This is a genomic window from Vibrio sp. J383, assembly GCF_023503985.1.
GTDB lineage: Bacteria > Pseudomonadota > Gammaproteobacteria > Enterobacterales > Vibrionaceae > Vibrio > Vibrio splendidus.
The window spans coordinates 1,038,084-1,095,754 of the sequence record NZ_CP097293.1; the positions used below are offsets into that span (position 1 = coordinate 1,038,084).

At 43.9% G+C, this 57,671-nt stretch carries 51 protein-coding genes and 19 tRNA genes (2 of these 70 cut by a window edge); 20 read left to right on the plus strand and 50 right to left on the minus strand.

Features of this window, described 5'->3' with window-relative positions; translation table 11 throughout:
* The 4 genes from M4S28_RS04620 to csdE form a co-directional block, all read left to right on the plus strand.
* On the plus strand, positions 1–385 hold the 3' portion of the coding sequence (locus M4S28_RS04620; protein ID WP_249632704.1) for a DUF2850 domain-containing protein. Its footprint begins 89 nt before the window's first position; 385 of the gene's 474 nt are visible here — the last part of the coding sequence; the start codon falls outside the window, past its left edge; it ends in the stop codon at positions 383–385.
* 81 nt (positions 386–466) lie between these two features.
* Positions 467–1,579 (plus strand): murein transglycosylase A, encoded by a 1,113-nt coding sequence (gene mltA / locus M4S28_RS04625; protein WP_017079920.1) that lies wholly within the window; start codon positions 467–469, stop codon positions 1,577–1,579.
* A gap of 113 nt (positions 1,580–1,692) precedes the next feature.
* On the plus strand, positions 1,693–2,502 hold the full coding sequence (gene tcdA / locus M4S28_RS04630) for a tRNA cyclic N6-threonylcarbamoyladenosine(37) synthase TcdA (protein WP_249632389.1): 810 nt from the start codon (positions 1,693–1,695) through the stop codon (positions 2,500–2,502).
* Between the two features lie 73 nt (positions 2,503–2,575).
* Positions 2,576–3,004 (plus strand): cysteine desulfurase sulfur acceptor subunit CsdE, encoded by a 429-nt coding sequence (gene csdE, locus M4S28_RS04635; RefSeq protein WP_249632390.1) that lies wholly within the window; start codon positions 2,576–2,578, stop codon positions 3,002–3,004.
* A 75-nt stretch (positions 3,005–3,079) separates the two neighbouring features.
* On the opposite strand, the gene csdA is transcribed toward csdE, so the two are convergent.
* The 3 genes from csdA to M4S28_RS04650 all read right to left on the minus strand — a co-directional run bounded on the left by csdA (position 3,080) and on the right by M4S28_RS04650 (position 6,174).
* Positions 3,080–4,291, minus strand: coding sequence for a cysteine desulfurase CsdA (gene csdA, locus M4S28_RS04640; RefSeq protein ID WP_249632391.1), 1,212 nt, complete (start codon positions 4,289–4,291; stop codon positions 3,080–3,082).
* 87 nt (positions 4,292–4,378) lie between these two features.
* On the minus strand, positions 4,379–5,272 hold the full coding sequence (gene panE, locus M4S28_RS04645) for a 2-dehydropantoate 2-reductase (protein WP_249632392.1): 894 nt from the start codon (positions 5,270–5,272) through the stop codon (positions 4,379–4,381).
* A 110-nt stretch (positions 5,273–5,382) separates the two neighbouring features.
* Positions 5,383–6,174: a nucleoside-specific channel-forming Tsx family protein gene (locus M4S28_RS04650; protein WP_029222329.1), complete on the minus strand. Its 792-nt coding sequence runs from the start codon at positions 6,172–6,174 to the stop codon at positions 5,383–5,385.
* Positions 6,175–6,759: 585 nt separating this feature from the next.
* On the opposite strand from M4S28_RS04650, the gene M4S28_RS04655 reads away from it, so the two are divergent.
* Positions 6,760–8,106 (plus strand): DUF4397 domain-containing protein, encoded by a 1,347-nt coding sequence (locus M4S28_RS04655; protein WP_249632393.1) that lies wholly within the window; start codon positions 6,760–6,762, stop codon positions 8,104–8,106.
* Between the two features lie 76 nt (positions 8,107–8,182).
* On the opposite strand, the gene M4S28_RS04660 is transcribed toward M4S28_RS04655, so the two are convergent.
* The 4 genes from M4S28_RS04660 to M4S28_RS04675 form a co-directional block, all read right to left on the minus strand.
* Positions 8,183–9,541 carry an AmpG family muropeptide MFS transporter gene (locus tag M4S28_RS04660; protein ID WP_004735202.1) on the minus strand — a complete coding sequence of 453 codons (1,359 nt, stop codon included), beginning with the start codon at positions 9,539–9,541 and terminating at the stop codon, positions 8,183–8,185.
* Between the two features lie 54 nt (positions 9,542–9,595).
* Entirely contained in the window at positions 9,596–10,150 is a 555-nt protein-coding gene (locus M4S28_RS04665; RefSeq protein ID WP_249632394.1) for a peptidylprolyl isomerase, read from the minus strand.
* Positions 10,150–10,719, minus strand: coding sequence for a YajG family lipoprotein (locus M4S28_RS04670; protein WP_004735204.1), 570 nt, complete (start codon positions 10,717–10,719; stop codon positions 10,150–10,152). Before M4S28_RS04670 ends, M4S28_RS04665 begins: the two co-directional genes overlap by 1 nt.
* 66 nt (positions 10,720–10,785) lie before the next feature.
* Positions 10,786–11,937, minus strand: a complete 1,152-nt coding sequence (locus M4S28_RS04675; RefSeq protein WP_249632395.1) for a methyltransferase — start codon at positions 11,935–11,937, stop codon at positions 10,786–10,788.
* 175 nt (positions 11,938–12,112) lie between these two features.
* On the opposite strand from M4S28_RS04675, the gene bolA reads away from it, so the two are divergent.
* The 9 genes from bolA (at position 12,113) to nqrM (ending at position 20,232) form a co-directional block, all read left to right on the plus strand.
* A complete protein-coding gene (gene bolA, locus M4S28_RS04680; RefSeq protein WP_146457513.1) occupies positions 12,113–12,421 on the plus strand; it encodes a transcriptional regulator BolA in 309 nt (102 codons plus the stop codon).
* A 521-nt stretch (positions 12,422–12,942) separates the two neighbouring features.
* Positions 12,943–14,283, plus strand: a complete 1,341-nt coding sequence (locus tag M4S28_RS04685; RefSeq protein ID WP_017080319.1) for a Na(+)-translocating NADH-quinone reductase subunit A — start codon at positions 12,943–12,945, stop codon at positions 14,281–14,283.
* A gap of 5 nt (positions 14,284–14,288) precedes the next feature.
* Complete coding sequence (locus tag M4S28_RS04690) at positions 14,289–15,533, plus strand: NADH:ubiquinone reductase (Na(+)-transporting) subunit B (RefSeq protein ID WP_004735208.1); 1,245 nt, start codon at positions 14,289–14,291, stop codon at positions 15,531–15,533.
* On the plus strand, positions 15,523–16,290 hold the full coding sequence (locus M4S28_RS04695; RefSeq protein ID WP_004735209.1) for a Na(+)-translocating NADH-quinone reductase subunit C: 768 nt from the start codon (positions 15,523–15,525) through the stop codon (positions 16,288–16,290). The genes M4S28_RS04690 and M4S28_RS04695 overlap by 11 nt, the downstream gene beginning before the upstream one ends.
* Entirely contained in the window at positions 16,290–16,922 is a 633-nt protein-coding gene (locus tag M4S28_RS04700; RefSeq protein ID WP_004735210.1) for an NADH:ubiquinone reductase (Na(+)-transporting) subunit D, read from the plus strand. Before M4S28_RS04695 ends, M4S28_RS04700 begins: the two co-directional genes overlap by 1 nt.
* Positions 16,923–16,929: 7 nt before the next feature.
* Positions 16,930–17,526: an NADH:ubiquinone reductase (Na(+)-transporting) subunit E gene (gene nqrE, locus M4S28_RS04705; protein WP_004735211.1), complete on the plus strand. Its 597-nt coding sequence runs from the start codon at positions 16,930–16,932 to the stop codon at positions 17,524–17,526.
* A gap of 29 nt (positions 17,527–17,555) precedes the next feature.
* The gene (gene nqrF / locus M4S28_RS04710; RefSeq protein WP_004735212.1) at positions 17,556–18,782 is read left to right on the plus strand and encodes an NADH:ubiquinone reductase (Na(+)-transporting) subunit F; all 1,227 of its coding nucleotides are present in this window, start codon (positions 17,556–17,558) and stop codon (positions 18,780–18,782) included.
* Positions 18,783–18,956: 174 nt separating this feature from the next.
* The gene (locus M4S28_RS04715; protein WP_004735213.1) at positions 18,957–19,961 is read left to right on the plus strand and encodes an FAD:protein FMN transferase; all 1,005 of its coding nucleotides are present in this window, start codon (positions 18,957–18,959) and stop codon (positions 19,959–19,961) included.
* 16 nt (positions 19,962–19,977) lie between these two features.
* Entirely contained in the window at positions 19,978–20,232 is a 255-nt protein-coding gene (nqrM, locus tag M4S28_RS04720) for a (Na+)-NQR maturation NqrM (RefSeq protein WP_004735214.1), read from the plus strand.
* A gap of 127 nt (positions 20,233–20,359) precedes the next feature.
* Here nqrM and M4S28_RS04725 read toward each other — a convergent pair whose 3' ends face one another.
* Positions 20,360–21,601 (minus strand): diguanylate cyclase, encoded by a 1,242-nt coding sequence (locus tag M4S28_RS04725; RefSeq protein ID WP_004735215.1) that lies wholly within the window; start codon positions 21,599–21,601, stop codon positions 20,360–20,362.
* A 163-nt stretch (positions 21,602–21,764) separates the two neighbouring features.
* Between M4S28_RS04725 and dinB the strand changes: the two genes are divergently transcribed.
* The gene (gene dinB, locus M4S28_RS04730) at positions 21,765–22,841 is read left to right on the plus strand and encodes a DNA polymerase IV (protein WP_249632396.1); all 1,077 of its coding nucleotides are present in this window, start codon (positions 21,765–21,767) and stop codon (positions 22,839–22,841) included.
* A 126-nt stretch (positions 22,842–22,967) separates the two neighbouring features.
* Here dinB and M4S28_RS04735 read toward each other — a convergent pair whose 3' ends face one another.
* Both M4S28_RS04735 and M4S28_RS04740 read right to left on the minus strand, forming a co-directional pair.
* Positions 22,968–24,866, minus strand: coding sequence for a methyl-accepting chemotaxis protein (locus tag M4S28_RS04735; protein ID WP_249632397.1), 1,899 nt, complete (start codon positions 24,864–24,866; stop codon positions 22,968–22,970).
* 257 nt (positions 24,867–25,123) lie between these two features.
* The gene (locus tag M4S28_RS04740; RefSeq protein WP_249632398.1) at positions 25,124–27,058 is read right to left on the minus strand and encodes a RecQ family ATP-dependent DNA helicase; all 1,935 of its coding nucleotides are present in this window, start codon (positions 27,056–27,058) and stop codon (positions 25,124–25,126) included.
* 145 nt (positions 27,059–27,203) lie between these two features.
* Between M4S28_RS04740 and M4S28_RS04745 the strand changes: the two genes are divergently transcribed.
* From M4S28_RS04745 to M4S28_RS04755, 3 genes are all read left to right on the plus strand, one after another.
* Positions 27,204–27,677, plus strand: a complete 474-nt coding sequence (locus tag M4S28_RS04745; RefSeq protein WP_017080322.1) for a GreA/GreB family elongation factor — start codon at positions 27,204–27,206, stop codon at positions 27,675–27,677.
* Positions 27,678–27,763: 86 nt separating this feature from the next.
* Positions 27,764–28,558, plus strand: coding sequence for a YggN family protein (locus M4S28_RS04750; RefSeq protein WP_004735238.1), 795 nt, complete (start codon positions 27,764–27,766; stop codon positions 28,556–28,558).
* A gap of 274 nt (positions 28,559–28,832) precedes the next feature.
* Positions 28,833–30,194, plus strand: a complete 1,362-nt coding sequence (locus M4S28_RS04755) for a sodium-dependent transporter (protein WP_249632399.1) — start codon at positions 28,833–28,835, stop codon at positions 30,192–30,194.
* 208 nt (positions 30,195–30,402) lie between these two features.
* Here M4S28_RS04755 and lipA read toward each other — a convergent pair whose 3' ends face one another.
* From lipA to leuS, 12 genes are all read right to left on the minus strand, one after another.
* Positions 30,403–31,368, minus strand: coding sequence for a lipoyl synthase (lipA, locus tag M4S28_RS04760; RefSeq protein WP_004735240.1), 966 nt, complete (start codon positions 31,366–31,368; stop codon positions 30,403–30,405).
* Positions 31,369–31,372: 4 nt separating this feature from the next.
* Positions 31,373–32,032, minus strand: coding sequence for a lipoyl(octanoyl) transferase LipB (gene lipB / locus M4S28_RS04765; RefSeq protein WP_017079937.1), 660 nt, complete (start codon positions 32,030–32,032; stop codon positions 31,373–31,375).
* A gap of 195 nt (positions 32,033–32,227) precedes the next feature.
* Positions 32,228–32,503 carry a DUF493 family protein YbeD gene (gene ybeD / locus M4S28_RS04770; RefSeq protein WP_017079938.1) on the minus strand — a complete coding sequence of 92 codons (276 nt, stop codon included), beginning with the start codon at positions 32,501–32,503 and terminating at the stop codon, positions 32,228–32,230.
* Between the two features lie 235 nt (positions 32,504–32,738).
* Entirely contained in the window at positions 32,739–33,920 is a 1,182-nt protein-coding gene (locus tag M4S28_RS04775; protein WP_017079939.1) for a serine hydrolase, read from the minus strand.
* A 93-nt stretch (positions 33,921–34,013) separates the two neighbouring features.
* Positions 34,014–34,853 carry a septal ring lytic transglycosylase RlpA family protein gene (locus M4S28_RS04780; protein WP_249632400.1) on the minus strand — a complete coding sequence of 280 codons (840 nt, stop codon included), beginning with the start codon at positions 34,851–34,853 and terminating at the stop codon, positions 34,014–34,016.
* A gap of 3 nt (positions 34,854–34,856) precedes the next feature.
* Positions 34,857–35,978, minus strand: coding sequence for a rod shape-determining protein RodA (gene rodA, locus M4S28_RS04785; protein WP_004735244.1), 1,122 nt, complete (start codon positions 35,976–35,978; stop codon positions 34,857–34,859).
* The gene (mrdA, locus tag M4S28_RS04790) at positions 35,978–37,870 is read right to left on the minus strand and encodes a penicillin-binding protein 2 (protein ID WP_249632401.1); all 1,893 of its coding nucleotides are present in this window, start codon (positions 37,868–37,870) and stop codon (positions 35,978–35,980) included. Before mrdA ends, rodA begins: the two co-directional genes overlap by 1 nt.
* Before the next feature lie 6 nt (positions 37,871–37,876).
* The gene (gene rlmH, locus M4S28_RS04795) at positions 37,877–38,347 is read right to left on the minus strand and encodes a 23S rRNA (pseudouridine(1915)-N(3))-methyltransferase RlmH (protein WP_004735246.1); all 471 of its coding nucleotides are present in this window, start codon (positions 38,345–38,347) and stop codon (positions 37,877–37,879) included.
* A gap of 3 nt (positions 38,348–38,350) precedes the next feature.
* A complete protein-coding gene (rsfS, locus tag M4S28_RS04800) occupies positions 38,351–38,668 on the minus strand; it encodes a ribosome silencing factor (RefSeq protein WP_249632402.1) in 318 nt (105 codons plus the stop codon).
* Positions 38,669–38,732: 64 nt separating this feature from the next.
* Positions 38,733–39,758: a DNA polymerase III subunit delta gene (gene holA / locus M4S28_RS04805; RefSeq protein WP_249632403.1), complete on the minus strand. Its 1,026-nt coding sequence runs from the start codon at positions 39,756–39,758 to the stop codon at positions 38,733–38,735.
* Between the two features lie 9 nt (positions 39,759–39,767).
* On the minus strand, positions 39,768–40,409 hold the full coding sequence (locus M4S28_RS04810; RefSeq protein WP_249632404.1) for an LPS-assembly lipoprotein LptE: 642 nt from the start codon (positions 40,407–40,409) through the stop codon (positions 39,768–39,770).
* Positions 40,410–40,589: 180 nt separating this feature from the next.
* Positions 40,590–43,166: a leucine--tRNA ligase gene (gene leuS, locus M4S28_RS04815; RefSeq protein ID WP_249632405.1), complete on the minus strand. Its 2,577-nt coding sequence runs from the start codon at positions 43,164–43,166 to the stop codon at positions 40,590–40,592.
* Between the two features lie 265 nt (positions 43,167–43,431).
* On the opposite strand from leuS, the gene M4S28_RS04820 reads away from it, so the two are divergent.
* Complete coding sequence (locus M4S28_RS04820) at positions 43,432–43,902, plus strand: zinc ribbon-containing protein (protein WP_004735251.1); 471 nt, start codon at positions 43,432–43,434, stop codon at positions 43,900–43,902.
* 97 nt (positions 43,903–43,999) lie between these two features.
* Here the strand turns inward: M4S28_RS04820 and lnt are convergent, their stop codons facing one another.
* The 5 genes from lnt to miaB form a co-directional block, all read right to left on the minus strand.
* Complete coding sequence (gene lnt / locus M4S28_RS04825; RefSeq protein WP_249632406.1) at positions 44,000–45,517, minus strand: apolipoprotein N-acyltransferase; 1,518 nt, start codon at positions 45,515–45,517, stop codon at positions 44,000–44,002.
* A gap of 32 nt (positions 45,518–45,549) precedes the next feature.
* Positions 45,550–46,440: a CNNM family magnesium/cobalt transport protein CorC gene (gene corC / locus M4S28_RS04830; RefSeq protein WP_004735253.1), complete on the minus strand. Its 891-nt coding sequence runs from the start codon at positions 46,438–46,440 to the stop codon at positions 45,550–45,552.
* Positions 46,441–46,560: 120 nt separating this feature from the next.
* The gene (ybeY, locus tag M4S28_RS04835; protein ID WP_004735254.1) at positions 46,561–47,022 is read right to left on the minus strand and encodes an rRNA maturation RNase YbeY; all 462 of its coding nucleotides are present in this window, start codon (positions 47,020–47,022) and stop codon (positions 46,561–46,563) included.
* Entirely contained in the window at positions 47,023–48,144 is a 1,122-nt protein-coding gene (locus tag M4S28_RS04840; protein ID WP_004735255.1) for a PhoH family protein, read from the minus strand. It lies immediately after the preceding gene.
* A 164-nt stretch (positions 48,145–48,308) separates the two neighbouring features.
* Positions 48,309–49,733: a tRNA (N6-isopentenyl adenosine(37)-C2)-methylthiotransferase MiaB gene (miaB, locus tag M4S28_RS04845; protein WP_004735256.1), complete on the minus strand. Its 1,425-nt coding sequence runs from the start codon at positions 49,731–49,733 to the stop codon at positions 48,309–48,311.
* A gap of 308 nt (positions 49,734–50,041) precedes the next feature.
* Here miaB and M4S28_RS04850 point away from each other — a divergent pair, with 308 nt between their 5' ends.
* On the plus strand, positions 50,042–51,217 hold the full coding sequence (locus M4S28_RS04850) for a 2-octaprenyl-3-methyl-6-methoxy-1,4-benzoquinol hydroxylase (RefSeq protein WP_065606620.1): 1,176 nt from the start codon (positions 50,042–50,044) through the stop codon (positions 51,215–51,217).
* A gap of 71 nt (positions 51,218–51,288) precedes the next feature.
* Here M4S28_RS04850 and M4S28_RS04855 read toward each other — a convergent pair whose 3' ends face one another.
* The 23 genes from M4S28_RS04855 to M4S28_RS04965 all read right to left on the minus strand — a co-directional run.
* Positions 51,289–52,335 (minus strand): lactonase family protein, encoded by a 1,047-nt coding sequence (locus M4S28_RS04855; RefSeq protein WP_249632407.1) that lies wholly within the window; start codon positions 52,333–52,335, stop codon positions 51,289–51,291.
* A 157-nt stretch (positions 52,336–52,492) separates the two neighbouring features.
* A tRNA-Leu gene (locus tag M4S28_RS04860) sits at positions 52,493–52,577 on the minus strand.
* 108 nt (positions 52,578–52,685) lie between these two features.
* Positions 52,686–52,760, minus strand: a tRNA-Gln gene (locus tag M4S28_RS04865).
* A gap of 30 nt (positions 52,761–52,790) precedes the next feature.
* Positions 52,791–52,875 (minus strand) — tRNA-Leu (locus M4S28_RS04870).
* Between the two features lie 68 nt (positions 52,876–52,943).
* Positions 52,944–53,018: transfer RNA gene (locus M4S28_RS04875), tRNA-Gln, on the minus strand.
* 30 nt (positions 53,019–53,048) lie between these two features.
* Positions 53,049–53,133 (minus strand) — tRNA-Leu (locus M4S28_RS04880).
* Positions 53,134–53,210: 77 nt separating this feature from the next.
* Positions 53,211–53,287, minus strand: a tRNA-Met gene (locus tag M4S28_RS04885).
* A gap of 51 nt (positions 53,288–53,338) precedes the next feature.
* A tRNA-Leu gene (locus M4S28_RS04890) sits at positions 53,339–53,423 on the minus strand.
* An 87-nt stretch (positions 53,424–53,510) separates the two neighbouring features.
* A tRNA-Gln gene (locus M4S28_RS04895) sits at positions 53,511–53,585 on the minus strand.
* Positions 53,586–53,614: 29 nt separating this feature from the next.
* Positions 53,615–53,699: transfer RNA gene (locus tag M4S28_RS04900), tRNA-Leu, on the minus strand.
* A 108-nt stretch (positions 53,700–53,807) separates the two neighbouring features.
* Positions 53,808–53,882: transfer RNA gene (locus tag M4S28_RS04905), tRNA-Gln, on the minus strand.
* 29 nt (positions 53,883–53,911) lie between these two features.
* Positions 53,912–53,996: transfer RNA gene (locus M4S28_RS04910), tRNA-Leu, on the minus strand.
* Positions 53,997–54,073: 77 nt separating this feature from the next.
* Positions 54,074–54,150 (minus strand) — tRNA-Met (locus M4S28_RS04915).
* A 51-nt stretch (positions 54,151–54,201) separates the two neighbouring features.
* Positions 54,202–54,286: transfer RNA gene (locus M4S28_RS04920), tRNA-Leu, on the minus strand.
* An 87-nt stretch (positions 54,287–54,373) separates the two neighbouring features.
* A tRNA-Gln gene (locus M4S28_RS04925) sits at positions 54,374–54,448 on the minus strand.
* 29 nt (positions 54,449–54,477) lie between these two features.
* Positions 54,478–54,562: transfer RNA gene (locus M4S28_RS04930), tRNA-Leu, on the minus strand.
* 76 nt (positions 54,563–54,638) lie between these two features.
* A tRNA-Met gene (locus M4S28_RS04935) sits at positions 54,639–54,715 on the minus strand.
* 77 nt (positions 54,716–54,792) lie between these two features.
* Positions 54,793–54,867: transfer RNA gene (locus M4S28_RS04940), tRNA-Gln, on the minus strand.
* A gap of 29 nt (positions 54,868–54,896) precedes the next feature.
* Positions 54,897–54,981, minus strand: a tRNA-Leu gene (locus M4S28_RS04945).
* A gap of 68 nt (positions 54,982–55,049) precedes the next feature.
* Positions 55,050–55,126, minus strand: a tRNA-Met gene (locus M4S28_RS04950).
* A 280-nt stretch (positions 55,127–55,406) separates the two neighbouring features.
* Positions 55,407–56,498, minus strand: a complete 1,092-nt coding sequence (gene ychF / locus M4S28_RS04955; RefSeq protein ID WP_026012356.1) for a redox-regulated ATPase YchF — start codon at positions 56,496–56,498, stop codon at positions 55,407–55,409.
* 10 nt (positions 56,499–56,508) lie between these two features.
* Positions 56,509–57,099, minus strand: a complete 591-nt coding sequence (gene pth / locus M4S28_RS04960) for an aminoacyl-tRNA hydrolase (RefSeq protein ID WP_249632408.1) — start codon at positions 57,097–57,099, stop codon at positions 56,509–56,511.
* 210 nt (positions 57,100–57,309) lie between these two features.
* A protein-coding gene (locus tag M4S28_RS04965; RefSeq protein ID WP_012603389.1) for a ribose-phosphate pyrophosphokinase crosses the window boundary here: on the minus strand, positions 57,310–57,671 show its 3' end. The gene runs 583 nt beyond the window's last position; 362 of the gene's 945 nt are visible here — the last part of the coding sequence; its start codon lies beyond the right edge, outside the window — the gene reads right to left on this strand; it ends in the stop codon at positions 57,310–57,312.

Sequence of the window (57,671 nt, forward strand, 5' to 3'; positions counted from 1 at the left end):
GAAGCGTAAGATTATTGAACGCTGTTTAATGGTTTTAGCTTTGGTGGGATCGTTTGCTGTGGTTTCCTTGTTCGGTGATGTGCTTTCCCGAGTACAAGATGCGGCGACGCCCGACAATCTGATATACGGTACGTGGGTAGAGCAGGACGTTGCACATTATGCGACAGACGAATTTCGACTAAACGCTAATGGCGTGTCAGTGCGTGGATCTGTTGTTTCGACGAGTTTTGACTTTGATGGTAACTACTTCGAATATAAAGCGGGTGATAAAACCTATCGCTTCCGCATGACCAATTCTGACAACACAGAAATGGTGCTCGATTCTGATAATCACTACAATCCCGTCTTCCACCTTAAAGGCCATATCGAGAACTCAGTCCGATAGGTTATCTTATTGTAAACTCTTACAATCTACGATTGTGTTATCTGACTGTTTTTGTCATCCTCGATGCATAGAATTTTTAGGATGACTCTTGTGATTAAAAAATGGCTTCCCCTTGTCGCTGCCTCTTTCTTATTTGGCTGTGCTCAACCGACTGATCTTGCTCAACAACACCTTGATGACGAATTTTCTCGCACCTTAAATAAGGTCGATCAGGTTGAATCCAATAAACCAAGAGACTACACCGCATTTGCAGAGCAAGCTGAAATGGTGGTTTCTAAATCCCCTTCGATGGCTAAAATCTATGAGCCGCTTTATCAGCAACTCAATGAGTGGGCGATGCAAAGTGGAGATCCAAGCGAGCTCGCTAACTTTGGCGTTCAAACTGCTCAATTGGGTGGTGGTGATAAGCAAGGCAACGTTTTGTTCACGGGGTACTTTTCTCCCGTAATGGAGCTACGCCACGAAGCCAGTGAAGAATACCGTTTCCCTGTTTATGGACTTCCAGAGTGCGATAAAGAGTGTCCAACCCGCGAAGAGATCTACAACGGTGCATTAGAAGGCCAGGGCCTTGAGTTAGGTTACTCGGCGAACCGCATCGATCCATTTATGATGGAAGTGCAGGGCAGTGGATTCGTGCATTTCGGTGATGACGATACGTTGCAGTATTTCGCATACGCGGGTAAGAACAATAAAGCTTACGTGAGCATTGGCCGTGTTTTGATCGAGCGAGGCTTAGTTCCACGCGAAAAAATGTCACTGAAAGCAATCAAAGAGTGGGTATTGGCAAACGATCCTGAAGTAGTCAAAGAGCTGCTTGAGCAAAACCCATCTTTCGTGTTTTTTGAAGCGAGAGACGACCTATCAGTAATGGGCAGCGCGGGCATCCCTCTATTACCTATGGCGGCAGTCGCGGGCGATCGCTCTATATTGCCTATGGGGACGCCAATCCTGGCTGAGGTTCCATTATTGAATGCAGACGGTACTTGGAGCGGCGCTCATCAACTAAGACTGTTACTTGTTTTGGATACCGGTGGCGCAGTTAAGCAGAACCATTTGGATCTCTACCACGGTATGGGGCCAAGAGCAGGAACTGAAGCGGGTCATTACAAGCATTTTGGTCGTGTATGGAAGCTTGGCTTAGATGGCAGTGCAACCGAAGCGCCTTGGGCTTTGCCTCCTGAAAAGGTCGAGTAAACAACAATAAAATAGGGCATTGAAAGCGAATCGCTAATCCCCTAGACTTTTAATTCAAGAGTGCGTATAAAACGCACTCTTTTCATTTTCTCAGAAATAAATTGGCGGCAACAATGCGTGAATTGACCACTCCAGCTTCAGAAAGCTATGACCAACGATTTGGTGGCACTCGTCGCTTATATGGCAATAGTGAAGTCGACATACTTAGAGCAGCACACGTGTGTGTGATCGGTATTGGCGGTGTAGGTTCATGGGCTGTTGAAGCGCTTGCTCGTACCGGTTTAGGTGAGCTGACTTTGATCGATATGGATGACGTGTGTGTAACTAACATCAACCGTCAGATCCACGCAATGTCGGGTACCGTTGGTAAAAGCAAAATCGAAGTGATGGCAGAGCGCGTTAAGCTGATTAACCCTGAGTGTAAAGTTAACCTGATTGACGACTTTATCGGCCCGGATAATCAGGCTGAATACCTATCGAAAGAGTTCGACTTTGTATTAGATGCGATTGACAGCATGAAAGCTAAGGCTTCACTATTGGCATATTGTCGTAGCAACAAAATCAAGGTGATCACCACTGGTGGTGCGGGTGGTCAAATCGATCCGACTCAAATCAAAGTGGCTGACTTGACTAAGACGATTCAAGATCCGCTAGCGAAGAAGCTAAAAGATACCCTTCGTCGTCATCATAATTTCCCTAAGAACCCTGCGCGTAAGTTTGGTATCGATTGTGTGTTCTCGACTGAGCAACTGAAATATCCTCAAGCCGACGGCAGTGTATGTGCTGCGAAAGCAACAGCGGAAGGTCCAAAACGCATGGACTGTGCGACGGGTTTTGGCGCTGCGACAGTGGTCACCGCGACTTTTGGTTTTGTGGCTGTTTCACGTATCGTAGAAAAGCTGATTCAAAAGCACTCTAAGTAGTTCTCTATTATTTGCTTAAGAACATTAAACCATTGTCACCTGTACATTTAGTCATAATCTATTGGATATTAAAATGATGTCATTCCCAAGCTCTCCATTCGGCACTGAAATTACCAGTGATGATATTGTCGCGAAGATGCAGACATTCAGCGGCTGGGAAGATCGTTATCGCCAAGTGATTCAATGGGGTAAGAAACTGCCAACGATGCCTGATGAACTGAAAAGTGAGCAGGTTGTAGTTTCTGGTTGTGAAAGCCAAGTGTGGCTAGTTTCTCAAAACATCGACGGTGTTTGGTATTTTTGTGCTGATTCTGATGCTCGTATCGTTCGCGGTCTGATTGCATTAGTGATGGCTGCGTATGATGGAAAAACATCAGAGCAGGTTCAAGCGTTTGATATTGATGGTTACTTTGAAAACATCGGTTTAATCACCCACCTAAGCCCATCTCGCGGAAACGGATTAAAAGCGATTGTTGCTCAAATCCAAGAGTTAAGTGCTTAATATCACTCAGATACACAGAAACAAAAAGGGTTGACGCTAAACGCCAACCCTAAATAATTTGCTACTCGCCATCCCCTAAAGCATATCAACGGCTTTTTCTATCGCAGCTATAAGCTTATCAACGTCATCCATGTTGTTGTAAATACCAAATGAAATTCGAACCGTTCCTTTCACATTAAGTGCATCCATTAATGGGTGAGCACAATGATGTCCTGCACGTACCGCGATGCCCTGCTGATCCAGTAGGGTCGCTATATCTTGATGGTGAACACCATCCATCACAAAAGTAATCACACTTGCGTTGGGTTGATATCCCAATATCTGAATATCATCCAGTTTACTGAGTGCACGGTAGGTTTCGCGCTGAAGCTGGTGGATATGATTTTCGACATCTTGTTGTGCAAAACCACTTAACCATTCTATTGCGGTGCTTAATGCTATCGCTCCCGCCACATTTGGCGTGCCCGCTTCAAATTTCCCCGGCAGTTCTGAAAAAGTGGTGCCAGAAAAAGAGACGCGATCAACCATTTTGCCACCACCGTGCCAAGGTGGCATCGCTTCGAGCAATTCAAGCTTGCCGTAAAGCACACCGATACCCGCAGGGGCATAGAGTTTGTGCCCAGAGAATACGTAGAAATCCGCCCCTAAAGCAGCAACATCAACTGGCTCATGAACGATCCCTTGCGCGCCATCAACCACCACAACCGCATTCATCTTGTGTGCTTTCTTGATGACGGCTTCAATCGGCTGACGAGAACCTGTTACGTTGGTTATCTGAGCTAATGCAACAATCTTGGTTTGTTCATTTAAAAGTGCATCAAACGCTGTGAGGTCAAATTCGCAACCCGATGTCATCGGTACTTTAACGACTTTAGCCCCGGTTTGTTCTGCCACAATTTGCCAAGGCACAATGTTGGCGTGATGCTCCATTTCGCTAACCAAGATCTCATCGCCAGTCTGAAGGGTACTTCTTGCGTAGGTTTGAGCGATCAGGTTAAGTGCTTCGGTGGCACCGCGAGTCCAAATAATCTCTTTTGACGATCTAGCGCCGATAAACTGAGCGACCTTGTCTCTAGCCGCTTCAAATTGACTGGTCGCGTTCGCTGTTAAGCTATGACTACCACGGTGAACATTGGCATTTTGTTTGGAGTAATATTGGCTAATGGCATCAATAACCACCTGAGGTTTTTGTGTTGTTGCCGCGCTGTCTAAGTAAATCAATGGTTGTTGATTGATGGTTTGTGATAGCGCAGGAAACTGTTCTCGGATGTGATTGATATCAAGCATCTATTCTTACCTAAAATCTTGGAAATTGGTGCTAGCGTTGTGCTTAGCGGTATTGTTATTTTATCGCGACTTGTTAACCGTTGCTGACTAATCTTGATGATTCCAGCGATTTTCTTGTCCTTTGACTTGGGCGAACAGTCTTTGGTTAACGGGAACGTCTATCTGATGCTTGAGTGCAGTCTTAATAAGGTAGCCGTTAATGAAGTCGATCTCTGTCTTACGTTGGTAAAACATATCTTGCTTCATGGATGAATTGTTCTGTGCCGTGGCTTGGATAACCTGTTTGACGCTTGCTTCCAATTCATTGAATGAACAAATGATCCCTTCGGCTTGCATAACCTGCGTGAGCTCTTTAACGATAGAACTCAAAATATCCTCAAACCTTTTATCTGCAAGTTCGCCATTCTTGATCTGTTCAAGGCCCGTGAGTGGGTTGATCGCACAATTGATGGCGAGCTTAGTCCAAAGCGCGGTTTCTATTTGTGGGTTCCAACGCACAGCAGGGAGAGCATCATCTAAGACATCAACTAAAAACGTACACTGTTGGCCAGTTTGGTTGAAAGCACCCAATTGAGTTTGGCCCAATCCAGTATGAGATACATTGTTACGGTCTGGTTTGAATGCAGCTTGAGTAGTCGTCGCCAATATTATGGGGTAAGCATCAATTTGAGTGGCTATCTCATCAACCGCGCCCATTCCGTTATGCATGAACATGAGAATGGTGTCAGGGTCGAGATATTGAAGCAATGGAATAGTGGCTTCTTTTACTTGCCAAGCCTTGACCGTGACGATTACTAAGTCACTCTCTGATAGCTTCTCGATATTGTTGTTACTGAAGGAAAGTGAAGCTTGTCCATCAAGCGATAAGTCAATTGAGTTATCAGTGGAACGACTCCACAAAGACACATTATGACCAGCTTGAGAGAGTTTGATAGTCCACAAAGAGCCGATAGCTCCAGGCCCAATAATTGAGATGTTCACAGCAATACCGAGATAAGAAAGTAATGCTGCAAGGATAGCGAGGCATTAAATGAAAGCAATAAAAAATGGCACCCGAGGGTGCCATTTAGGAAACTTTCTTAGAAGTTCGATTAGAACTTGTAAGTTACCGCTACGTAGTGACCGAAGCCTGTCGTTTTACCTGCTAGGCCGTCATCTTTAAGACCGTAAACGTCTTTGTAGCCTTTAAGGCCGTAACCAACAGCAAAACGGTCTGAGTGCCAGTAAAGGCCGTTAAACATAACGCCGCCATTTGATGTTTTCAGCGCTTTATTATCATCATCCATACCGAATTGGTAATCGATGTAACCTTGGTAAGAGATGAACGAACCGTTCTCGAAGAAGTAGAATGGTTTGAACCAGTTAGTCGAGATTTGGTAGCCGTTCCAGTCTTTTTCGTTTGAATCGTATGTACCGTATAGGTTTAAGCCAATCTTGCCTAACCAAGGAACCATTACGTCAGAGCCAAGACCAACTTTTTGAGTGTTAACGCCAGAGTTACCACCCCATTCCATAAGCGTAGAAACATAAAGCTCTTGAACTGGACCGAAAGATAGATCTTTACCAGTTAGGCCATCTAGAGACATACGTGGTGCAAATTTCATGAAGATTTTTTCTTGACCATCTTTATCACTGCCTGGATCAGACGTTAGGTTGAATACATCAACGTAACCGTATAGATCGAAGATTCCAGAGCGACCACCAAACTCCATCTCTAGGTAATCATGAGTTGATTCGCCTGGAAGTTCGTCAATAGCACCCATAAGGTTGAACTGCATCCATTTGTAGTCGTTTTTATGGATGTCGCCGTCAGAATAATCAGCTGCCATTACTGGAGCAGATGTTGCTGCAATTAGGCCAAGAGCTAAAAGTGATTTACGCATAATGGAACTCTCTATGTTTAAAATAAGTAACCCGCTAATCCGTGCGTGTTTGTATGTCCGAATGCCGAGCATAATAGCGATTTTGTTCTCAAATAAAAGTGAGACAGAGTGAAAACTATAATTATTATGGTGAGGTTGATCACACTAACGATCTAAATGATGGAACTTTAAGATGGCAATGCATCTTGATGCACCTCTATTTCTATTGATTTTGTGAAACTCGATTATTTTGTGGATAAATAGGTGAAATACTGTGCTAAGCAAACGATTCTACTAATTAGAGTGACATGCATATCAAAATCAACAGTATTCCTTTCTAAGCGTTTTCTCTTTTAAAATGACTCATTCAAACCTCCTTTCAATCTTGTCTTTGATCTATTTTTGACCAACTGCGTAATGATGTTGGAATCAATTGATGAACAACTCATGTGATGACTGACTAGGAATTTCAACCTAGCTACTTTTTGAATCACGGAGAATTAAAGACAGTTCACTGCACTAGATTTTGAGACAATTTTTAAAGATTAGTTATTGGACTAATCATTTGTGTGACGAACTGGTCTAACTTTTTTGGAGAGAAGACCGATGAAATATTCACCAGTACTCGCGGTAGCGATGTCAGCCCTGTTCATTGTGGGGTGTGATGATGACGATGAACCAACAACTCAACTACAAGCTGTACATGCATCGCCAGATGCCCCGTTGGCTAACGTTATAGTAAATAGTCAGGCTCGTTGGAGCGATGTTGATTATGCTCAAGCATCCGGATATGCCTCAGTAGATCAAGGCCAAACCACTCTGCAAGTCGATGTCCAACTCCCAGGTGACGCAGTAGCGACTGTGATTCCGCCAAGCCAATTCGATTTGAGCGGTGATCTAGATTACACCGTAATGGTGGTCGGCGATGCTGATGGTTCTAATAACCCGGTTGAGGCTTTAGTTGTTACAAGGCCTGCTGAGGGAACGGCAACAAGTTCAAGTTTAGATGTGCAAGTTGTTCACGCGGCAACAGGGGTTGGAGATGTGAACTTATATGTAACGGCACCGAATGATCTATTGGGCGCTCCGCTTGGTACTCTCGGTTATAAGGACTTTACTGACGTACTCAATATCCCAGCAGGGCAATACCGAGTGAGATTAGAAACCGTGAGCGGTAGTGCTATTGCTTTTGACTCTGGAGAAATCACTCTTTCTGGCGGTAGCGAGCTAACGATTGCGGCGGTGCCAAGAGCTGATTCAAACAGTGCATCTCCGGTGAAGTTGATGGTGATGGATGGTCAGGGTTCATCTTTAATCTACGATATGGCAGAAAAGGCAGAAGTGAGAGTGGGGCATTTGGTTGATGGTGCACCTGATGTCGATGTGTTCGTTAACTCTACTAAGTTTGCTCCTCTTGATGCTCTGATGTTTAAAGAGATTCGCGGCTTCCTAGACTTGGCTGCAGGTAGCTACGATATTGATATTTACGAAACTGCAACGACGACTCCAACATTTATCGATGTTGATGGTTTAGCTGTATTTGCTGGGATGGATTACAGCATTTATGCAGTGGGTACGTTAAGTCCACTCAATTTGGAACCACTCGTTGTTCCTGAAAACCGTCGCCCGGTTGCGACCAGTGCGGTGTTAAACATTACCCATGCGGCGGCAAACCCAGTTGCGGCATCGGTTGATATCTACTTGACTGAGAACGTGGGAATATCTGGTAGCACTCCGGCATTAAGTGATGTGAAGTTCAAAGATTACGCGAATGGTATTTATGTGGCAGCGGGATCTTACTACGTGACAATTACTGTAGCAGGAGACCCAACTACTGTTGCCATTGACTCTGCGCCTGCAACTTTGGCTGACGGTGTTGTTTATCAAGTCGTCGCGATTGATGACTCGACGGGAACTGGTTTTAACTTAATCGTAAGTGATACAACAGATTAGCGTTTAATTCTCTGCTCGCAGAAAGTAAAAGAGGGTAGCCCAGTGCTACCCTCTTCTCTTTTGTTTTCTTTTACTCTTATTCGTGGTTTTTTTTGGCTTTTTCTAATAAATCAGTGAAAAAGTGGCGTAACGAGTAGAGCATGATCAAGCTTGGAATTACCATTAATGATGTCAGTATAAAGAAGGTTGACCAATCATTGAGGAAGTCGACCAACTCGCCACTGAAGGAGGCCAACGTCGTTCGACCGAAATTCCCCAAGGATGCGAGCAAGGCATATTGTGTTGCCGAGAAAGCTTGCCCGGTCAGTAGCGTTAAGAAGGAAACGAATGCCACTGTCGAAAAGGCGGTTGTGAAGTTATCGACAATAATCGTTGCTAAGAATAAGTTTTCATTGGGTCCTACTTGAGCAATCCATGCAAACATTAGGTTGCTGGCTGCCATTGCTACGCCGCCAATCATTAGCCCACGTACAATTCCAAATTTCACATTGAAGACACTGCCTAGCAAGGTGAAGAATATTGTTGCACCCCAACCAATTAACTTGGAGTAGTGGCCGATTTGTTCATTGCTAAAGCCGATCTCTTTATAGAAGGGAATCGACATTCTGCCTAAGAAGGCTTCACCTATCTTAAACAGGAATACGAACAACAGAAGTGTAATAGCAACTTGAACACCGTTTCGCTTAAAGAAATCGTAGAAAGGTTCCAACACTGTAACGCTTAGCCAGGCCACAACTTTAGAGCCCACAACTTTATTATGGCGCTGTTGTGCTTCTTTTTGTAATGCTTCACGTTGTGTTGTTGGTTCTCCGACAAACAGGGTGAATAGCATCAGAATGATAACGACACCGGCCATACCGTAATAAACACCATTCCAACCTATGGTATCGGCATTGATAAATGCGAGATAACCAGGAAGAGAGTAGCCTGTCCACCATCCCATCACTGCCATTGCGGATGCTTGCGGTAATTTGGTAGATTCAGATTTAGGAAATGAATCAATACGGAAGGCATCAATGGCTATATCTTGGGTTGCCGACGCAATCGCAATTCCGAGAGCCAGCATTGAGGTGAACATCAAGTCATTGGCAGGGTTAACCCCGGCAATGAACAGCGTGCAGATCAATACAAAGCTTTGGCATAGAAATATCCAACTGCGTCGTTGGCCCAATATCGCATGTAGAATCGGCAGTTTGACTCGGTCTACCAGTGGTGCCCAAAGAAAGTTAATGGCATAGACGGCAAATACACTACCGAAATAACCGATAGCAGCACGAGTTAATCCTGCATCTTTTAGCCAGCCTGACATGTTAGAGCCGATAAGAACCCAAGGAAAGCCACTCGAACAACCCAACATAAACACCCAAAGTAGGCGTTTATCTAGGTAGCTACGGAAAGTCTGCATCCAAGAAAGAGAGGGAGTGCCAGATGACATGGGGCGTCCTTGTATAGAAAAACGCCCTTAAGAGGTTAAGGGCGCTGTATGAGATTACTTAAGAAGTGTTACTTTGTTGATGATGATAGGGTCGGCTGGGATATCTGACATGCGGCCCATTCGCTTAGTCGGAATGGTTGCCATCTTTTGTACGACATCAAACCCTTCAGTTACCGTGCCAAAAACAGCGTAGCCCGGGTTACCACCTTTTGCATTCAAGAAGTCGTTATCCGAAAAGTTGATAAAGAACTGACGAGTCGCAGAGTCTGGCGCGTTAGTGCGAGCCATTGCGATCGTTGCTGTATCATTCTTTAGACCGTTACTGCCTTCATTTTTGATTGGGGCATAAGTCGCTTGTTGATTCATGTCTTGATCGAAGCCGCCACCTTGCGCCATAAAGCCAGGAATAACACGGTGGAAGATAGTGCCTTCGTAGCTGCCGTCTGCCACGTATTTTAGGAAGTTTTCAGTACTAACCGGAGCTTGCTCTTGGTTTAGCTCAATCGTGAAGTCACCTAATGTTGTTTCAACGTTCACTTTAGGGCCTGCCCAAACGCTCACGCTCACGCTCACCAGCATTAATGCAATAGAAGTTAGAATACGGCTCATTAGAAACGTTCCTTCATGTAGTTTTGTAGTTCAGGGTCGTTCGCAATTTCAGTAAGAACCAAGTTGATCACATCGTTAAGAACCATTGAGATGTCGTCGTTTGAAGCACTTAGCGCTCCAGTACGAGTTGCGGTACCGTTGAATGTTTTAACTAGCTTACCTTCAGGTGTCTCGGCCGTTACTTCAAGCGTTACTTTACCGTCCATTTTGTTTTCCATAATGGTGTGTTCTACGGTAACAAGTGCTTCTTGAATCTCTAAAACAATGGAGTTTTCACTGTTTACGCTTGCTCGAAAACCTTGAGACTCTAACTGTTGAGCTACTGCGTTCTCTAGCGAAATACGCATGTTTTGTTTAGCGTGAATTGGCTGAATGTTTGAACGGCCACTATCAACCAAGGCTACATATTGAGCGGCACGAACATCTTTACTGGTTAGTGTGTATGTTTTGCCTTGTACAAGGTTGCTTGAGCTTAGTGAAGCTTCTGGCATTACATTGATCTGTTCTTGCTGAGGGGCAGAACATGCTGTCAATGCCATAATAGAAGCAGCCAAAATCAGTTTTTTCATTCCTTTATCCTTTCTAAATTCACACCAGAAGCTCGGTATCTTAAATTCTTGTGAAGTCGTTTCTGCTTATTTATTAAAATTCGCAGGCTCTCTTGTTGCTTGTAATATCTCAAATTTTTGGTTTAGTTCAAGCGTTTCAACGTTAGCTTCACCAAATAGTCTTGCTAGTTTGACATCGTATCCGAGGTGTCGGTTGCCAATAACAATTAATTTGCCTCCGTTGCTAAGAACATGCTTTGCATCACAGAACATTTGCCATGCAATGTGGTCTGTAATCGCTTGTTGCTGGTGGAACGGAGGATTACACATAACTAAGTAAGTGCTGTTCTTCTTGAAGCCATCTAAACAGTTGTTGGCGATGAACTGGAAGTTGCCTTCTTCACCAAGGTTATCCTTGACGTTTTGGCGCGCCGATTCCACCGCCATAAAGCTTTCATCCACACAGGTGATACGAGCTTGTGGGTTCAATTGCCCAGCTTTTACACTCAATACACCGTTGCCACAGCCTAAGTCGATAATATGACGTAGCTCAGGATCTTGAGGGATGTGCTCTAGCATATAACGAGCGCCTTGATCGAGTGCTTCCCCTGAGTAAACATTTGGTAAATTTTTCAGGCGGATATCTTCACCGTCTACGTCCCATTCAACATAAGGTTCTACTGTTTGAATCGGTTGGCAGTTTGGAGAAGAGAACACAAGGCGATGCTTTTTCTTAGCCAGAGAGGTTTTGGTTTCACCCAGATATTTTTCAAACAGGTTAAGTGTTGAAGTGTGGATCTCTTTTACTTTATTCACACCAATCACTTGGCTGCCTTCAGGCAGTGCTTGGCGCAACTGGCTCAACTGCCATACTAGGTGGCGGTTAGTTTTTGGCAATTGCATGATCACAAGGTCGATACCGTGTGGAATATCATCCATAGTGTTTAAAAAGTTCACACGGTTGCTTTGATTACGTTGCAAGTTTTTTAGCGTTCCGCGATGAGATATAAAAGAGTCACTCATCATGGTCACGTCATGATCTTTGGAGAACCAAGCGGATAGGGCACCAAAACTGTCGTTCATGATCAGAATGTGTTTACCAGGTTCAAGATTCATCTCTTCAACATGGCTAATCAGGTATTCGTCGCCGGCATCCCAAGCTTGAAGGGTTTCATTTGAACGATTGGGGAAACGATTTAGGGTTAAAGTTCTATCGTGAAGGGTAAGTTCAGTTTTCATTGCTTGAGATACTTATGTAAGAAATAACAAAGATATTGTCTCAAATGCAGCCTGAACAAGATATAAAAAACTCGACTAAACCCCACGAGTCAGCGATGAAATACTCAGACAGTCGGTTAGTTAGGGTTTATACTGGAGCGACAGATAATGCCAATACGCTATTTAAGGAATCACAATGATCCAAGAAGTTATCGAAACAAAATTGCACAATGAGTTTTCACCAAGTCATTTAAACGTGGTGAATGAGAGCTATATGCACAATGTTCCGGCTGGTTCTGAGAGTCATTTTAAAGTGATTGTTGTCAGCGATGTGTTTGAAGGTTTACGTCTTATTGCTCGTCATAGAGCGGTAAATAAAGCACTATCAGAAGAGTTAGAGAATAATATTCACGCACTATCCATTCACACTTATACAAAAGATGAATGGATGAAGCAGCTAAATAACGTGCCAGATAGCCCGATGTGTATGGGTGGTGGTAAGTAAGATAATTAACCCACATAGAAGAGGCGGCTAGACCGCCTCTTTTGTCTCAAAATCTATCTGTTTTCTGTTGTTATATCACTCAAGCTGATGGTAAATTGACCTGGCAAAAATACCTACAATGAGTAATGTTTTTATTAACAGTGTTTCAACATAACACGTAAAATATTAGTTTGTGACAGAGTATTAATCTCTTGTTTAAAACACGTTCTAAAAGCCATTCTATCTGTGCGGCTCGTCAAATTTATACATATTTGAGAGTCCATATGCTTCAAATCTCACCAAATAAAGGCCGTATTCAAGTTATTGGTCATGGCATCAAGTTGTCAAAAAATGCTAGAATATGGCACCTGATAAATCTCACATAATTCTTGTGATGAGTTTATTAATGTATTGTTGCGATTTTGGTATCTCAAATTTACCAAAACCGGACACTGTAATGTCGTGTCTAAGGGCGATTTTAAAACGTCCCGAATTTACGCAATTAAAAGAATCTTTTTCCCGATAAAGTAGTGCAAGTGCGTATGATTACAATAAAGAAGGGTTTGGATCTTCCTATCGCAGGAACTCCATCCCAGGTGATTAATGATGGTAAGTCCATCACTAAAGTCGCCTTGCTTGGCGAAGAGTACGTTGGTATGCGTCCTACGATGCATGCTCGCGTTGGTGATGAAGTGAAGAAAGGCCAAGTTCTTTTTGCAGATAAAAAGAACCCAGGTGTTGTATTTACTTCTCCAGCAAGCGGTAAAGTTATTGAAGTGAACCGTGGTGCTAAGCGTGTTCTTCAATCAGTAGTGATTGAAGTAGCAGGCAATGAGCAAATCACGTTCAATAGCTATGAAGCTAACCAACTAGTAGGCCTTGACCGTGAAACGGTTAAAGCTCAGTTAGTTGAGTCTGGCGCATGGACCGCTTTGCGAACTCGTCCGTTCAGCAAGGTTCCAGCAGTTGATTCTGAAACTCAGGCTATTTTCGTTACTGCTATGGATACTAATCCGCTAGCAGCTGAGCCAGAATTAATCATTAACGAGCAGTCTGATGCTTTCGTTGCTGGTTTAGATCTTCTTTCAACTCTGACTAACGGTAAAGTGTACGTTTGTAAAAAAGGTACTAGCTTACCTCGTTCAGCTCAGTCTAACGTTGAAGAACATGTTTTTGATGGCCCACACCCTGCAGGTCTTGCAGGCACGCATATGCATTACCTGTATCCGGTAAATGCACAAAATGTAGCGTGGAGCATTAACTACCAAGACGTGATCGCATTCGGTAAGCTTTTCCTTACTGGTGAGATTTACTCTGAGCGCGTTGTTTCTCTGGCTGGTCCAGTAGTTAACAATCCTCGTCTAGTTCGTACTCAAATTGGTGCTAGCCTTGAAGAGTTGACGGACAGCGAGTTGATGCCAGGTGAAGTTCGCCTGATCTCAGGTTCAGTGCTATCTGGTGTTCACGCTTCAGGTCCACATGCTTACCTCGGCCGTTACCATCAACAAGTTTCGGTTCTTCGTGAAGGTCGTGATAAAGAGCTATTCGGCTGGGCTATGCCTGGTAAGAACAAGTTCTCTGTTACTCGTTCATTCCTTGGTCACGTGTTTAAAGGTCAGTTGTTCAATATGACAACGACAACGAACGGTAGTGATCGCTCTATGGTTCCAATTGGTAACTACGAGAAAGTAATGCCATTAGATATGGAGCCTACTTTGCTGCTTCGCGATCTATGCGCTGGCGACGTTGATAGTGCACAAGCACTTGGTGCGCTAGAGCTAGATGAAGAAGATTTAGCACTGTGTACCTTTGTATGTCCTGGTAAGTACGAGTACGGTCAGTTACTTCGTGAATGCCTAGATACAATTGTGAAGGAAGGGTAATTTTCATGGGCCTTAAAAAGTTTATTGAAGACATCGAGCATCATTTTGAACCAGGTGGTAAACACGAAACGTGGTTTGCGCTTTACGAAGCAGCAGCAACACTTTTCTACACACCAGGTACTGTTACAAAGAAAAGCTCGCATGTCCGTGATAGCGTTGATTTAAAACGTATCATGATCATGGTTTGGCTTGCGGTATTCCCAGCAATGTTCTGGGGTATGTACAACGCAGGTGGTCAGGCTATCGCAGCACTAAACCACATGTATTCAGGTGCAGAACTAGTTTCTATCATTGATGGTAACTGGCACTACTGGCTAACCGAAATGCTTGGAGCCTCCTTAGGGGCCGATGCAGGTTGGGGCAGTAAGATGCTCTTGGGTGCGACTTACTTCTTACCTATCTACGCAACGGTATTTATCGTTGGTGGTTTCTGGGAAGTACTGTTCTGTATGGTGCGTAAGCACGAAGTCAACGAAGGTTTCTTTGTTACTTCTATCTTATTTGCGCTTATCGTTCCGCCAACGCTTCCTCTATGGCAAGCAGCACTAGGTATTACCTTTGGTGTTGTTGTTGCGAAAGAGATCTTCGGTGGTACGGGTCGTAACTTCTTGAACCCTGCTCTTGCTGGTCGTGCGTTCCTGTTCTTTGCATACCCTGCACAGATTTCAGGTGACGTAGTTTGGACTGCTGCAGATGGCTTCTCTGGTGCAACTGCTCTTAGCCAATGGGCTCAAGGCGGCGGTAGTGCACTAATGAACGTAACATCAGGTGAAGCAATCACTTGGATGGACGCATTCATTGGTAACATTCCAGGTTCTATCGGTGAAGTTTCAACGCTTGCACTCATGATTGGTGCAGCAATGATTGTTTACATGGGCATTGCTTCATGGCGCATCATTGCGGGTGTAATGATCGGTATGGTTGCAGTATCAACACTATTTAACGTGATTGGTTCTGACACTAATGCAATGTTCAGCATGCCTTGGCATTGGCACCTAGTTCTAGGTGGTTTCGCATTCGGTATGTTCTTCATGGCGACTGACCCAGTATCAGCTTCATTTACCAATAAAGGTAAGTGGTGGTACGGCATCCTAATCGGCGCAATGTGTGTAATGATTCGTGTAGTTAACCCTGCATACCCAGAAGGCATGATGCTTGCGATTCTATTCGCAAACCTATTTGCTCCTCTGTTTGACCACGTTGTAATCGAGAAGAACATTAAGCGGAGACTAGCGCGCTATGGCAAGTAATAACGATAGCATTAAAAAGACGCTGTTTGTTGTTATCGCATTGAGCCTAGTGTGCTCAATCATCGTTTCAACAGCTGCAGTTGTTCTTAAACCTAAGCAACAAGCTAACGCAGTTCTGGATCAGCAAACTAAGATCCTTGAAGTTGCGGGCATTGAACTTGCGGGTAATATCCCAGCACTGTACGCAGAGAACATCGAACCTCGTCTAGTTGATTTCGCTACTGGCGATTTCGTTGACGGCGACGCTGCTGCATACGACCAACGTAAAGCGGCAAAAGATCCAGCTCAGTCAATCAAGCTTTCAGCTGAAGATGACATCGCTAAGATCATTCGTCGTGCTAACACGGGTACGGTATACCTGGTGAAAGATGGCGCTGAAACTTCTAAAGTTATCATCCCTGTTCACGGTAACGGTCTATGGTCAATGATGTACGCATTCGTTGCGGTAGAAACTGATGGCAACACAGTTTCTGGTATCACTTACTACGAGCAAGGTGAAACTCCTGGACTTGGTGGTGAAGTTGAGAACCCAACTTGGCGCGCTCAATTCGTTGGTAAGAAATTATTCGACGAAAACCACAAACCTGCTATTCAGGTTGTTAAAGGTGGCGCTCCTCAAGGTTCTGAGCACGGTGTAGATGGCCTTTCTGGTGCAACACTGACCAGCGTTGGTGTTCAACATACATTTGACTTCTGGTTAGGTGATATGGGCTTTGGTCCGTTCCTAGCAAAAGTTCGTGACGGAGGTCTGAACTAATGTCTAGTGCAAAAGAAATTAAAAAGAGCATCTTAGCGCCTGTGTTGGATAACAACCCAATCGCGCTACAGGTTCTTGGTGTGTGTTCTGCTCTTGCGGTAACCACTAAGCTAGAAACTGCATTTGTTATGACTATCGCGGTAATGTTCGTTACTGCTCTGTCTAACTTCTTCGTTTCTTTGATCCGTAACCACATTCCTAACAGTGTGCGTATCATCGTTCAGATGGCAATTATCGCATCATTAGTAATCGTGGTAGACCAAGTGCTTAAAGCATACTTATACGATATCTCTAAGCAGCTATCTGTATTCGTTGGCCTAATCATTACTAACTGTATTGTAATGGGTCGTGCTGAAGCATTCGCAATGAAGTCTGCGCCAATCCCATCTTTCATCGATGGTCTTGGTAACGGTCTTGGCTACGGTTTCGTTCTTATCACTGTTGGTTTCTTCCGTGAGCTTCTAGGCTCTGGCAAACTATTTGGTATGGAAGTACTACCTCTAGTGAGCAACGGTGGTTGGTATCAGCCAAACGGCTTGATGCTTCTAGCACCTTCTGCATTCTTCCTAATTGGTTTCTTGATTTGGGCAATTCGTGTGTTCAAACCAGAACAAGTAGAAGCGAAGGGGTAAGGTAGTCATGGAACATTATATTAGTCTGCTAGTTAAATCGATTTTCATCGAAAACATGGCGCTTTCTTTCTTCCTAGGTATGTGTACATTCCTAGCGGTTTCTAAGAAAGTTAAAACTTCTTTTGGTCTTGGTGTTGCGGTAGTTGTAGTACTTACAATCGCTGTTCCTGTAAACAACCTTGTTTACACACACATCCTAAAAGAAAATGCACTTGTTGCCGGTGTCGATTTAAGTTTCCTTAACTTCATCGCATTCATCGGTGTTATCGCTGCACTTGTACAAATCCTAGAGATGGTTCTAGACCGTTTCTTCCCACCTTTGTACAACGCACTAGGTATCTTCCTTCCATTGATCACAGTTAACTGTGCAATCTTTGGTGGTGTATCTTTCATGGTAACTCGTGACTACAACTTTGCTGAATCTGTTGTTTACGGCTTCGGTTCTGGTGTGGGTTGGATGTTAGCTATCGTTGCTCTTGCGGGTATCCGTGAGAAGATGAAGTACTCTGACGTACCTCCAGGTCTACGTGGCCTTGGTATCACGTTCATTACTGTTGGTCTGATGGCGTTAGGCTTTATGTCTTTCTCTGGTGTTCAACTGTAGGGTAAGCACCCAGTAATAAGGAATAACAAATGCAAAGCATTATTCTTGGCGTAGCGATGTTTACCATTATTGTATTGGCTCTAGTACTAGTGATTCTTTTCGCTAAGTCTAAGCTAGTACCATCAGGTGACATCACTATTGCTGTAAACGGCGACCCTGAAAAGGCGATCGTTACTCAACCTGGTAGCAAGCTACTTGGTGCCCTAGCTGGCGCTGGTATCTTCGTATCGTCTGCTTGTGGTGGCGGTGGCTCTTGTGGTCAGTGTCGTGTAAAAGTTAAGTCTGGTGGTGGCGACATCCTACCAACTGAACTTGATCACATCACCAAAGGCGAAGCTCGCGAAGGCGAACGTCTAGCATGTCAAGTTGCTATGAAAACTGACATGGAGATTGAGCTAGACGAAGACATCTTTGGTGTTAAGAAGTGGGAATGTACAGTTATCTCTAATGATAACGAAGCTACTTTCATCAAAGAGCTAGCACTTGCTATCCCTGAAGGTGAAGAAGTTCCATTCCGCGCGGGTGGTTATATTCAGATTGAAGCTGAACCACATCACGTGAAATACGCAGATTACGATATTCCTGACGAATACCGTGGTGACTGGGATAAGTTCAACTTGTTCCGTTACGAGTCTATCGTTAAAGAGCATTCGATTCGTGCTTACTCTATGGCTTCATACCCAGAAGAAAAAGGCATCATCAAGCTTAACGTGCGTATCGCAACTCCACCGCCAAACAACCCTGACGTAGCTCCTGGTGTGATGTCTTCATACATCTGGTCTCTTAAAGAAGGTGACAAATGTACTATTTCTGGTCCATTTGGTGAGTTCTTTGCTAAAGACACAGACAATGAAATGGTATTCATCGGTGGTGGTGCAGGTATGGCGCCAATGCGTTCACATATCTTCGACCAACTTAAGCGTCTTAACTCTACTCGTAAGATGTCTTACTGGTACGGTGCACGTTCTAAGCGTGAGATGTTCTACATTGAAGATTTCGATGGCCTAGCGGCTGCAAACGAGAACTTCGTGTGGCACTGTGCACTGTCTGATCCTCAACCAGAGGACAACTGGGACGGTTACACAGGTTTCATCCACAACGTATTGTACGAAAACTACCTGAAGGATCACGAAGCTCCTGAAGACTGTGAGTACTACATGTGTGGTCCACCAATGATGAACGCGGCTGTTATCGGCATGCTGAAAGATCTTGGTGTAGAAGATGAAAACATCCTACTAGATGACTTCGGTGGTTAATCCATTTAAGTGATTGATATTATGGCTGACTCTTACGAGTCAGCCATTTGTTTTTCTAAGACCACTCGTGACAACAAACTGGCTTATATAAGAAAGAGTAAGGCATTTAAAATACCTATTTTTTACTCTTATTTTTCCTTATATAAATCCTTAACCTTAAACAGGAGTAAGCAAGTGAGAATTTGGCTTGTTGCATTAACTTCTTTGATTTTTCTTGCGGGCTGTGATCAGGCAAGAGAGCAAGTGCATTTAAGTGGCCCGACAATGGGTACCAGTTACAATATCAAGTACATCAATGGTGATGAATTTCCTGAGTCTAACGAAGTTCATACCGAGATCGACCGTCTGCTTGAAGAAGTGAATGATCAAATGTCGACCTACCGTGAAGACTCAGAACTGAGCCGTTTTAACCAGCATAAAGGTGCCGATGCATTCGAAGTATCTGAACAAACAGCTACTGTTGTGAAAGAAGCGATTCGTTTGAACGGTCTTACTGAAGGTGCATTGGATGTTACGGTTGGACCATTAGTTAACCTTTGGGGTTTTGGTCCTGAAGCGCGTCCTGAAGTGGTTCCATCAGATGAAGAGCTTGCGGCTCGCAAGGCTAAGGTTGGTATTCATCACTTAAGCGTTGAAGGTAATAAGCTAAGCAAAGACTTGCCTAACTTGTATGTTGACCTTTCAACTATCGCAAAAGGTTGGGGCGTTGATGTTGTTGCTGATTACCTTGATTCCATTGGTATTCACAACTACATGGTAGAAGTCGGCGGTGAAATCCGTTTAAAAGGCCTTAACCGTGAAAGTGTGGGTTGGCGTATCGCCATAGAGAAGCCAACTGTCGACGAGCGCAACATTCAAGAGATCATCGAGCCTGGTGATATGGCGATCGCAACATCTGGTGACTACCGTAACTATTTTGAGCGCGATGGTGTTCGTTACTCACACATCATTAACCCTGAAACAGGCAAGCCGCTTCATCATAAAGTGGTTTCTGTAACCGTTTTAAACCCGTCTTCAATGACTGCAGATGGTTTATCTACAGGCCTTATGGTCTTAGGTGAAGAAAAAGGACTGGAAGTCGCGAACCAACATAACATCCCTGTGTTCATGGTGGTAAAAACAGCAGATGGCTTTAAAGAAATTGCTTCTGAAGCATTTAAGCCATACTTAGGTAAATAAGGTAAGCGAGATAATTATGAATACATTTCTGATTACATTTGGTGTTTTTCTTGCAGTAATCGCAGCGATGTCTATTGGCTATATTATCCAAAAGAAAGTTGTGAAGGGTAGCTGTGGTGGCTTAGGTGCTGTTGGTATTGATAAAGTATGTAACTGCCCTGAACCTTGTGATGCGCGCAAAAAGCGTGAAGCACGTGAAGCATACCGCGAAGAGAAACTGGCTGAGCGTCAGCAAAAAGAAGCTTCTTGGAATAAAGATCGTATTGCTTAATTGCGATTAGCAGCAATAACGATTAGCAGCGAAACCTGCTCCCAAAAAAACAAAGAGCCCAAGGTTAACGCCTTGGGCTCTTTTCATTTTAAAGGCTGACTCGGTTCGTGCTCTAGAAAAGCAGGAACTACTCATTAACGCGTTGAAGGGTATTGCGAGCGCATATCAACTGGTTTCGACCTTGCTTTTTCGCGGTATAAAGTAGCTCGTCTGCTGCTTTGATTTGCTCGTCTAAAGAGCCTTCTTGGTCGGTCACGCCAATGCTCATGCTCACTTTAATCACATGTGAATCATGCTGTACTTCATGATTTTCAATTGCGACTCGCATCGACTCCAAGGTCTCTATAAAATCTTCAAATGGTTCGCATGACTGAATGCAAAACTCTTCGCCACCGAAGCGAACTGCTAAATCATCTTTAAAGTGCTCTTTGATGATTTTACCAACCTCAATTAATACCGCGTCACCACCATCGTGGCCGTAGGTATCATTCACCTTTTTAAAAAAGTCGATATCCATCATAGCGATACTGCGATGTTCGCAGCCTTTGCATGTTTGATTGAAAAGGTAGCGACGGTTCCAAAGTCCGGTCAGAGCATCCTCGTTTGCATGACGAAACAGTTCATTAGTCGCTTCTTTCATGTCTAGCAATTGGTGAATACGGCAGAAAAATTCTTCTTGGTTAAATGGCTTATAAAGGAAGTCGTTGGCGCCAGCTTTAAGGAAGCGAGCGGTCATTGTGCGATCATCACTGCCAGATAGGCCGAGAATAGCGAGTTGATTACGATCGTGTTGGACTCGAATATCACGGGTCATCGAAATGCCATCTTTATTCGGCATGTCATGGTCGGTAACGACAAAAGTGATATCAGGATCGTTTTGGAGGAGCTCTAGTGCTTGCTCTCCATCTACCGCTTGAATCGTTTGAATATATTGATGCTCAAGAAGTTGGACAACATATCGACGAACCACAGCAGAATCATCAACTACTAAGGCTTTATGGTATCGGTTATTCGAGATTCGATTAACCAGAGGAAGTAAGTAACTGACTGACGACATGCTGTCTTTAAGGATGTAATCAAGCACACCTTTTGCGAGTACTTGCTCTCGAAGTGTGTTGTTGAACATACCCGTGAGCACAATGATTTTTTGTTGATAGCCGAGTACCAAATCAATGATCTCGCCATCTTGGCCATCGGGTAAGCAGTAATCGAGCACCGCACACAAGAAATCCGTCTCTTGCTCTAAGATAGCTTTGGCTTCTGCTACAGATTCAGCCAGTGAAACATCATAGCCATCGTTTTTAAATTGTTGGTACAGGTAGTTTCTGAATGCACGACTGTCCTCTACTACTAGTATTTTCTCACTCAAAAGCTATCCCTACTTATAGACTAAATACTCCTTAACAATACTATCAGAATATTAGGCGGCTATTGAAGAGAAACCTGTTGAGCTGGACTCCAGATCATTTTAAATTTGAGAATAATTGATTATACTGTTCATAGATACAGTTGTAAGGTTGGGTTATTCCTAGATGTGTAGTGCGGGCGAAGAGAAAGTTAGAAAAATAATCCATGTTGATATGGATTGCTTTTACGCAGCTGTAGAAATGCGAGATAACCCATCTTATAGAAATCGACCGCTCGCAGTGGGGGGACATGAAAAACAGCGCGGGGTTTTGAGTACATGTAATTATGAAGCTCGCAAGTTTGGTATTCGTTCTGCAATGCCAACAGGAAAAGCGCTGCAGCTTTGCCCCAACCTGTTGGTTGTCCCTGGGAGAATGTCGGTCTACGTCGAGATATCGAAAAAGATCCGCGAAATTTTTTCTCGATACACATCCATCATTGAACCTCTTTCTTTGGATGAAGCTTTCCTTGATGTCACCGATTCCAGGCAATGTCATGGTTCGGCCACACTGATTGCAGAGGCGATTCGTCACGATATCTGGAATGAACTCAACTTGACCGCTTCGGCTGGCATCGCTCCAATAAAGTTTCTAGCGAAAGTAGCGTCAGATATGAACAAACCTAACGGACAGTTTGTGATTCCTCCACAAGACGTACAAGCCGTGATTGATGAGCTCCCACTCGAAAAGATTCCCGGTGTTGGCAAGGTCAGTATCGAAAAACTGCATCAAGCAGGCTTCTTTACTTGTAAGGATATTAAGGAGTCTGATTATCGCGATCTATTGCTCAGGTTTGGCCGTCAAGGTGCATCACTATGGAAGCGCAGTCATGGAGTTGATGACCGAGAAGTTATCATCGAACGTGAACGAAAATCGGTAGGTGTGGAGCGCACTTTTACTCAAAACATTTCTACCTACGAGGAATGTTGGCAGGTGATCGAAGATAAGCTGTTTCCTGAGCTTGAAACTCGTCTCGAAAAAGCCAGCCCAAGTAAAGCGATCATCAAGCAGGGCATTAAGCTCAAGTTCGCCGATTTCCAGCAAACCACTATTGAACACATACACGCCTCTCTTGATCGCGAGCACTTCAAAGAACTGTTAAGTGAAATACTGAAAAGACAACAAGGGCGAGAAATACGCCTGCTTGGTTTGAGCGTGATGCTACAACCCAAAGATCAAATGCGTCAGTTGAGTTTCTTTTAGGGCATTGTTTATTGGGCACCCGTCATATGACTTTCGTGGTGCGATATATTTCCCAATATGTTTCGGCGCTCGTTACTCGAACGCCTTATTAAGCGTATTTTCTTTGGATTATTATCGAAGTTATTATTAGTCTCGGCCTCTGTTACCTATCTGACTAATATTGAAAAAGGCTAACACCTCTTTGAGTTCTGCCGTTTTTTCTGAAATAACGATATTGGCGTCTTGAGTATGTTGAGCACTGGTTATACTGTTTTTTACTGTTGTGTTAATACCTTCAATACGTTCGGTAATATCTTGCGTCACGATACTTTGCTCTTCTGAGGCAGAAGATACCATGGTGTTCATTTCAGATATTTCTATAACTTGTTGTCTGATATCGGAGAAGGCTTGTGAAAGTTCAAGCATCATTTCTTGCGAGCGTTGAACCAATACCGTATTTGAAGACATGTATTCGTCAGCTTTTCTGGACTGAGATTGAAGTTGAGTGATGATGTTTTTGATATCCACCGTAGATACTTGAGTTCTCTTTGCAAGCGATCTTACTTCATCAGCGACTACTGAAAATCCACGTCCATGTTCTCCAGCACGCGCTGCCTCTATTGCGGCATTTAAAGCAAGTAAGTTTGTTTGCTCTGATATTGAGTTGATAACTTCAACCACCGAGTTTATGTGTTCAGAATGCTCCCTTAGTTCATTTACGATAATGGCTGATTCTGCCATCGCTGAACTCACATCATGATTTATATTATCGGCTTCGCTGATTACGTTGGCACTGGTTTCTATAACCTGCATAGTCGCTTTTGCCATTCTGTCTGCGTGCGCAGCGTTGTCTGATACACTAGACGCAGCTGCCGATAACTCAGTTGCCGCAGTTGCTACCTGTTCTACATTATTAAACCCAGAGCTTGCATTGGTGTTTGTATCATCTATTAACTGTTCTATTTTCGTTTGTTGTACGGCTAAATCTGACATCTTAATATTCGACTGTTCGACAATATTAGAGATACTTTTTTGTAACCGTTGTAATGAGGTTTGTACCTGATCGAGTTCGTTATTACTTGAGTTGGACTCAATAGGAGTGAACTCACCGACGGACATTTTTTCAAGCGTTGATACCATAATCGGTAGGTTTCTAAGTTGTCTTTGAATAGCGACATAAACAGTTATCATCAGTAAAATACCAATACATGCGAACAACCCTATGATCCCTGTCATTAGGCTTTTATTCATAGTGTCTTCATGACTTTGGTTAGTCCATGCAAACAAGTCATAGCTATTTGTCAGTGGCTGCTTGGATATTGTGTAAGGTTCGTCAGATCCCTCAGCTTTATATAGATAGGGGGTGTTGGTCAGTGTTGTAAAGTTTGGGCGTAAATCGTAGATATTTTTATTCACCCAGCCTGTTTCTCTGGTTGAGGCGTCTGCCATCACAATCTCGCCATCTTTTGTTGTAATAGCAAATTCGACACCAAACTCCGGCATTAACTCAGACAGTGTTATATCAACACCAAATACTCCAACTAACTGTCCACTTCTCTTAATTGGTGCAGATACTGAAATAACTCGTTCACCTGTGTTACTAACATAGGGAGCTGATATATAGCTAGTATTGCCTTTTGCGGATATGGCGAGAAACCACTCTCTCTGCATTTCGATAACATTAAAATCCTTCACCCAGCCTTTGGATAGTGCACTAAATGGGGTGCCATTAATGTCTGCAAAATAAACATCGATAAAAGCAGGGTTTGCGGAATGAACTCTATCTAACACTCGGAGCATTCGAGATTCGTTAAAAGGGGCGTCGGTTCCGTAATATGGAAGTAGAAACGCGAATTGTTGAATCATAGACTTTGTATCTTCTAGGTTCGACTCAAACGTTTGAGAAACAACACTGACCACTTCGTCGTTATTAACTTGAATGTTTTCCCATTTCCAGTTGTTGAGATAGTGATTTGCAGATGTTAATGCGACCAAAAATAAAATGAGCATAACTATAAGAAAAGATAGGGATATCTTCTTGACCATTCTATGGTTCCTTTAATACAAGATAAGGGTTATCAATCAAAATTTGAAAGTTGGCCGATTGTTAACCAATCTGAAAGGGTGTCTAGTTTTTGAAGATTATTGATTGTTTTTAAGGTTTTTAATGGCAGGAATGATTAAATTGGTCGCAGCTCATAGAAGAGAAGAAAGCTTGATTCTAGGAGCTAAGGAATCTAAGCCATATGTAACCGACTAGACTTCATAGCCTAGCCAGTTTCTATATCAATACGTGAGATGCCTTATCTAGGAAGTTGTTTAACTCGCGCTAAGGTATCACTGAATGGTTGCTGCTCTAACTTTCCGTAACCGACCATTTTGCTGGCTTTAAGCCTGGTTGAAAGCGGGGTTGCGATTCCGCATAGAAAACGCGTAATGGCTTCGTCGGTGATCAATTGTTGGCTCTTAGATACAAATTCATGAATCCATGTCATTACGGTTTCGTCGTCAACGGGTTCAACATCGACGGTTGGTAATATTGCCACCTCACCACGGCATACCGAGCAATGACCACAGTTTGTTGGTGCCTTCTCATCGGCAAAGTAGCTCGCTAGGCGTGAGCTTAGACAAGTGTCTGCCTCAAAGAAGCTCAGCATTTGGTTAAGACGGTTTATTTCACTGTTCTCTTTTTCCTTAAACAATTCGGTTAGACGTTCCGATAACTGCATCATGTCTTCAGAGGTATTGTGGATCGCATACACATCTGTGATCTGCTTACTTTCCAACTCAATCCAACCTTGTTCATTGAAATAATCGATTGCTGCAATCACACGCTGACGATCAGTCTGGAAATGTGTCCACAGCGCATCGAAGTCGACTTGGCACCAGACCCTGGCTTGAGGCGAACACTGGAAAATAGCTTCGACAAAATGACGACGTTCGCCTTGGAATTGTTCGGTGATCTGCTGTTTCGGGCGAACGAACTTAAATTTGTAGTCAGCGAAGTAGCTGTACTTCGGCTCAATCACGCCTTCAATTTCGAGATACACCAGTAGCGTTTTTAGCGGCAACTGACGAATGTTGGATTCACGTGATAGCTGGTTAAGCATAATCTCCCATTGGTTTGAGCCAGCAGCGACAATGTTCTGGTTTTCGTAGATCTCTTTCAATACTGCTTGGATCGATATGTTGTCTGGCGTATCGCCAAATACGAAGTTCTCTAGTGTACTGAGGCCGTATTTGTTGGCGAGAAGAATACATTCTGAAGGCTGGCCATCTCGGCCTGCTCGACCGATCTCTTGCGAGTAGTTCTCTATCGATTTTGGTAAATCAAAGTGAATGACTCGGCGAATGTTAGATTTATCGACGCCCATACCAAACGCAATGGTGGCCACGATACAGTTCACGTCATCATTCATGAATTGATGTTGGATTACATCTCTGTTTTCTGGCTTAAGACCTGCATGATAAGCAACAGCATTAACGCCAGCGTTACGAAGTTGCTGAGCCACCATCTCTGCTGTTTGTTGAAGGGTGACATAAACAATAGTCGGAGCAAGAGAAGCTTGATTAACGACGTTGCACAAGGTTTCTAGTTTGCTGGTTTGTTCGCAAGGTTGAATAGACAGATCGAGGTTTTGACGATAGAAACCCGTAACAACAACACGTTCCTCATCGATATCAAACTTAGACTTCATATCTTGGATAACTGATGTGGTCGCGGTTGCTGTCAGCAGCAGTACCTGAGGAATATTGAGCTGTTTTTGGTATTGGGGAAGCTTTAGGTAGTCTGGTCTAAAGTTGTGTCCCCACTCTGAAATACAGTGCGCTTCATCGACCACCAGTAACGAGATCGGCACTTGGGAGATAAACTGGCGAAAGCGTTCGTTCTTCAAGCGTTCAACGGAGATCATGAGGATCTTGGTGTCTCCGTTACGTACCGACTGCATCACTTGTTGGGTGGTTTGTCTGTCTTGGCTTGATTCGATTGCAGCTGCGCTAATGCCTTTGCTGTGCAAGAAGCTGAGCTGGTCTTTCATTAAAGCTAACAGTGGCGATATCACTAAGGTTAAATGTGGCAATGCTAGCGCTGGCAATTGATAGCAAAGCGACTTACCTGAGCCTGTTGGGAATATGGCCGCCGTCGAATGACCAGATAGAACATTATCAATGACTTGCTTTTGCCCATTACGCAGTGAGTCGAATCCGAATACTTGTTTTAACTTCTGCTCAATCATTTATGTTCTACCTGAATTATTAAGTGTCGTATTGATGATAAAGCGAGCGTCCATTCATGATAGCGTCGCTTGATGAATCAAATGTCTTGCACCTGATTGTACCTAATTCTATTCTGTAGCTCCTATAGAAAAGCACCCCAATAGTATGAATAAGTCTGAGCTTCGCCAAATAATCTTAGAGCAACTCGAATCCCGACTACGTATCGCCCAATCTGCGACTCAGCGTGCGATTGATGCTGCGACCGATGAAGAGACTGTGCCTGAACATAAGTACGATACATTGGCATTAGAAGCTTCATATCTTGCTCATGGCCAAGCCGTAAGAGTGCAAGAGTGTGAAGACGACATTCAGTGTTATCGTAACTTAGTATTGCGCGACAGTGAGCGAATTACGGTGAGCAGCTACGTTGTGGTCATTGACGAGCATGATCAATATAAACACTTTTTTATGGGGCCGAGAGTCGGCGGACTTTCTGTCACGTGGAATGAGAATGAGATTGCCATCGTGACGGCAAATGCACCTTTTGGCCAAGCTCTAATGGGTAAAGAAGTCGGTGATGAAATTGAGTTTAAGGTCGCAGATAAACAGTTTTGCTATGAAGTAATATCTATCGACTAACTGAGTAACGTATATATAAAACGTTTCTCTGACAAAGAAGCATATACCAAGGGTATAGTAATCGGTCAGATTGATGAGAGGATGTTATGAAAAACAATGTATTTATGAAAAACAAAATATTTATTAAAAACAATGTATTAATCGCATCGTTAACAGCGGTAATCTCTTTTGTGAGCCTGCCAACTTTTGCTGCTCAGTGTCGAGTTGATTTGAAAAATGAATTGCGAATCGATGACCAAAAAGTCGAAATCCATCAAGTGAATGGTGATACTGCCGTTTTCGATGGCAACAACGACTTATATATCCATGGTGAGAAGGTTGAGCTTGATGCCGACCAACAAGCGGCGATTGAAAAATACCGCGAAAGCATGAGTGAGTACTTACCACGAGCGAAACAAATGGCTAACGATAGCCTAGCGTTAGCGAATGACGTGATTGATGATATTGCGGCTAGCCTAGATTCACCGGAATCATTTGATAATGTAAAAGAATCAATGAAAACCTACTTTGCTGAACTGGAAGCGCGTTACTACAAAGATGGCGAGTTAGTGTTACCAGCTGAAAGCTTTGATTCGATGGCCAATGGTTGGTCTGAAGATTTCGAGAAGGCGAAAGAAATCTTTAATCAAGAATTTATCTCCAGCGCTTTTAATGCGATGTCAGAAAAAATGAAACAAGATGGTGGTTTAAACCTTACCGAATTGGCTGATAGCATGGCTGAATTAAAGCTTAAAGTTGAAGAGCGAATGAAAGAACACTCTCAACAAGTGCAAGAGGAAGCGAACGAGTTCTGTGACTCACTTGATGAGATGGCAGAACAAGAGCAAGAGCTGCATGAAATCATTCCGAACTTAAAAGATTACCAAGTATTTACTATCTAGCCTGAGTTTCAGATTCTTTAGAAGAGCACCGATTGGTGCTCTTTTTTTATGGGTTAAATAAGCTAACAATTAACTTAGGAATGCCTCTCAGTAGACTGATCAATCGCTGTCTTGGTTTTATGTGGTCAGTTAGTCTGGGGAATTGTTAATAATTTGGTTTTAAATACTAAATGGATTGTAAAAATTAGAGAATTGTTCATTTATTGGTTGTACCCATCATTGCTTTTTATTACTGTACTTCTCAACTAGTTCACTGATTTTTAATGCGGGCGATATGGACCAACAATCTTCCTCTTCAAGAGAGCACTTTAGCTCTCGTTTGGGTTTTATTTTAGCAGCGGCGGGTGCAGCTGTTGGCTTAGGTAATATTTGGGGTTTCCCAACTCAAGTTGCCAGTAACGGCGGTGGCGCTTTTCTCTTAGTCTATTTGATCATGATCTTCGTGGTCGCTTTCCCAATGCTGGTGGTTGAGATGGCTATTGGTCGTCACGGCCAAGCAAATCCTGTCGATAGCATGCGTTCTTTGACTACGAACCCTTTGGGTAAGAAAGTCGGTGAGTTTGTCGGTTGGGTCGGATTGAGTGTGCCAAGCGCCGTGTTGGCATTTTATAGTATCGTTGGTGGTTGGTTGATCTGCTTCCTCATTGGTGCTGTCGCTGATCTGGTGGGGCTAGAGGCTGCTGCTGATTGGTTTAAAGGCTTCAGTGTTGAGCGAAATGTATTTGGTACCGTCGCATTTTATGTACTGACTATCTTGATTGTGCAGGGCGGTGTTAAGCAAGGCATCGAGAAATGGTCGACTCGTTTGATGCCTGCGCTATTTGTTTTATTTGGCTTATTGTTTGTTTACATCATGACGCAATCTGGCGCGATGGAAGGCCTAAAACACTACTTGGTTCCGGATTTTGAAAAAGTTTGGGATAGAAAATTGATTTTGGCAGCAATGGGACAAGGCTTTTTCTCGCTAACTATTGGTGGTTGCTCGATGTTGGTTTATGGCTCTTACTTGAGTAAGAAAGAGAACCTGCCCAAAATGGCAATGAACGTTACCTTAGTTGATACCGCTGTCGCTTTTATTGCGGGTTTAGTCGTGATGCCTGCAATGTTTGTTGCGATGCAGAAAGGGGTACAAATCTATGCGGAAGATGGTTCACTATTAAGTTCTGATACGCTTGTATTTACGGTTCTGCCTTTGATGTTTGATAGCTTAGGCGTGCTTGGTCAGATCTTCGCGATTGTTTTCTTCTTATTGCTAACGATTGCCGCACTGACTTCATCGATTTCGATGCTTGAAGGCCCTGTAGCACTAGTGAGCGAGCGTTTTAACACTAGACGAACGCCTACGAGCTGGGTAATTGGTGGTGTTATCGCGTTGTTTAGTGTGGTGATTGTTTACAACTTTGCCGCGATGTTTGGCATGGTTGCGATGATAGCGACTCAGTACCTTCAACCGGTCGCAGCACTGATGTTCTGCGTGTTTGGTGGTTGGGTGTGGAGCCGAGCTTCAAAAGTGAAAGAGCTTGAGCAAGGTTGCCCTGATTTCCAATTAGGTTGGTTTGGTAAGGTTTGGCCAATGTATGTGAAGTTTGTGTGCCCAATCCTAGTCGCAACGGTTATCTGGGCATCTTTCGGCTAACGCTGAACCCTATCGGGACTCTCTGAACCTAAACCCTCAGAAGAACTTGAAACGTTAAGCACAGAGCCACTCATAATGAAGTGGCTTTGTTGTTTTTATATAAAGCTATAGTGGCATGAAATATAAAGCTTAGCGGCACGAACAGGATAGAAAAAAGGCGCTGAACATAATAGTCAGCGCCTTCGCGTTTCTAGTTAAGCAATCGTGATTACTTAATTTCCATACCTTGAGCCTGTAAGTCTGCATGGTAAGAAGAACGTACAAACGGACCACAAGCTGCGTGAGTGAAGCCTAGCTCTAGAGCAATCTCTTTCAGCTCATCGAACTCAGAAGGCGGCACGTAGCGTTCTACTGGTAAATGGTGACGGCTTGGTGCTAGGTATTGGCCTAGTGTCAGCATCGTTACACCATGTTCACGAAGGTCTTTCAGTACTTGAACGATCTCTTCTTTCGTCTCACCAAGGCCCATCATCACCCCTGATTTTGTTGGGATAGTTGGGTGCTGTTCTTTGAATTTCTTCAATAGATCAAGAGACCATTTGTAGTTCGCACCTGGACGCGCTTTGCGGTATAGACGCGGCGCTGTCTCTAGGTTGTGGTTGAAAACATCTGGCGGGTTGTCTTTCATTAGATCAAGCGCAACGTCCATACGACCACGGAAGTCTGGTACCAGGGTTTCAATGCGAATGTTTGGGTTTTGTTCGCGAATTTCACGGTTACAATCAGCAAAGTGTTGAGCACCGCCGTCACGCAAGTCATCACGGTCAACTGAAGTGATTACTACGTACTTCAGTTTCATGTCTTTAATCGTCTTAGCCAGTTTCTTCGGCTCTTCTGCTTCAGGAGCAACAGGGCGACCATGGGCAACATCACAGAACGGGCAGCGACGAGTACAGATAGCGCCAAGAATCATAAACGTTGCCGTGCCGTGGTTAAAACACTCGGCTAGGTTAGGGCAAGACGCTTCTTCACAAACTGAGTGCAGGTTGTTCTTGCGCATTGCTGATTTGATTTCTTGAATACGATGGCTGTCTGAAGGAAGTTTAATCTTCATCCATGCAGGCTTACGTAGAACTTCTTTCTGTTCAGCAGGCATATTCTTTACGGGAATTAATGCCATTTTGTCAGCGTCACGATATTTAACGCCTTTTTCCATTTGGATTGGTTTGCTCATGATTTTATGCTTCTGCTGTAATGTTACTGGTGGCTTGAATGTCTACTTGGTCATAGCCGAGTAGCTCTACGAGCTCTTGTATTAACTGTTGCTCAACGTTTTCTAGTTCACTTGGCCCGCCTAGCTGGCTTACTTGTGCCATTTCCATACCTTGATAACCACATGGGTTAATACGTAGGAATGGAGACAGGTCCATATCGACGTTGAGTGCTAACCCGTGGAACGAGCAGCCACGTCGAATACGTAATCCGAGTGAACAGATTTTCTTGCCATCGACATAAACACCAGGAGCGTCAGGTCGGGCAGTTGAATTTATATTGTAAGCTTTCAGAGTGTTGATTACGAGGTTCTCGATATGAGTCACCAAATCACGTACTCCGAATTTTTTGCGGCGGATGTTAATCAAAAAGTAAGCGACTAACTGACCTGGGCCATGGTAAGTCACTTGGCCACCGCGATCGCTTTGAATTACAGGGATGTCACCAGCATTTAATACATGCTCGGCTTTGCCTGCTTGTCCTTGAGTGAAGACAGGGTTGTGTTCAACCAACCAAACTTGGTCTACGTCTTCTTCTGTGCGTTCGTCTGTGAACTTATGCATGGCTTTCCATACAGGTTCGTAATCCTGACGGCCTAATTTTTTTACGATTAGCTTATTTTGCAAAGCTGCACTCCCTCAAGGATTAATAAAGTGAACGCATTATAAACGCGAAACAGGTTTCTAACTACAGACGGACTGCAAGGTTTTTCAACTTTCTTTGTATTTATTGAAAATTAAGTTGAATGAATTTGACCTAGATAGGGTGCTTCAAACAAAAACAGCGGCAATAAGCCGCTGTTTTTCATGTGTAATCGGAGATTACAGAACCATACGAACGATTTCGATCTCGCCCAGTTCTTTATATAGCGTTTCTACTTGCTCAATTGAAGTCGCCGTAATATTTATAGAAACAGAGTGGTAGTTACCTTTCGCACTCGGTTTTAGCGTTGGGCTGTAGTCACCAGGAGCATGACGCTGGATCACTTCTAGCACTAGCTCAGTAAGTTCTGGCTTAGCATAGCCCATTACTTTGTAAGTGAATGAACAAGGGAACTCTAAGAGATCTTTTAGTTTTGCATCAGAATTGATGTTCATGAATAGCTCCAAAAGGCTAGACTCTCGCAAATTGGCGAAATGTCGATAAAAAGCGTGTTCGGTCAACAGACACGAGTAATAGGGCGGAATATTACGTGTAAATATCGCTGAACTCAAGATCAACAAAAGCCGCACATGGCGGCTTTTAGTTCGTCAATGAGTAAATAATGAACTTACTCATTGAGTTAGCTTTGCACTGAGCTTGTGTATTGCTTAGAGCAAAGCTTTGACTGGTTTAGAATAAACCCTTAAACAGCAATACTAGGTAGTCCCATAGACGACTAAATAAGCTGCCTTGGTCTACATCTTCTAGTGCAAGTAGTGGATATTCAGCAACGTCTTCACCATCAACTTGGTAGAATAGTTTACCGACAACATCGCCTTTGCTAATTGGTGCTTCCAGTTCCTTTTCAAGAACGAAGCTAGCCTTAAGGTTCTTCGCTTGGCCACGAGGTAGGGTAACGAAAGTATCTTCGTCGACACCTAGAGCAACCGTGTCCTTGCTACCCATCCAGATTTTTTCTTCAACGAATGTCTCACCAGCAGTATGTGGTGCCACTGTTTCGAAGAAACGGAAGCCGTAGCTAAGCAGCTTTTTGCTTTCTGTTTTACGAGCGTTAGCATTTTTAGTTCCCATCACAACAGCAACTAGGCGCATTTTGCCTTCGGTTGCTGAGCTTACTAGGCTATAACCTGCCTTGCTTGTATGGCCCGTTTTGATGCCATCAACGTTCATGCTCTTATCCCATAACAGACCGTTACGGTTGTACTGGGTGATGCCGTTGTAAGTGAATTTTTTCTCTGAGTAGATACGGTACTCATCAGGAACATCGCGAATCAGCGCCTGACCAAGTAGCGCCATATCATAAGGTGTTGAGTATAGATTCGGGTTGTCTAGACCGTGCACGTTAGCAAAGTGCGTGTCTTTCATGCCGATAGAGCTTGCCCATGCGTTCATTAGGTCAACGAATGCATCTTCAGAACCAGCAATATGCTCGGCCATTGCAACAGTAGCATCGTTGCCTGATTGAATGATGATGCCACGGTTCAGTTCTTCAACTTTAACCGTTGTGCCCACTTCAATGAACATTTTCGATGAATCTGGGAAGTTTTTAGCCCAAGCATTTTCACTGATTACAACATCGTCGTTTAGATTGATGTTGCCACGTTCTAGCTCTTGGCCGATCACGTAGCTCGTCATCATCTTGGTTAAACTTGCTGGAGAAAGTTGAGTGTTCATCTCTTTCTCTGCTAGTACTTTGCCTGAATGGTAATCCATCAGAACAAAACCTTTAGCGGCGATTTGCGGTGCATCAGGGACTACAATTGGAGCGGCGAATGACGATGTAGCTATCGTTGCAGAAAGAGCAACAGAAGTAGCAAAAATCGATTTAACAAGTTTATTAGATTTAATCATTTTGAATGCAATTATTTGGTGAACTATTCATATCTTAACAGAATCACTCTGTCACACCAGAGCGCTGATTACCAGAAGTAACTGTTAGATTAATTAGCGGGTTAGTGTGTGTTTTTTTATATAAGCTGACGGGTAACCCATCAGCTTAACTTGTTCTAATTTCTCTTGAGTCAGAGCATAGTCATGAAATGGCCCAAGCATCAGACGGTAGTTGTCGTCATTTGGCTGCAAGAACGTTGCTACAGCTAGCTTTTCGCCTAGATCTTTGGCTAACTTCTCGGTCCTGTCTTCATGTGGAGAAGTGGCTACCTGAATAATAAATTGCGGCAAAGCGGCCTTTTTATTCGCGTCGGTTGGCATCGCCACGGTGATGACTTCTATCTCAACATTTGCGGTGCCTGTTCTCAAGACATCGAGCTTGTAAGCTGCCGCATAACTAAGGTCAATGATTCGGCCTTCGTGGAATGGGCCTCGGTCATTGATACGAACAATCGTCGTTTTATTGTTATCGGTATTCGTCACTTTTACATAGCTCGGAATCGGCAATGTTTTGTGTGCTGCAGACATGGAATACATGTCGTAGATCTCGCCATTTGAGGTTAAGTGGCCATGAAATTTCTTACCGTACCAAGATGCTTTTCCTTTCTCGGTAAACCCTTCGGTTTTTTTTACGATCTGGTAGTCTTCACCACGCAGAGTGTAATTAGTGTTACCACCTAAGCTGTAAGGTTCATACTGAGGGTGAGCATCCTCGAGATGCTCTACTGAGATAGGTGCATCCGGTGCAATATCTGAATCAATATCGTAGCGGCCTGTTGGTTGCTTTGAAGAACAACCATTGATTAAAATCGCTAGCCCTAAGATAGAGACTATTTTTTTGATTGGCAGCTCATCAACCAAGGATGCTTTTTTTGGAAAAGTTGTAATAGACATCGATTAGGTCGCCTTTGAGAATGCTTTTCTGTGTGTATGGATCGACATTAAAATACCAAAACCAGCCATAAGGGTAACCATTGAAGTACCGCCATAGCTAACGAGAGGTAGAGGAACACCAACCACGGGTAGAATACCGCTTACCATGCCAATGTTTACAAAGATATAAACGAAGAAGCTCAGTACAATACTGCCGCCCATCATTCGACCAAATGCTGTTTGCGCTTGGCTCGCGAGCACTAAACCCCGTCCAATAATGAATAGGTAGATAGCAAGCAAGAACAAAATACCAATCATGCCCCATTCTTCGGCAATTACCGCAAAAATGAAGTCAGTGTGGCGCTCTGGAATGAATTCCAGTTGGGATTGAGTACCTTGTAGCCAGCCTTTTCCTGATACACCACCAGAACCTATCGCAATCTTACTTTGAATGATGTGGTAGCCCGCACCTAATGGATCTGATTCAGGATCAAAAAGGGTTCTTACTCGTACTTTTTGATATTCACGCATCAAAAAGAACCATAATATTGGGATAAAAGCCCCTAACGCTATGGCGGCACTAGCAATGATTTTCCAACTTATACCAGCCAGGAATATCACGAAGATACCGGATGCGGCGATAAGGATGGATGTACCCAAGTCGGGTTGCTTAGCGATTAAAATGGTAGGTACAAACACCATCACTAGCGAGATCGCTAATGTTTGAAAGGTTGGCGGCAGTGATCGTTTACCGATAAATCGAGCCAGCATCAAAGGTACCGCAAGCTTTAATAGTTCAGAGGGTTGGAATCGAACAAAACCGAAATTTAACCAACGTTGGGCACCCTTAGATGCCTCACCAAAGAACAATACGCCCAAGAGTAAGATGACACCACCTGCAAATAACAGCGGGGCCAAGGTTTCATAGGTACGAGGCGAAAGTTGCGCTAAGAAGATCATGACACCTAAAGACAGCACCATACGCATTGCTTGGCGATCCATCATCGCAAGGCTTTGTCCGCTGGCGCTGTACATGATCAATAAGGCAAAGCCCATCAACACCAGAATACCGAGCAGTAATGGTAGATCGATATGGAGCCTTTCAAACAAGGCTCTATTTCGTCCAGTAGAAGGATCAAGTTTCATTATTTTGTTGCCTTACTTTCATCTTCTTCAGCGAGAATAATATGGTCTAATATTTTTCTAACGACAGGGCCGCCATTTGATGAGCCACCACCTGCGTTTTCTAATACGATAGTCACAACCGCTTCTGGATCTTCAAAAGGAGCATAACCAGTAAAGAGTGCATGATCGCGTAAATGCTCTGCGATTTCGTCCGCGTTGTATTCTTCGTCTTCTTTGAGACCGAATACTTGCGCAGTTCCTGATTTACCAGCGGTTTGGTAAGACATCTTTTGGAATGAACGTCTTGCTGTACCTTTCTTTCCGTGGTTTACCAGTCTCATGCCTTCTTGCGCGATATCCCAGTATTTCTGCTTAACACCAGTGATTGGAGGATAAGTTTCGATCTCTGATACCGTTTGGTCATCGAATAGCTGACTATTATCGATCGTCGCTCGTAATAGGTGAGGCGCTGTTACTTCACCTTCGTTGACCAATACAGACGTGGCTTTTGCGATTTGCATCGGTGTTGCTGTCCAATAGCCTTGTCCGATACCAACAGGGATGGTGTCACCTTGATACCAAGGCACACGGTGTCTTGCCATTTTCCATTCACGAGTTGGCATGTTGGCTTTACTTTCTTCGTAAATATCAATGCCAGTGTAGTCACCAAAGCCGAATAGCATCATCCATTGAGATAAACGATCGATACCTAGATCAAAGGAGATTTGGTAGAAGAAGGTATCAACTGATTCTTCAATCGCTTTCTCTATATCAACAACACCGTGTCCCCAGCGTAACCAGTCGCGAAACGGTTTGGTTTTAGAGTTAGGTATTTTCCAATAGCCAGGATCATTACGCGTTGTATTCGGTGTAATCACACCTTCTTGCAGAGCAGCAACGGCAATAAACGGTTTGATCGTTGAAGCTGGTGGATAAATACCCAATGTGGCACGGTTAACCAAAGGTCGATCTTTGTTCTGTAGTAGGGCGTTATAACCTTTAGAGGAGATACCATGCACAAATGCATTAGGGTCGTAGCTTGGGCTAGACACCATCGCTAACACGCCATTGTCTTTCGGATCGAGAACGACGGCAGAGCCACGGCGTCCATCGAGCAGTTTGTGCACATATAGTTGAAGATTGATATCTAAGTTAAGTACGATATCTTTGCCCGGAACCGAAGGGACAAATTTTAGAGTGCGGATCACTCGTCCTCGGCTGTTCACTTCGACTTCTTGATAGCCAGCGGTACCGTGCAGCATGTCTTCGTAGTAGCGCTCAATACCAAGTTTACCGATGTCGCGAGTGGCTTGATAATTGGCGTCTTTCTCTTCTCGTACTAAGCGCTGCATATCACGGTCATTAATGCGCGATACATAGCCAATAACGTGAGTCAGTACATCACCATACGGATAAAAACGTTTTAATGTGCCTGTTACCTCAACCCCCGGAAATTTATGCTGGTTTACAGAGAATACCGCAACTTGCTCTTCGGTGAGCTGATTTAGAATAGGTACTGACTTGAAGCGTCGTGAATGGCGGCGATCACGATTAAAACGCTCGATACGTTCAGGTGGAATCTCGATTAACGTTTGTAGACGGACGAGCGTGTCATCCATATCTTTGATTTTTTCGGGCGTAATTTCTAGGTTGAAAACTGGGCGGTTTTCGGCAAGAAGTACACCGTTGCGATCGTAAATTAAACCACGGTTAGGCGCGATGGGAACGACCTTGATACGGTTGTCGTTAGAGCGGGTTTTATAGTCCTGATATTGGTTGACCTGAATGTTGTACAGGTTAACAACCAACATCGACATCATGACTATGATCCCCGCAAACGCAACAAAAGCACGACTAGTAAATAGTCGTGCTTCTGCTTTGTAATCACGGATTTGGCTACGTTTACGTAACATTAACGCTTATTCTCGATGATAAGGGTGGTTAGCAGTGATGCTCCAAGCTCTATACAAGCTTTCAGCCATGATAACGCGTACTAATGGGTGAGGGAGAGTAAGCGCCGATAGAGACCAGCTTTGGTCTGCAGCCGCTTTACACGCAGGTGCTAATCCTTCAGGCCCGCCAATAAGGATAGAAACGTCGCGTCCATCCAACTTCCAACTTTCCAATTGTTCTGCCAGTTGTGGGGTATCCCACTTTTTACCTGGGATATCAAGCGTGACAATGCGGTTGCCTTTTGGCACTGCTGCCAACATTGCTTCGCCTTCTTTTTGAAGAATACGTGCAATATCAGCATTTTTACCACGTTTTCCCGCAGTAATTTCAATGAGCTCTAATGGCATATCATGAGGGAAGCGGCGTTTATATTCTTTAAAGCCTTCTTCGACCCACTTTGGCATTTTTGTACCAACTGCGATTAACTGGATCTTCAACGCTTAGCCCCAAAGTTTTTCTAGTTGGTACAGCTCACGATGTTCTTCTTGCATAACATGAAGCATGCTTGTTCCCATATCTAGAACAACCCATTCACCTTCTTGCTGCCCGTCCATGCCTAGTGGTTGCATACCAGCTTTACGCACTTCATCGGCAACGTGTTGTGCGATAGAGGCAACATGGCGCTTAGAGGTGCCAGTACAAACAATCATGTAATCAGTAACACTTGATTTGCCTTCTACATCGATAGTAATAATCGATTCTGCTTTCATGTCGTCGGCTTTGTCTGCAAGAAAATCTTTTAGTTCTTCACGTAACACGGGGTGTTCCTTTAATCTGAATTTAGCTTTTTAGGATCTGTTGACCCTAGAATATACCACGCTTTTATGCGTGAAATGGGATTGAAGCTGAAGGGATACAAAACTCTACGCTTAACTGATGAATTAGTGGCCAAGGCGACTGTTCATATTGAGTTTTTGTCATCAATTCGGCTTGAGTCAGCAACGCAAACAACGAATGTAATTGAGAAATCGAAACTCTTGTTAGCGCAGCGTTATAAAGAGGCTTCTTCGATTGCCAGATACGGTGTTTTTCGAATACTTGGCCGATCGGCATCTGTTTCATTTGTTGCTGCATTTGTAATAGCAAGGCAAGTTCACGTTGTATGCTACGCAGCAAAATGACTGGCTCTACACCTTCAGCTTCTAGTTGTCTTAGAATTCGTTGTGCACGATTACCTTTTCCAGCCAGTAACGCGTCACTCCAATGGAAGGGAGTAAAGTGGTTGTGGCGGCTCAGTGATTCTTCTAAGCGTACTAGGGTAAGTTTTCCGTCCGGGTATTGGAGCGCTAGCTTTTCTAGGCTTTGAGTGAGAGCAAACAGGTTACCCTCGTGCCATTGCGCCAGCATTTGAATCGCTTCAGGGTCTGGAGATAAGCCGATTTGACGGCAGCGCGCTTGGACAAACTGAGGCAATCGGCTGACATCTGGCGTTAGGCAACTGATCCAGTGACCCTGATTCGAAAGAGCCTTAAACCACTTAGCGCTTTCTTGAGCTTTGGTTAGCTTAGTGCCTACCAAGATCAGCAGGATATCACTGTGGGTATGCTCTGAGATTGCGAGTAGCTCTTTTGCGATTGCGGCATTGACGCCTGACTCTGGCAGCTCAAGCTCGATGATTTGACGGCTAGAGAACAGGCTTAATGCTTGAGTGCTGTCATAGACTTGATTCCAGTCCAGACTGTTATCAATAGCAAAGCGGTGACGTTCATCAAAGCCTTGCTGTTTTGCAACCTTTTGAATCGCTTCTCGGCTCTCTTGTAACAGAAGAGGCTCGTTACCGAAAATGAGGTAAACATTACTTAGCTGTTTAGCAAGTTGCTCTGATAAGCGGTCAGCAAAAATACGCATCAAATAAACCTATTGTTCAGCTGATTCGACGGGCTCTGTCGTTTCCGTAGAACTTGGATCTATTTCGACGTTCTTGATGTTGTATTGTTTCTCAAGCTCTTTCACTTGAACGTGTTCAAGCTGGTCTAGGTTCATACTATCAGCTGCAATGTTCGCTTTTAGTCGAGCCATCTGACGAAGGATTTGACTTGTTGCAAGCTTACGCATTTCATCTTCGATCATGTCTCGCTCAACAGATTTTGCGAGTGCCGTTAGCGGGTTATCTAGATAGCTGCGAGTTACGCTTGTTGAGAATGTTTTTGAACCAATCTCAGGGATGGTTACTCGGTAAGATGCATTGAACGTCAGCTCTTTTTCTGCCGCTCGAGTGTTTTGGTAAAGAGACAGAGTTCGCTCACCAACACTCTCACTAATAATGTGCAGGTTAGGTGTGTTCTCAGCGGGCGATACGATTTCTACATCATTCATACGTAGCTGACCTTTCATCATACGTGTAAACGTACTGTATTGGTCGTAACTGGTCACAGAGATCTTGTTGAGTTCTTCTGGTACAGAATAGTCACCACGCAGGTGGAAACCACAGGCACTCAGTAGGCTAACGGTTAAAACAACAACAGTAACTTTCAATGAAGATAGTGAAATCAGGCGCATTATTTGATGGCTCTCATGAAGGTAGAATACTTATTTAAAGGCTTTAGAGCTTTCGAATCGTAGGGCTCTGGGTCTAAAGCACTTAAATAAGTAGACAGGGCAATGTTGCACCCTGTCTAAAGACTGCTTTTGATGAATTAAGTTCGTTAATTCTTTAGCAATTGTACTGTGCTAACGAAATTAGTTAGCTACGATGTTTAGAAGCTTACCAGGTACGAAGATAACTTTACGGATAGTTAAGCCATCTAAGAACTTCTTAGCGTTCTCATCGTTTAAACCAAGTTCACGAACTTGCTCTTCTGTCGCGTCAGCTGCAACCGTTAGTTTCGCACGTAGCTTACCGTTGATCATGACAACGATAGTCTTCTCGTCTTCAACTAGCGCTTTCTCGTCAAACGTTGGCCATGTTGCTGAGTCTACGTTTGATTCACCAAGAGCAATCCACATTTCGTAAGAGATGTGTGGAGTCATTGGGTAAAGCATACGAACCACTGCTTTTAGCGCTTCATCAAGGATTGCACGGTCTTGTACAGATTCTTGTGGTGCTTTCGCTAGTTTGTTCATCAGTTCCATGATGGCTGCGATGGCTGTGTTGAACGTTTGGCGACGGCCGATATCGTCCGTTACTTTCGCGATAGTCTTGTGGATATCTCGACGAAGTGCTTTCTGGTCACCAGATAGCGCAGAAGCGTCAACAGCTTCAGCTGCACCCTTAGCAGAGTGAGCGTGAACCAGTTTCCAAACACGCTTAAGGAAGCGGTTTGCACCTTCAACGCCAGACTCTTGCCACTCAAGCGTCATGTCTGCAGGCGATGCAAACATCATGAATAGACGTACTGTATCAGCGCCGTACTTGTCTACCATCTCTTGTGGGTCGATACCGTTGTTCTTCGACTTAGACATTTTGATCATGCCTGAGTGTTCAACGTCGCGGCCTTGGTTGTCGACAGCTTTTTCAATGCGACCTTTTGCGTCACGGTCGATAGTCACGTCAGTTGGAGCAATCCACTCTTTCGTGCCTTTCTCGTTCGTGTGATAGAACGCGTCAGCCAGAACCATGCCTTGACATAGAAGCTGCTTGAATGGTTCATCAGATGTTACGTAACCCGCATCGCGAAGAAGCTTGTGGAAGAAACGAGAGTAAAGTAGGTGCATACAAGCGTGCTCGATACCACCAACGTATTGGTCAACTGGCAACCAGTAGTTTGCTTTCTCTGGATCTAGAATGTCATCAGCTTGTGGTGAACAGTAACGTGCGTAGTACCATGAAGACTCCATGAACGTATCGAACGTGTCAGTCTCACGTAGAGCTGGTTCGCCGTTGAATGTTGTTTCAGCCCAAGACTTATCTGCCTTGATTGGGCTAGTTACGCCATCCATTACCACGTCTTCTGGAAGAATGACTGGCAGTTGGTCTGCTGGTACTGGGTGAACTTCACCGTCTTCAGTGGTTACCATTGGGATTGGAGCACCCCAGTAACGTTGACGAGAAACGCCCCAGTCACGTAGACGGAAGTTTACAGTCTTCTTACCTTTGCCTTCAGCTTCCAGTTTCGCAGCAATCGCATCGAATGCTTCTTGGAACGCAAGACCATCGAATTCGCCAGAATCGAACAGTACACCTTTCTCAGTGTAAGCCGCTTCAGACACATCTAGCTCAGAACTGTCTTCAGGTTTGATTACTGGGATGATATCGATGCCGTACTTAGTTGCGAATTCGTAGTCACGTTGATCGTGAGCAGGAACCGCCATTACAGCACCTGTGCCGTAATCCATAAGAACGAAGTTAGCTACGTAAACAGGAACAACGCGACCGTTAAGAGGGTGGATAGCTGTTAGGCCAGTATCCATACCTTTCTTTTCCATCGTTGCAAGTTCAGCTTCAGCCACTTTGGTGTTACGACATTCTTCAACGAATGCTGCAAGCTCAGGGTTGTTCTGTGATGCTTTCTCTGCAAGAGGGTGACCTGCAGCGATACCAACGTAAGAAACACCCATTAGTGTGTCTGGACGTGTTGTGTACACTTCTAGCGGCGCTTCTTCACCGTTAACAGCGAAAGATAGTTCAACACCTTCAGAGCGACCGATCCAGTTGCGCTGCATGGTCTTAACCATTTCTGGCCAACCTTCAAGGTTGTCTAGATCGTCTAGCAGCTCTTGAGCGTACTCAGTGATCTTAATGAACCACTGTGGGATCTTCTTTTGTTCTACCGGAGTATCACAACGCCAGCAGCAACCGTCTTCTACTTGCTCGTTCGCTAGTACAGTTTGGTCGTTTGGACACCAGTTAACAGAAGAGGTCTTCTTGTAAACTAGGCCTTGTTCGTAAAGCTTAGTGAAGAACTCTTGTTCCCAACGGTAGTACTCAGGCGTACACGTTGCGAATTCACGTTTCCAGTCGTAACCAAAGCCTAGAAGTTTAAGCTGGTTTTTCATGTATTCGATGTTTTCGTAAGTCCACGGAGCAGGCGCTGTGTTGTTTTTTACAGCTGCGTTTTCTGCAGGTAAGCCGAATGCATCCCAACCGATTGGCTGCATTACGTTTTTGCCTTGTAGACGTTGGAAACGAGATACCACATCACCGATGGTGTAGTTACGCACGTGACCCATATGCAGTCGACCACTTGGGTACGGGAACATAGAAAGACAGTAGAATTTTTCTTTATTTGGGTCTTCACTTACAACGAAAGTCTCGCTGTCATCCCAGTGTTGTTGAACCTTTTGTTCAATCTCTTGCGGGTTATATTGTTCTTGCATCGATGGTATCCGGTTATCTTGGAATTTGTGAGTTCGGTTAGAACAGAATCTTACAGATCGTCATAGAATACCTAAAGGAGCTTAGTACAACAATAGTTATACCCTTCATACTTGCAGTTGCAGCACGGTTGATTGCGTAAATTCAACCAAATTACTTAGGACAGCTATACTTAAGGGTATGAATTGCATTTGTTTGTTAGGAACTGGTCGCTTAACTACGGCCCCGTTCACTAAGATAAAGCTTGGTCATCTTAAGGAGGTCGTTATGCCGAAGAAAAAAGCACTCTATGAAGAAGTCGTCGAAGAGGTGATAGAAACGCTGAAGCATAGTCCTGAAGAGCTTAACAACAAAATCGAAACGTCAGGTAAGTATGCGAAAGCAGCCAATGACATGACCAAAGATGAGCTCTCATTGATCTCGGCCTATGTGAAGTCGGACTTAAAAGAGTTTTCCGAAAGTTATGAAGAGAGTAAAGGTGGTCCATTTTATTTGATGATCACAGACTCTATTTGGCAAGGGTTGCTAGATATCACTGATCGCACTAAGGTGGAATGGGTTGAATTGTTCCAAGACTTAGAACATCAAGGGTTGTATCAAGCGGATGAGGTTATCGGGCTCGGGACGCTTGTCTGTGATGAGTGTGGACATCAAACCGAATACAACCACCCGACCAATATCATTCCATGTATCAAGTGTGGGGCGACAGGGTTTAGCCGTAAAGCACTTAAGCCGTAAACACTATAGCCATAGCACCATCAACTTTACACCGCAGCAATAAAAAAGGGTTGGCCCAATCAGCCAACCCTAAAATCACTTTCTTCGAATTTCTAATCTAGCTCTTTGGCTTTCTAATTACCCAGCCAATCACCAAGCTGAGCATCGCCCAGATATACAGTGGCCAAGTACCAACTGCGTGAAAAGGCGTTTGCCCATCAGTTGAAATGAGATCAGCTTTTAATACGGCCGTTTCAAACTGAGGTATTTGCTTGATGATGTTGCCTTTGTAATCGGTTACTGCCGTCACACCATTGTTGGTCGAGCGAATAACGGGCTTACCAAGCTCCAGAGCACGCATCTGTGCGATTTCCATATGTTGCAGTGGGCCAATCGAACGACCAAACCACGCATCGTTAGAGAGCGTTAAAATAAAGTCCGTCTCATCAGTCACGCTTTGTCTAACTTGATCATTAAAGACGATCTCATAACACAACGCAGGCGCTAAGTGACGGCCATTTGCCACGATGTTTGGTTGAACAAAATCGCCACGGCTAAATGATGACATCGGCAAGTTGAAGAACGGTGCCAATGGGCGCAAGATATCTTCAAACGGCACAAACTCACCAAATGGCAATAGGTGATGTTTATGGTAGCGTTCGTCTGGATCGTAGCTGTATTCACCGTATGGATTGACACCTAGAGAAAGAACGCTGTTGTAGTACTTCTTATCTTCAGACTGATTGAGTACGCCAGTGATGATTGAGCTGTTGTTCATCTTCGCTGCGCTATCTAAGTTACGTAAGAAAGATGGAATCTCAACTTCGAATGCTGGAATAGCGGCTTCAGGCCAAATGATGATATCGGCATCCCAGTTTTCTCTACTTAGATCTGTGTACTTCATCATCGTAGGCCAGCGGTGGCTTGGTAGCCATTTACTGTCTTGATCTACATTGCCTTGAATCAATACCACTGAGGTTGTTTTTTCAGGGTTCGGTGTCACCCAATCGATATTTCGAATGCCAAAACCTGCACTGAATACGATCGCAGGGATGATGCCAACACTCCATGCTTTGTTGATAACCATATAAGCGAGTGCAGATGCAGAGACAATGACTGCCAGAGTAATTAACTCGACACCGCCAATCGGTGCAAACGAGCCTAGTGGAGAATCGATTTGGCTGTAGCCAAGCCAAAGCCAAGGAAAGCCCGTCATTACCCAACCACGCAGCCAATCACTGATTAACCACAATGCAGGAGCCGCGAGGAAAAAGCGACTTAGGTTATTAGCAGGGAAGTACTTGTTTAAGCTCCAGGTAAATAGGCCTGAATAAACCGCTAGGTAGCCAATGAGCAATGCCATCAAAAACAGGTTGGCTGCCAGTGGCATGCCGCCAAAATGATCGATGCTGACGTATACCCAGCTGATACCTGTTGCGAATTGGCCTAAACCCCATCCGTAGCCAATCCAAAGCGCACTTTTAGGAGAACGGTTGTGGATCAGTAACAGCAACAAAGTTGGGCTGATAATAGCAAGAGGCCATATTGAATACGGAGCGAATGAAAGGGTTGTTATAGCGCCAACAAAAACGGCCGCAAGCGGCCGTAATAGGCGATGAATAAAGGTCTTAGTCATCTAATTTCTGTCATCTCTTTAGAGAGAAGTTGTTATTCTTCGATAGTCGGAAGAGGCTGCTCGTCAGGGATGGTTACCTGTAGCTGAATCACACGACGGTTATCTGCGGATGTTATTTTGAAATGGTAGTTTCCGATTTCTACAATTTCGCCACGAACAGGCAGATGACCGAGTGCTGTCATTACCATACCACCCACAGTATCAACTTCATCATCACTAAAGGAAGTGTTAAACGTATCGTTGAACTCTTCAATGGTGGTTAAAGCTTTAACCGAATAGGTATGCTTACTCAGCTTACGAATATCTAGCTCTTCTTCATCGTCGAACTCGTCTTCAATTTCACCAACGATTTCTTCGAGGATATCTTCAATGGTTACTAGGCCAGAAACACCGCCAAACTCATCGACAACGATAGACATGTGGTAACGCTCTTCTTGGAACTCCTTGAGCAGGCGATCAACTCGCTTACTTTCAGGAACAACCACGACAGGGCGAATCACTTGTTCGATATCAAATGGGGCACTTTCTGAACCCAAATACTTAAGTAGGTCCTTCGCTAATAGAATGCCTTCAACATGGTCTTTATCTTCACTGATCACTGGGTAGCGAGAGTGTTGAGCATCAGTAATAAGCGCAATCAATGTATCTAAATCATCGGTGCGTTCAACTGTAACCATTTGAGAGCGAGGCAGCATGATATCGCGTACTCGCATCTCTGAAATTTCCATAACACCCTCGAGCATGTCGCGCGTGTCGTGGTCAATTAGGTCATTAATTTCTGAGTCGCGGATTACATCTACGAGCTCTTGGCGATCTTTTACTTCACCTTGAAATAGTTGGCCTAGGCGTTCAAAGAAGGACTTTCTACTCGGACCTTCAGATTTTTTACTTCCCTCAGAAGTGGGGGGGTTACCTTCGTTCATGATTTCTCAAAAAATAACGCTATCAGAAGTGTGATAGCACACGTTACAACTCAGATTCCTGCGAAAATCACAGGTTCGATGAGTTATTGTTTCTCTGCAACCTACTTTACTAGAATCAATTTACTTTTCTAGAATATACGGGTCTTCAAACCCCATAGTTTGCATGATTTCTGTCTCGAGTGACTCCATCTCTTCAGCTTCATCATCTTCGATATGATCATAACCTAGCAGATGCAGACTGCCATGTACAACCATATGAGCCCAGTGTGCTAGCAGAGGCTTATTTTGCTCTTCTGCTTCTTTTTCGACAACTTGGCGGCAGATAATGAGGTCACCCAGTAGATCTAATTCCATTCCTGGTGGTACTTCAAATGGGAAAGACAGCACGTTAGTTGGCTTATCTTTTCCACGGTAGTCATGATTGAGCTGGTGGCTCTCTTCTGTATCAACAATACGAACGGTGAGCTCGGCATTCTCTTGAAACTGAGGAATTGTTTTGTCCAACCAAAGCTGAATATCTTGCTCAGTTGGAAGCCCTTGCTCATTTTCGACCGCTATTTGCAGGTCTAGTTCAATAGACATCTATTTATCACCTTGTTCTGTAATTACAGAGCTATTTTGTGTTGCTAATTGTGTCGTAACGGCTTGCTGAGCTTCAAGAAGTTTGGCTTCACGCTCTTCACGTTTGCGCTTTTCAAACTCTTTGCGTTCTTTCTGGTCTTTTGCTTCCCACTTCTCGTACGCATTCACGATACGAGCAACGACAGGGTGGCGAACGACGTCTTCAGACATGAAGAAGTTAAAGCTAATGTCATCCACTTCGTTGAGTACTTCAGTTGCATGACGCAGACCTGACTTAGCTCCACGAGGTAAATCGATTTGCGTAATATCACCTGTGATCACGGCGCGTGAGTTAAAACCGATACGGGTTAAGAACATCTTCATCTGTTCTACCGTGGTGTTTTGGCTCTCATCAAGAATGATAAACGCATCATTTAATGTACGACCACGCATGTAAGCCAGTGGTGCAACTTCAATCACGTTGCGCTCAATCAGTTTCTCAACACGCTCGAAGCCAAGCATCTCAAATAGTGCATCGTAAAGTGGACGCAAATATGGGTCTACTTTTTGGCTTAAATCACCCGGTAGGAAACCAAGCTTCTCACCGGCTTCAACAGCAGGGCGAGTCAGTAGGATTCGGCGAACCTCTTGGCGTTCAAGTGCATCAACCGCAGCCGCAACAGCTAAGTACGTTTTACCAGTACCAGCAGGTCCAATACCAAAGGTGATGTCATGAGTGACCATGTTCATTAGGTATTGAGCTTGATTTGGTGTGCGTGGTTTGATGACGCCTTTTTTAGTCTTAATGGTCACTTCTTTGCCGTAGTCGATTTCAGACTCGACCTGTTGCTCCAAAATACCAGACTCAGTGACCGCCAGATGCACTTGCTCTGGTTCGATATCGATTATGTTGCCTTTAACTGGAGCCGTTTCAACATAGAGGTGTTTGATGATGTCTAAAGCTGCGGCAGTTGTGTGAGGCTTACCGACAATGGTGAAAAAGTTGCTACGGTAATTAATCTCTACACCCAGACGACGCTCAAGGTGCTTGATGTTGTCGTCGAATGGTCCGCATAAACTTGCCAAGCGCTTGTTGTCTGCTGGCTCTAGATTTATCTCTAAGGTAACGATTTTATTGCTCAAATTAGCCTCTCATTTTGTGCCACTCACTCTTAAATAAAAAAAAGAGCAAGAAGCCCGATTTAGACCGGGCTTCTGGATGGTGATATCCCTATTTCTAAGATGGTCACTTAGTTAGGTAATTTCAAGCTTTGTGTTTGCGCTTTGTGCTCAAACAGTTGTATTGGCTATGGCGTAAATGTTGCTACACCTAGCTCGTCTTCACGTTTTGTTTTTTCCATCATTTCTGCTGGAGTCATTACAACGCGTAGACCCATGTCTTTTTCTGTGCGAACTAGCTCACCACGTAGTGAGTTGGTGTAAACCTCAGTGATCTTCACATCTACGAACTGTCCGATAAGATCAGCAGAACCTTCAAAGTTCACAACACGGCTGTTTTCAGTACGGCCACGCAGTTCCATTAGATTCTTTCTTGATGGACCTTCAACAAGGATACGCTGCTCTGTACCTAGCATTAGGCGAGAGAAACGCATAGCTTGTGTGTTTACTGTCTGTTGCAGCTCCCACAGGCGATCTTTCTTCTCTTGTGCTGGTACATCACATGGGTAATCTGCGGCAGGTGTACCTGGACGAGGAGAGAAAACAAAGCTGAAGCTCATATCGAAATCAACTTCTTTAATTAGCTTCATTGTATCTTGGAAGTCTTGCTTAGATTCACCAGGGAAACCAACAATAAAGTCTGAGCTGATTTGAATATCAGGACGAGCTTTACGCAGTTTGCGGATAATAGACTTGTACTCGATTGCCGTATGCGGGCGTTTCATCATCGTAAGAATACGGTCACTACCACTTTGTACTGGCAAGTGTAAGAAGCTCACTAGCTCTGGCGTATCTTTGTAAACTTCAATGATGTCATCACCAAATTCAAGCGGGTGGCTTGTAGTGAAACGAATACGGTCGATACCATCGATAGACGCAACTAGGCGAAGTAGTTCTGCAAATGTGCAGATGTCGCCTTCGTAAGTAGGGCCACGGAATGCGTTTACGTTTTGGCCTAGTAGGTTTACTTCGCGTACGCCTTGCTCTGCCAGTTGTGCAACTTCGTAGAGTACATCATCCATTGGACGGCTAACTTCTTCACCACGAGTATATGGCACAACACAGTAAGTACAGTACTTAGAGCAACCTTCCATGATAGAAACGTAGGCTGTTGCGCCGTCTGCTTTAGGTTCCGGCAAGTTATCGAACTTTTCGATCTCAGGGAATGAGATATCCATTACTGGCTTTTCGTTAGACAGTGATGACTTAATCATCTCTGGCAGACGGTGTAATGTTTGTGGGCCAAAGATAACGTCTACGTACGGTGCTCGTTGACGAATGTGATCACCTTCCTGAGTTGCTACACAGCCACCCACACCGATCACCACACCTTCTTTTTTATCTTTAAGCGTTTTCCAACGACCAAGCTGGTGGAATACTTTTTCTTGCGCTTTTTCGCGGATAGAACAAGTATTCAATAGTAGTACATCTGCTTCCTCAGGTACTTCAGTTAGCTCATAGCCATTTGCAGCGTTAAGCAGGTCGGCCATTTTTGATGAATCGTATTCATTCATCTGACAGCCCCAAGTTTTAATTAGCAGTTTCTTACTCATTATATGTTCGCTCGATCGTTAGTTTAATTTAAGGGAGCAAATCGCCCATTATTCATCCGCCAGCATTGTTTGTCATAATTAGGTATTCAATTTTATGACTGGCTCTAGCGGCAAGCGGCGTATTGTACTGGTTTCAAAACCGACTGACTAGTAGTCTGAACAAATCTCTTATGTAGTGGTTTTTATTATTGTTAACGCCATATACCATAAGGGATAACCCTTTTTTCGAATAAGGTTTTTGGTTACAAGTTAGTTATGAAAAAGTACAATCAAAAACAGTCAAAGAATCAAACTGATAAGTACAAAATATGAACAGTTACGATATTGTGGTAGTCGGTGGCGGCATGGTTGGCGCAGCAACAGCGGTCGGCTTTGCAAAGCAAGGGCTGAGTGTTGCGGTGATCGAAGGTTTTGCCCCACAAGCTTTTGATGGGTCACAAGCGATGGATACTCGTGTGTCTGCGATTTCTCAAGCATCGGTCGATTTACTTGAAGATCTTGGTGCGTGGCAAAATATCGCAGCGATGCGTGTGTGTTCTTACAAGCGTTTAGAAACGTGGGAGCATCCAGAGTGTCGTACTCGATTTGATGCTGCATCACTGGATCTGCCCCGTCTAGGCTATATCGTTGAGAATAGGCTCATTCAACTAGGATTATGGTCTCAATTTGATGCCTACGACAATCTCGAACTGTTATGCCCAGAAAAGCTGGATGAGATTGAGTTTGGTGAAACCAATATCGTTAAGCTTCAATCAGGAGCTGAGTTATCAGCGAAGTGGGTGGTTGGTGCTGATGGCGCGAATTCAGCCGTTCGTCAGCAAGCTGGGATTGGTATTACCGCTTGGGATTACCGACAGCACTGCATGCTTATCAATGTCGAAACCGAGCAGCCTCAACAAGATATTACTTGGCAGCAATTCCTACCAAGTGGTCCTCGTTCATTTTTGCCATTATGTTCTCTAACCTCTGACGGTCAAGAAGTCGGGCAGGGATCGTTGGTCTGGTATGACTCCCCATCTCGCATTAAGCAATTATCATCGATGACCCCTGAAAAGTTGCGAAATGAAGTACTTGCTAACTTTCCTAAAGAGCTAGGTGATATCAAGGTATTGAATTCTGGATCTTTTCCTCTGACACGACGTCATGCTCAATCATACTCGAAGAATAATTGCATTTTAGTCGGTGATTCAGCGCATACGATTAACCCTTTAGCAGGGCAGGGTGTCAACTTGGGCTTTAAAGATGTTTCAGTACTATTGGATGTCACCAATGAAAAAGGCGAATTGAATCAATCTGTAGCAAGACGCTATGAAGTGATGAGAAGAAGTGACAACTTAATGATGCAGAGTGGAATGGACTTCTTCTATAAAACCTTCAGTAATGACATTGGCCCTCTAAAGTTTGTACGCAATGCTGCACTAAAATTAGCGGAAAGTTCAGGGCCGATTAAAGCTCAAGTATTGAAGTACGCCTTGGGCCTTTAAAACGGCTAGATCAGGTTATTTATATAGAGAAGGAGAGCCGATGCTCTCCTTTTTTGTTTTTGCTGTAATGCTTATTGTTGCTGAGCGACACAAACTGGTGCATCAAGGTCTAACGAGTACCCTGTATAAACCAAAGACCCATCCTCATTATCTCGCTTGAATGAGGTGATGCTGTTGGAGTGCTGGTTGGCGGCGATAAGCCATTTCCCATCGTCAGTTATATGGAAGTCTCTTGGGAATTTACCTTCAGTGTCGTAGCTATCAATGAAAGTCAGTTTTTGAGCCTCAGAGTCGACACTGAAGCTGCTGATTCTTGATTGGTGTCGACATGACACATAAAGGAATTGCTCATCAGGGGATAGCTTAATCGCAGCTGCGGCTTCTCCCTTCTCCATATTAGGTAAGGCATCAACCTCATCCACTATATTCCAAATACCTAAAGACTTTTCCAAAATCAATATCGTTTCAGAAAGCTCACAGATTACATAGGCTTTGTCTTCAGCTTTGTTGAAGATTAGATGACGAGTTCCATTTCCTGCGGGCGCTTTAATAGACTGCATTGGCTCATCAAGGAACTCTTCTTGCTCTTCGTCAAAGCAATAGAAGTTGATTCGATCGGTGCCGAGATCGACAGTCACAAACTGTGGTGAGTTTTGTAAGAATAAACATTGATGGGCGTGTGGGCTAGTTTGTCTGTCTTTGTTCGGCCCTGAGCCAACCATCTTGATTGTTTTGAGTCGTTTATCGATGTTGCCATTGATACTTAAGCTAAAGATATCAAATGTACCTGACGAGTATTGGGAAGTGATAGCAAATTTATTGTGTGGATCTATCGCAACGTGGCAGGGGTGACCTCCCGAGATTAGGCCTGTATTGGACGCGATTTGTGAATCAACATTAGGTATATGAATGAGTTTCGGCAGTTTCTTTTGCTCAACTTCAGATGCTGTATAGATTCCAGACTTTGTCGCGGTGATAAAAGAGGGGTTATGACATTCGGCAATAAGCTCTAGAGGTAATAGTTTTCCTGTTTCTAGATCTAACTGAGTTTGATAGACACCTTGGCTTTTACTTGGCGTATCAGTGTAGCAACCGATCGTTAATGGGAGGGTTTTCATAGGTAGTCATACTCAATTAGAAAGTGGAGCAGACATTGTCTTATAAAATTGTATTAAAAGTGAGGTTATAGAAGAGAATACTTGGTGACTTGGCTAGCAGAATTGCATATTCCAGATAAAACAAAACCCAGCTAAAAAGCTGGGTTCTATTCAATGATGGTGCGGTCGGAGAGACTTGAACTCTCACACCTCTCGGCGCCAGAACCTAAATCTGGTGCGTCTACCAATTCCGCCACGACCGCAGCAAATCTTTATAGTTATATCGACATTGGTGATTCGATGTAACGTTGTGCTCTTGGTTTGCTATTTAGCTTAAAAACAAGCTAAGTAAAAACAAAGAGTTTAAATAGTGGCTGGGCTACCTGGATTCGAACCAGGGAATGCTGGCATCAAAAGCCAGTGCCTTACCGCTTGGCGATAGCCCAACAGTGATGTCATTTAAGACATCTAAATAATGGTGCGGTCGGAGAGACTTGAACTCTCACACCTCTCGGCGCCAGAACCTAAATCTGGTGCGTCTACCAATTCCGCCACGACCGCAGCAAAGCTTTTACTCTAGCGAAGAGTATAGTTAAGAAGACTTATGGTTTGTCTAAGTAACGTTGTAATGGCTGGGCTACCTGGATTCGAACCAGGGAATGCTGGCATCAAAAGCCAGTGCCTTACCGCTTGGCGATAGCCCAACAGTGATGTCATTTAAGACATCTAAATAATGGTGCGGTCGGAGAGACTTGAACTCTCACACCTCTCGGCGCCAGAACCTAAATCTGGTGCGTCTACCAATTCCGCCACGACCGCAGCAAATCTTTATAGTTATATCGACATTGGTGATTCAATATAACGTTGTTTGTACTTTTTCTTTCATAAAGAAAGAATGGTGGCTACTGCGGGATTCGAACCTGCGACCCCATCATTATGAGTGATGTGCTCTAACCAACTGAGCTAAGTAGCCAATAATGAATTTTATGTATTCACTATTTTATCTCTAATTAAAGAGAAATAATGGTGCGGTCGGAGAGACTTGAACTCTCACACCTCTCGGCGCCAGAACCTAAATCTGGTGCGTCTACCAATTCCGCCACGACCGCAGCAAAGCTTTCCTCTCAACTAAGCAAAGAGCTTAGTGAAGAGTATATAGTTAAGAAGACTTATGGTTTGTCTAAGTAACGTTGTAATGGCTGGGCTACCTGGATTCGAACCAGGGAATGCTGGCATCAAAAGCCAGTGCCTTACCGCTTGGCGATAGCCCAACAGGATATCAATTAAGATATCTAAATAATGGTGCGGTCGGAGAGACTTGAACTCTCACACCTCTCGGCGCCAGAACCTAAATCTGGTGCGTCTACCAATTCCGCCACGACCGCAGCAAATCTTTATAGTTATATCGACATTGGTGATTCGATGTAACGTTGTGCTCTTGGTTTGCTATTTAGCTTAAAAACAAGCTAAGTAAAAACAAAGAGTTTAAATAGTGGCTGGGCTACCTGGATTCGAACCAGGGAATGCTGGCATCAAAAGCCAGTGCCTTACCGCTTGGCGATAGCCCAACAGGATATCAATTAAGATATCTAAATAATGGTGCGGTCGGAGAGACTTGAACTCTCACACCTCTCGGCGCCAGAACCTAAATCTGGTGCGTCTACCAATTCCGCCACGACCGCAGCAAATCTTTATAGTTATATCGACATTGGTAATTCAATATAACGTTGTTTGTACTTTTTCTTTCATAAAGAAAGAATGGTGGCTACTGCGGGATTCGAACCTGCGACCCCATCATTATGAGTGATGTGCTCTAACCAACTGAGCTAAGTAGCCAATAATGAATTTTATGTATTCACTATTTTATCTCTAATTAAAGAGAAATAATGGTGCGGTCGGAGAGACTTGAACTCTCACACCTCTCGGCGCCAGAACCTAAATCTGGTGCGTCTACCAATTCCGCCACGACCGCAGCAAAGCTTTCCTCTCAACTAAGCAAAGAGCTTAGTGAAGAGTATATAGTTAAGAAGACTTATGGTTTGTCTAAGTAACGTTGTAATGGCTGGGCTACCTGGATTCGAACCAGGGAATGCTGGCATCAAAAGCCAGTGCCTTACCGCTTGGCGATAGCCCAACAGGATATCAATTAAGATATCTAAATAATGGTGCGGTCGGAGAGACTTGAACTCTCACACCTCTCGGCGCCAGAACCTAAATCTGGTGCGTCTACCAATTCCGCCACGACCGCAGCAAATCTTTATAGTTATATCGACATTGGTGATTCAATATAACGTTGTTTGTTTTCTTCTTTCATAAAGAAAGAATGGTGGCTACTGCGGGATTCGAACCTGCGACCCCATCATTATGAGTGATGTGCTCTAACCAACTGAGCTAAGTAGCCATCTGAGAGCGAAGTAATATAATATAATCTCGCTTCCAATGCCATTATCTTTTTAAAGATAATTACACTTTAAATTGTGGCTGGGCTACCTGGATTCGAACCAGGGAATGCTGGCATCAAAAGCCAGTGCCTTACCGCTTGGCGATAGCCCAACAATGATATCAATTAAGATATCTCAATATGGTGCGGTCGGAGAGACTTGAACTCTCACACCTCTCGGCGCCAGAACCTAAATCTGGTGCGTCTACCAATTCCGCCACGACCGCTTTACTTTCCTAAAAACTCTTTGTTGTTAAGAGACAGATGTTTAATAACAAACAGAGTGCTTAGGAAATGGTGGCTACTGCGGGATTCGAACCTGCGACCCCATCATTATGAGTGATGTGCTCTAACCAACTGAGCTAAGTAGCCATTTCCAAATTGTTGCTCATTTCGAAACGTTGCCGCTTCGTTGTGAACGGGGCGCATTATGCGGAGTTGAGCGAAACCCGTCAACTTTTTTTTTGAATAAATCGCGAATAAACATCTGTTCGGTTTCTTTTTAGGCAAAGAGGTGTATTTGTCGACAAAAAACAGGTCTAAATGGCGATATATATAGGAAGTTAAGTTTTGGATGTGGGGCTATTTCTAAAGGGGGAAAACAAAAAGGCCAGTGAATTCACTGGCCTTTTTTCTAGATGTTTAATCAGAATTATACGTTGAAGCGGAAGTGAACTACGTCACCATCTTTAACGATGTATTCTTTGCCTTCAAGACGCCATTTACCTGCATCTTTTGCTCCGCTTTCACCGCCAAATTCGATGAAATGTTCGTAGCCAACTACTTCTGCACGGATGAAACCTTTCTCGAAGTCGGTGTGGATCTTACCAGCTGCTTGCGGTGCTGTTGCACCGATAGGAATAGTCCAAGCACGAACTTCTTTAACACCGGCAGTAAAGTAAGTTTGAAGAGTCAGTAGCTCGTAACCAGAGCGGATCACTCGGTTAAGGCCTGGTTCTTCAATACCCATGTCAGCTAGAAACTCTTCACGATCTTCATCGTCAAGCTCAGAAAGTTCAGATTCGATTGCAGCACACACAGCAACAACAACGTTGTTCTCTTTTTCTGCATATTCGCGAACGGCGTCTAGGTAAGGGTTGTTTTCAAAACCATCTTCAGCAACGTTTGCAATGTACATTGTTGGCTTAAGCGTTAGGAAGTTAAGGTAGTCGATTGCTGCTACTTCTTCTTTGCCAAGTTCAACAGTACGAGCCATACCACCTTCAGTCAGGATAGGTAGAAGCTTTTCAAGAACTGTAGTTTCAAATTTAGCGTCTTTATCTCCGCCTTTTGCTTTTTTAGCATTACGGAAGATTGCACGTTCACAGCTATCTAGATCGGCAAGAGCAAGCTCAAGGTTGATCACTTCGATATCTTCGATTGGAGATACTTTGCCTGAAACGTGAACGATGTTTTCGTTTTCAAAGCAGCGTACAACGTGACCGATAGCATCAGTTTCGCGGATGTTAGCTAGGAATTTGTTACCTAGACCTTCACCTTTAGATGCACCAGCAACTAGGCCTGCGATATCTACGAATTCCATTGTCGTTGGAAGGATCTTCTGTGGATTAACAATTTTTGCTAATGCATCTAAGCGTAGATCTGGAACCGGAACGATACCTGTGTTTGGTTCGATTGTACAAAATGGAAAGTTTGCTGCTTCGATGCCTGCTTTAGTCAGTGCGTTAAACAGAGTTGACTTACCAACGTTTGGTAGACCAACGATGCCACATTTAAAACCCATGATATAAACCTTATTCTGCTTTGAACGTATGTAAGCGATTTTGTGCTTTTGGTAGGCCATCTTTTAATAAGATGTCTAGGCTACGAACCGATTCGTCAACGACAGCCTCGATACACTCTTGCTCTTTCGCAGGAGCTTTGCCTAATACATAACCTGCAACTTTATCTTTGTGTCCTGGATGGCCAATGCCTAATCTAAGACGATAGAATTCTTTATTGTTACCCTGCTTGCTGATGATGTCTTTCAGACCATTATGTCCACCATGACCACCACCTTTTTTTAACTTTCCAATACCAGGAGGAAGATCTAACTCATCGTGAGCGACCATGATCTCTTCTGGTTTAATTTGGTAGAACTTTGCTAAGGCAGCAACAGCTTTGCCTGACAAGTTCATAAAAGTCGTTGGGATCAGCAAGCGAAGATCTTCACCATGAACCATGATACGACCCGTTAGGCCAAAGAACTTTGGTTCGTTCTTTAGTGTTACGTTATGTACACGCGCTAATTCTTCAACTACCCAAGCACCCGCATTGTGGCGAGTTTTGGCGTATTCTGGACCTGGATTAGCCAGTCCAACGAGAAGTTTTATTTGTTGGCTCAAGGTATGGATCTCTCTTGGGATTTCAAAAAGCGCCGTATGATATCACAGTTTATGAAAAAGGTGCGAGCTAGCTGATAGCAACACGATGATTCCTGACTGTGGTGAATTGCGGCTTAATATTGGTTAGACATAAAAAAAGCACTTCATTCAATGAAGTGCTTAATGTGTCTCTCTCACGAGTTTCTAAAACAAAGCTTTATAGAGCTTTGATTAGTTAAACATCGCTGAGATTGATTCTTCGTTGCTGATGCGGCGAATTGCTTCAGCAAGCATGCGAGAAAGGCTTAGCTCAGTAACTTTGCCTGTCGCAGCCATCTCTGGAGAAAGCTTGATTGAATCTGTAACAATAACTTGGTCTAGAACTGAGTTACGGATGTTTTCTGCAGCAGTACCAGAGAATACAGCGTGAGTAGCGTAAGCGAATACACGCTTAGCACCGCGCTCTTTAAGCGCTTCAGCTGCTTTACACAGTGTGCCACCAGTATCGATCATGTCATCAACGATAACACAGTCACGACCTTCAACATCACCGATCAGGTTCATTACTTCAGAAACGTTAGCACGTGGACGAC

Bases quoted from the DNA above. Each gene is read 5' to 3' on its own strand.
- mltA (WP_017079920.1), top strand. From the start codon at position 467: ATGACTCTTGTGATTAAAAAATGGCTTCCCCTTGTCGCTGCCTCTTTC.
- tcdA (WP_249632389.1), top strand. From the start codon at position 1,693: ATGCGTGAATTGACCACTCCAGCTTCAGAAAGCTATGACCAACGATTT.
- csdE (WP_249632390.1), top strand. From the start codon at position 2,576: ATGATGTCATTCCCAAGCTCTCCATTCGGCACTGAAATTACCAGTGAT.
- csdA (WP_249632391.1), bottom strand. From the start codon at position 4,291: ATGCTTGATATCAATCACATCCGAGAACAGTTTCCTGCGCTATCACAA.
- M4S28_RS04650 (WP_029222329.1), bottom strand. From the start codon at position 6,174: ATGCGTAAATCACTTTTAGCTCTTGGCCTAATTGCAGCAACATCTGCT.
- M4S28_RS04655 (WP_249632393.1), top strand. From the start codon at position 6,760: ATGAAATATTCACCAGTACTCGCGGTAGCGATGTCAGCCCTGTTCATT.
- M4S28_RS04660 (WP_004735202.1), bottom strand. From the start codon at position 9,541: ATGTCATCTGGCACTCCCTCTCTTTCTTGGATGCAGACTTTCCGTAGC.
- M4S28_RS04665 (WP_249632394.1), bottom strand. From the start codon at position 10,150: ATGAGCCGTATTCTAACTTCTATTGCATTAATGCTGGTGAGCGTGAGC.
- M4S28_RS04670 (WP_004735204.1), bottom strand. From the start codon at position 10,719: ATGAAAAAACTGATTTTGGCTGCTTCTATTATGGCATTGACAGCATGT.
- M4S28_RS04675 (WP_249632395.1), bottom strand. From the start codon at position 11,937: ATGAAAACTGAACTTACCCTTCACGATAGAACTTTAACCCTAAATCGT.
- bolA (WP_146457513.1), top strand. From the start codon at position 12,113: ATGATCCAAGAAGTTATCGAAACAAAATTGCACAATGAGTTTTCACCA.
- M4S28_RS04685 (WP_017080319.1), top strand. From the start codon at position 12,943: ATGATTACAATAAAGAAGGGTTTGGATCTTCCTATCGCAGGAACTCCA.
- M4S28_RS04690 (WP_004735208.1), top strand. From the start codon at position 14,289: ATGGGCCTTAAAAAGTTTATTGAAGACATCGAGCATCATTTTGAACCA.
- M4S28_RS04695 (WP_004735209.1), top strand. From the start codon at position 15,523: ATGGCAAGTAATAACGATAGCATTAAAAAGACGCTGTTTGTTGTTATC.
- M4S28_RS04700 (WP_004735210.1), top strand. From the start codon at position 16,290: ATGTCTAGTGCAAAAGAAATTAAAAAGAGCATCTTAGCGCCTGTGTTG.
- nqrE (WP_004735211.1), top strand. From the start codon at position 16,930: ATGGAACATTATATTAGTCTGCTAGTTAAATCGATTTTCATCGAAAAC.
- nqrF (WP_004735212.1), top strand. From the start codon at position 17,556: ATGCAAAGCATTATTCTTGGCGTAGCGATGTTTACCATTATTGTATTG.
- nqrM (WP_004735214.1), top strand. From the start codon at position 19,978: ATGAATACATTTCTGATTACATTTGGTGTTTTTCTTGCAGTAATCGCA.
- dinB (WP_249632396.1), top strand. From the start codon at position 21,765: ATGTGTAGTGCGGGCGAAGAGAAAGTTAGAAAAATAATCCATGTTGAT.
- M4S28_RS04735 (WP_249632397.1), bottom strand. From the start codon at position 24,866: ATGGTCAAGAAGATATCCCTATCTTTTCTTATAGTTATGCTCATTTTA.
- M4S28_RS04740 (WP_249632398.1), bottom strand. From the start codon at position 27,058: ATGATTGAGCAGAAGTTAAAACAAGTATTCGGATTCGACTCACTGCGT.
- M4S28_RS04745 (WP_017080322.1), top strand. From the start codon at position 27,204: ATGAATAAGTCTGAGCTTCGCCAAATAATCTTAGAGCAACTCGAATCC.
- M4S28_RS04750 (WP_004735238.1), top strand. From the start codon at position 27,764: ATGAAAAACAATGTATTTATGAAAAACAAAATATTTATTAAAAACAAT.
- M4S28_RS04755 (WP_249632399.1), top strand. From the start codon at position 28,833: ATGGACCAACAATCTTCCTCTTCAAGAGAGCACTTTAGCTCTCGTTTG.
- lipA (WP_004735240.1), bottom strand. From the start codon at position 31,368: ATGAGCAAACCAATCCAAATGGAAAAAGGCGTTAAATATCGTGACGCT.
- ybeD (WP_017079938.1), bottom strand. From the start codon at position 32,503: ATGAACATCAATTCTGATGCAAAACTAAAAGATCTCTTAGAGTTCCCT.
- M4S28_RS04775 (WP_017079939.1), bottom strand. From the start codon at position 33,920: ATGATTAAATCTAATAAACTTGTTAAATCGATTTTTGCTACTTCTGTT.
- M4S28_RS04780 (WP_249632400.1), bottom strand. From the start codon at position 34,853: ATGTCTATTACAACTTTTCCAAAAAAAGCATCCTTGGTTGATGAGCTG.
- rodA (WP_004735244.1), bottom strand. From the start codon at position 35,978: ATGAAACTTGATCCTTCTACTGGACGAAATAGAGCCTTGTTTGAAAGG.
- mrdA (WP_249632401.1), bottom strand. From the start codon at position 37,870: ATGTTACGTAAACGTAGCCAAATCCGTGATTACAAAGCAGAAGCACGA.
- holA (WP_249632403.1), bottom strand. From the start codon at position 39,758: ATGCGTATTTTTGCTGACCGCTTATCAGAGCAACTTGCTAAACAGCTA.
- M4S28_RS04810 (WP_249632404.1), bottom strand. From the start codon at position 40,409: ATGCGCCTGATTTCACTATCTTCATTGAAAGTTACTGTTGTTGTTTTA.
- leuS (WP_249632405.1), bottom strand. From the start codon at position 43,166: ATGCAAGAACAATATAACCCGCAAGAGATTGAACAAAAGGTTCAACAA.
- M4S28_RS04820 (WP_004735251.1), top strand. From the start codon at position 43,432: ATGCCGAAGAAAAAAGCACTCTATGAAGAAGTCGTCGAAGAGGTGATA.
- lnt (WP_249632406.1), bottom strand. From the start codon at position 45,517: ATGACTAAGACCTTTATTCATCGCCTATTACGGCCGCTTGCGGCCGTT.
- corC (WP_004735253.1), bottom strand. From the start codon at position 46,440: ATGAACGAAGGTAACCCCCCCACTTCTGAGGGAAGTAAAAAATCTGAA.
- ybeY (WP_004735254.1), bottom strand. From the start codon at position 47,022: ATGTCTATTGAACTAGACCTGCAAATAGCGGTCGAAAATGAGCAAGGG.
- miaB (WP_004735256.1), bottom strand. From the start codon at position 49,733: ATGAGTAAGAAACTGCTAATTAAAACTTGGGGCTGTCAGATGAATGAA.
- M4S28_RS04850 (WP_065606620.1), top strand. From the start codon at position 50,042: ATGAACAGTTACGATATTGTGGTAGTCGGTGGCGGCATGGTTGGCGCA.
- M4S28_RS04855 (WP_249632407.1), bottom strand. From the start codon at position 52,335: ATGAAAACCCTCCCATTAACGATCGGTTGCTACACTGATACGCCAAGT.
- ychF (WP_026012356.1), bottom strand. From the start codon at position 56,498: ATGGGTTTTAAATGTGGCATCGTTGGTCTACCAAACGTTGGTAAGTCA.